At 60.1% G+C, this 48,298-nt stretch carries 41 protein-coding genes and 1 pseudogene; 20 read left to right on the top strand and 22 right to left on the bottom strand.

Going from position 1 to position 48,298, the window contains the following annotated elements:
* From U0988_RS04820 to mobA, 4 genes and pseudogenes are all read left to right on the top strand, one after another.
* On the top strand, window positions 1-478 hold a 478-nt coding region (locus U0988_RS04820), incomplete at its 5' end, for a DUF2285 domain-containing protein (protein WP_322291504.1).
* 286 nt (window positions 479-764) lie between these two features.
* On the top strand, window positions 765-1,517 hold the full coding sequence (locus tag U0988_RS04815) for a LuxR family transcriptional regulator (protein WP_322291503.1): 753 nt from the start codon (window positions 765-767) through the stop codon (window positions 1,515-1,517).
* A gap of 15 nt (window positions 1,518-1,532) precedes the next feature.
* A pseudogene (locus U0988_RS04810) lies at window positions 1,533-1,796 on the top strand (tyrosine-type recombinase/integrase); the annotation flags it as partial.
* 361 nt (window positions 1,797-2,157) lie between these two features.
* Window positions 2,158-2,766 carry a molybdenum cofactor guanylyltransferase gene (gene mobA, locus U0988_RS04805; protein WP_322291502.1) on the top strand — a complete coding sequence of 203 codons (609 nt, stop codon included), beginning with the start codon at window positions 2,158-2,160 and terminating at the stop codon, window positions 2,764-2,766.
* Here the strand turns inward: mobA and cobA are convergent.
* The 11 genes from cobA to U0988_RS04750 all read right to left on the bottom strand — a co-directional run bounded on the left by cobA (window position 2,717) and on the right by U0988_RS04750 (window position 17,352).
* A complete protein-coding gene (gene cobA, locus U0988_RS04800; protein ID WP_322291501.1) occupies window positions 2,717-3,508 on the bottom strand; it encodes a uroporphyrinogen-III C-methyltransferase in 792 nt (263 codons plus the stop codon). The genes mobA and cobA overlap by 50 nt on opposite strands.
* Window positions 3,505-6,099 (bottom strand): molybdopterin-dependent oxidoreductase, encoded by a 2,595-nt coding sequence (locus U0988_RS04795; protein ID WP_322291500.1) that lies wholly within the window; start codon window positions 6,097-6,099, stop codon window positions 3,505-3,507. The genes cobA and U0988_RS04795 overlap by 4 nt, the downstream gene beginning before the upstream one ends.
* Window positions 6,096-6,437, bottom strand: coding sequence for a nitrite reductase small subunit NirD (gene nirD, locus U0988_RS04790; RefSeq protein ID WP_322291499.1), 342 nt, complete (start codon window positions 6,435-6,437; stop codon window positions 6,096-6,098). The genes U0988_RS04795 and nirD overlap by 4 nt, the downstream gene beginning before the upstream one ends.
* Window positions 6,437-8,944 (bottom strand): nitrite reductase large subunit NirB, encoded by a 2,508-nt coding sequence (gene nirB / locus U0988_RS04785; protein WP_322291498.1) that lies wholly within the window; start codon window positions 8,942-8,944, stop codon window positions 6,437-6,439. Before nirB ends, nirD begins: the two co-directional genes overlap by 1 nt.
* 16 nt (window positions 8,945-8,960) lie before the next feature.
* On the bottom strand, window positions 8,961-10,121 hold the full coding sequence (locus tag U0988_RS04780; RefSeq protein WP_322291497.1) for an alginate export family protein: 1,161 nt from the start codon (window positions 10,119-10,121) through the stop codon (window positions 8,961-8,963).
* A 123-nt stretch (window positions 10,122-10,244) separates the two neighbouring features.
* Window positions 10,245-11,951, bottom strand: a complete 1,707-nt coding sequence (locus U0988_RS04775; RefSeq protein ID WP_322291496.1) for a nitrate ABC transporter ATP-binding protein — start codon at window positions 11,949-11,951, stop codon at window positions 10,245-10,247.
* 11 nt (window positions 11,952-11,962) lie between these two features.
* Complete coding sequence (locus U0988_RS04770) at window positions 11,963-13,051, bottom strand: ABC transporter permease (RefSeq protein WP_322291495.1); 1,089 nt, start codon at window positions 13,049-13,051, stop codon at window positions 11,963-11,965.
* Between the two features lie 27 nt (window positions 13,052-13,078).
* Entirely contained in the window at window positions 13,079-14,491 is a 1,413-nt protein-coding gene (locus tag U0988_RS04765) for a CmpA/NrtA family ABC transporter substrate-binding protein (RefSeq protein ID WP_322291494.1), read from the bottom strand.
* Window positions 14,492-14,745: 254 nt separating this feature from the next.
* The gene (locus U0988_RS04760; protein WP_322291493.1) at window positions 14,746-15,963 is read right to left on the bottom strand and encodes an ABC transporter substrate-binding protein; all 1,218 of its coding nucleotides are present in this window, start codon (window positions 15,961-15,963) and stop codon (window positions 14,746-14,748) included.
* On the bottom strand, window positions 15,960-16,541 hold the full coding sequence (locus U0988_RS04755; protein ID WP_322291492.1) for an ANTAR domain-containing response regulator: 582 nt from the start codon (window positions 16,539-16,541) through the stop codon (window positions 15,960-15,962). The genes U0988_RS04760 and U0988_RS04755 overlap by 4 nt, the downstream gene beginning before the upstream one ends.
* Window positions 16,542-16,788: 247 nt before the next feature.
* Window positions 16,789-17,352 (bottom strand): helix-turn-helix domain-containing protein, encoded by a 564-nt coding sequence (locus tag U0988_RS04750; protein WP_322291491.1) that lies wholly within the window; start codon window positions 17,350-17,352, stop codon window positions 16,789-16,791.
* A gap of 362 nt (window positions 17,353-17,714) precedes the next feature.
* Between U0988_RS04750 and U0988_RS04745 the strand changes: the two genes are divergently transcribed.
* From U0988_RS04745 to U0988_RS04730, 4 genes are all read left to right on the top strand, one after another.
* Entirely contained in the window at window positions 17,715-18,332 is a 618-nt protein-coding gene (locus U0988_RS04745) for a PIG-L family deacetylase (protein ID WP_322291490.1), read from the top strand.
* 630 nt (window positions 18,333-18,962) lie between these two features.
* Window positions 18,963-19,532 (top strand): acyl-homoserine-lactone synthase, encoded by a 570-nt coding sequence (locus U0988_RS04740; RefSeq protein ID WP_322291489.1) that lies wholly within the window; start codon window positions 18,963-18,965, stop codon window positions 19,530-19,532.
* Window positions 19,529-20,395: a phytanoyl-CoA dioxygenase family protein gene (locus U0988_RS04735; RefSeq protein WP_322291488.1), complete on the top strand. Its 867-nt coding sequence runs from the start codon at window positions 19,529-19,531 to the stop codon at window positions 20,393-20,395. The genes U0988_RS04740 and U0988_RS04735 overlap by 4 nt, the downstream gene beginning before the upstream one ends.
* Complete coding sequence (locus U0988_RS04730; protein ID WP_322291487.1) at window positions 20,392-20,997, top strand: GntR family transcriptional regulator; 606 nt, start codon at window positions 20,392-20,394, stop codon at window positions 20,995-20,997. The genes U0988_RS04735 and U0988_RS04730 overlap by 4 nt, the downstream gene beginning before the upstream one ends.
* A gap of 33 nt (window positions 20,998-21,030) precedes the next feature.
* Here U0988_RS04730 and U0988_RS04725 read toward each other — a convergent pair whose 3' ends face one another.
* The 5 genes from U0988_RS04725 to lptB form a co-directional block, all read right to left on the bottom strand.
* Window positions 21,031-22,242, bottom strand: coding sequence for a site-specific integrase (locus U0988_RS04725; RefSeq protein ID WP_322291486.1), 1,212 nt, complete (start codon window positions 22,240-22,242; stop codon window positions 21,031-21,033).
* 127 nt (window positions 22,243-22,369) lie between these two features.
* The gene (gene trmB / locus U0988_RS04720; protein ID WP_322291485.1) at window positions 22,370-23,068 is read right to left on the bottom strand and encodes a tRNA (guanine(46)-N(7))-methyltransferase TrmB; all 699 of its coding nucleotides are present in this window, start codon (window positions 23,066-23,068) and stop codon (window positions 22,370-22,372) included.
* Window positions 23,069-23,153: 85 nt separating this feature from the next.
* Window positions 23,154-23,849, bottom strand: coding sequence for a response regulator transcription factor CtrA (gene ctrA / locus U0988_RS04715; RefSeq protein WP_322291484.1), 696 nt, complete (start codon window positions 23,847-23,849; stop codon window positions 23,154-23,156).
* 274 nt (window positions 23,850-24,123) lie between these two features.
* Window positions 24,124-25,602: an RNA polymerase factor sigma-54 gene (gene rpoN, locus U0988_RS04710; RefSeq protein ID WP_322291483.1), complete on the bottom strand. Its 1,479-nt coding sequence runs from the start codon at window positions 25,600-25,602 to the stop codon at window positions 24,124-24,126.
* A 44-nt stretch (window positions 25,603-25,646) separates the two neighbouring features.
* The gene (lptB, locus tag U0988_RS04705) at window positions 25,647-26,474 is read right to left on the bottom strand and encodes an LPS export ABC transporter ATP-binding protein (protein WP_322291482.1); all 828 of its coding nucleotides are present in this window, start codon (window positions 26,472-26,474) and stop codon (window positions 25,647-25,649) included.
* A 268-nt stretch (window positions 26,475-26,742) separates the two neighbouring features.
* Between lptB and U0988_RS04700 the strand changes: the two genes are divergently transcribed.
* The 3 genes from U0988_RS04700 (at window position 26,743) to U0988_RS04690 (ending at window position 29,889) form a co-directional block, all read left to right on the top strand.
* On the top strand, window positions 26,743-27,045 hold the full coding sequence (locus tag U0988_RS04700) for a hypothetical protein (RefSeq protein ID WP_322291481.1): 303 nt from the start codon (window positions 26,743-26,745) through the stop codon (window positions 27,043-27,045).
* A gap of 88 nt (window positions 27,046-27,133) precedes the next feature.
* Entirely contained in the window at window positions 27,134-28,480 is a 1,347-nt protein-coding gene (locus U0988_RS04695; protein ID WP_322291480.1) for a TldD/PmbA family protein, read from the top strand.
* 11 nt (window positions 28,481-28,491) lie between these two features.
* Complete coding sequence (locus tag U0988_RS04690; RefSeq protein WP_322291479.1) at window positions 28,492-29,889, top strand: mechanosensitive ion channel family protein; 1,398 nt, start codon at window positions 28,492-28,494, stop codon at window positions 29,887-29,889.
* Window positions 29,890-29,902: 13 nt separating this feature from the next.
* On the opposite strand, the gene ppa is transcribed toward U0988_RS04690, so the two are convergent.
* A complete protein-coding gene (gene ppa / locus U0988_RS04685; protein ID WP_322291506.1) occupies window positions 29,903-30,445 on the bottom strand; it encodes an inorganic diphosphatase in 543 nt (180 codons plus the stop codon).
* A gap of 123 nt (window positions 30,446-30,568) precedes the next feature.
* Here ppa and hisS point away from each other — a divergent pair, with 123 nt between their 5' ends.
* The 6 genes from hisS to metK all read left to right on the top strand — a co-directional run bounded on the left by hisS (window position 30,569) and on the right by metK (window position 37,840).
* Complete coding sequence (gene hisS, locus U0988_RS04680) at window positions 30,569-31,900, top strand: histidine--tRNA ligase (RefSeq protein WP_322291478.1); 1,332 nt, start codon at window positions 30,569-30,571, stop codon at window positions 31,898-31,900.
* Window positions 31,897-32,970 carry a peptide chain release factor 1 gene (gene prfA / locus U0988_RS04675; protein ID WP_322291477.1) on the top strand — a complete coding sequence of 358 codons (1,074 nt, stop codon included), beginning with the start codon at window positions 31,897-31,899 and terminating at the stop codon, window positions 32,968-32,970. The genes hisS and prfA overlap by 4 nt, the downstream gene beginning before the upstream one ends.
* Before the next feature lie 4 nt (window positions 32,971-32,974).
* A complete protein-coding gene (gene prmC / locus U0988_RS04670) occupies window positions 32,975-33,802 on the top strand; it encodes a peptide chain release factor N(5)-glutamine methyltransferase (RefSeq protein WP_322291476.1) in 828 nt (275 codons plus the stop codon).
* Window positions 33,803-34,036: 234 nt separating this feature from the next.
* Window positions 34,037-34,906 carry a DUF4167 domain-containing protein gene (locus U0988_RS04665; RefSeq protein WP_322291475.1) on the top strand — a complete coding sequence of 290 codons (870 nt, stop codon included), beginning with the start codon at window positions 34,037-34,039 and terminating at the stop codon, window positions 34,904-34,906.
* A gap of 44 nt (window positions 34,907-34,950) precedes the next feature.
* The gene (gene lnt, locus U0988_RS04660; RefSeq protein ID WP_416172363.1) at window positions 34,951-36,561 is read left to right on the top strand and encodes an apolipoprotein N-acyltransferase; all 1,611 of its coding nucleotides are present in this window, start codon (window positions 34,951-34,953) and stop codon (window positions 36,559-36,561) included.
* A 58-nt stretch (window positions 36,562-36,619) separates the two neighbouring features.
* Complete coding sequence (gene metK, locus U0988_RS04655) at window positions 36,620-37,840, top strand: methionine adenosyltransferase (RefSeq protein WP_322291474.1); 1,221 nt, start codon at window positions 36,620-36,622, stop codon at window positions 37,838-37,840.
* A gap of 45 nt (window positions 37,841-37,885) precedes the next feature.
* Here metK and U0988_RS04650 read toward each other — a convergent pair whose 3' ends face one another.
* Together U0988_RS04650 and U0988_RS04645 are read right to left on the bottom strand one after the other, a co-directional pair.
* Window positions 37,886-38,521, bottom strand: a complete 636-nt coding sequence (locus U0988_RS04650) for a CoA transferase subunit B (protein WP_322291473.1) — start codon at window positions 38,519-38,521, stop codon at window positions 37,886-37,888.
* Window positions 38,522-38,584: 63 nt separating this feature from the next.
* On the bottom strand, window positions 38,585-39,292 hold the full coding sequence (locus U0988_RS04645) for a CoA transferase subunit A (protein WP_322291472.1): 708 nt from the start codon (window positions 39,290-39,292) through the stop codon (window positions 38,585-38,587).
* Window positions 39,293-39,879: 587 nt separating this feature from the next.
* Between U0988_RS04645 and U0988_RS04640 the strand changes: the two genes are divergently transcribed.
* The gene (locus U0988_RS04640) at window positions 39,880-42,186 is read left to right on the top strand and encodes a CDC48 family AAA ATPase (protein ID WP_322291471.1); all 2,307 of its coding nucleotides are present in this window, start codon (window positions 39,880-39,882) and stop codon (window positions 42,184-42,186) included.
* Between the two features lie 25 nt (window positions 42,187-42,211).
* Here the strand turns inward: U0988_RS04640 and U0988_RS04635 are convergent, their stop codons facing one another.
* From U0988_RS04635 to polA, 3 genes are read right to left on the bottom strand one after another with little or no spacing between them, the layout of a single operon-like run.
* Complete coding sequence (locus U0988_RS04635; protein ID WP_322291470.1) at window positions 42,212-43,294, bottom strand: mechanosensitive ion channel family protein; 1,083 nt, start codon at window positions 43,292-43,294, stop codon at window positions 42,212-42,214.
* Between the two features lie 47 nt (window positions 43,295-43,341).
* A complete protein-coding gene (locus tag U0988_RS04630) occupies window positions 43,342-44,610 on the bottom strand; it encodes a sensor histidine kinase (protein ID WP_322291469.1) in 1,269 nt (422 codons plus the stop codon).
* A 20-nt stretch (window positions 44,611-44,630) separates the two neighbouring features.
* Window positions 44,631-47,480, bottom strand: coding sequence for a DNA polymerase I (gene polA / locus U0988_RS04625; RefSeq protein ID WP_322291468.1), 2,850 nt, complete (start codon window positions 47,478-47,480; stop codon window positions 44,631-44,633).
* Window positions 47,481-47,563: 83 nt separating this feature from the next.
* Here polA and U0988_RS04620 point away from each other — a divergent pair, with 83 nt between their 5' ends.
* Both U0988_RS04620 and U0988_RS04615 read left to right on the top strand, forming a co-directional pair.
* On the top strand, window positions 47,564-48,034 hold the full coding sequence (locus tag U0988_RS04620) for a hypothetical protein (protein WP_322291467.1): 471 nt from the start codon (window positions 47,564-47,566) through the stop codon (window positions 48,032-48,034).
* A 35-nt stretch (window positions 48,035-48,069) separates the two neighbouring features.
* Window positions 48,070-48,298 (top strand): hypothetical protein (locus U0988_RS04615; protein ID WP_322291466.1); only part of this gene is annotated, 229 nt, incomplete at its 3' end.

The raw sequence follows: 48,298 nt of genomic DNA, 5'->3' as shown, positions 1-48,298 counted from the left end.
GGTGATTGCCCAGCACGAAAACGGTGCCGGACAGCACCTGGTGGTTTCCGATACGCAAAATCGTCACCGCGTCCTGTTTGCGCGTAAATTACCACATGCGGTTGCGGGTTATGTTGTTCCTGACGATGCAGAGCTTGCGGTTCGCGTGGCAGCTCTCAGTGGATTTCACCGTTTGAAGGAAGGGGCGCCGACAATGGCGCACCATCGGCTCCTCAAGCCATCCGATTACAAACGCTACAGGCTGGGCATGCTGCTCGCCATCCTCGACTTGGTCGAAGACGCATCGCCAAGTCACTTGACATTGAGAGAAGTCGCCCAAGCACTGATCTATCCAGGCATGAAGATCGGACGCGCGATCGACTGGAAAACATCGTCGCATCGCCGCCAGACACAGCGTCTTGTCGCTGAGGCGCACCGCATGGCGGATGCGGGATATCGTCACTTACTCAATCCCTCAGGGAGCAAGCCCTCCGCGTAGCAACTTGCTTCGTAATCGTCTGAGCCCGGCTGGCTGAACGGTCACAGGCTAGCCGAGTATCAGGCCTAGGTCCTTGCAAAGGCTTTCCAAATTCTCCGAAGCCGTTATGCTTTTTCTTTAGTCGCGCGATCTGCGTTTCGCGGTAGACGTCGCAAGAATCCCGAACCTTCGGGGGCGCAACAGAAGCAGCTGGAACCGGTGCAATGGAAGCGCCGGGACCGGTAACCAGCAGGCGATCGGACGGCGGCGTGTTGGATAGCGTCCTGCCGATCGGACGGGCAGGACTATGCACGCTTATTTTGCAGAGGAATTCGCATCCGAACTGGTCAATGTCCAGTCTAACAAAGAACTCGACCAGGCGCTGAAACAAGTCTCTCGGCGGCTTGGCTTCGACCACTTCGCCTTAAGTCTCGAGCTGCGTTCAGGATCGTGCGAGGCTCCCGGTTTGCTCCTGCACGATTATCCGGACGAATGGGCCAAGGTCTATGTCGGGTTCGATCTGGCCGGACAGGACCCGGTCCGAAGAGCGTGCGACAAGACATTTGTCGGTTTTGCATGGGGGTCTCTGGGCGAACTGATCCCGCTAACTCGCGGTGATCGCCAGATGCTCGCAGTGGGCCGCGAATGCGGCATCGGCGACGGCTACACTGTCCCGCGGCATTTGCCCGGCCTGGCGCGCGGCACGTGTACATTCGCCGTCTGCCCCGACCGAGACCTGCCACGAAGACGGTTTGCAATGGCAGAAATGGTGGGAACTCTCGCATTGAGCTGTGCCTTGGGACTGGGTTCGGCTCAAACCGGAGAAACCGTCCCGGTGTTAAGCGACCGGCAGCGCGAATGCCTCTTGTGGGTCGCACGCGGCAAAACCGCAGCCGAGACGGCCATAATACTGGGGATTGCGACCGAAACCGTCATCCAGCATCTGAAAATGGCGAGAGAACGCTATCAGGCCCACTGCAAGCAATCTCTTATTGTTTCGGCGCTTTTCGATGGTCTGATCGGCTTTTCAGACATCATCAGATGGCGCGATGCGGGGTAGATGCGAGTGCCGCTAAGCCGCGTCGATCAGGCACGGCATCTTAGCACCAACCAATAAGCGCGGCTGGTTGACGATTGGGTTGACGCTATCGGCCTCAAACCAGAAGAATATGGCACGCACTCACTGCGGAGAACCAAAGCCGCGATCATCGTGGAGGCCACCGCCAACATCCGAGCAATTCAAATACTGTCGGTGCACTCAAAGATTGAGAACACGGTTCGCTACTTTGGTGTCGACATTGAAGACGCGCTAACGCTAGCGGAGAAAACAAAAATCTGACTGCTGTTGGACGCCAATCGCTACTCGGCTGGCGTCCGTAATTGAGGTGGTTTTGCGACAGTCCGCTTTTGGGTGGCTAAGGAGCGATAGCTGACATTGAGACGAGCATTCCAGGCGCAGCAACGCGCCCTCATTCCAGCCATTCAAACCCCAGGCGAAGCTGCCTGAAAGCTGCCATTGCTCCAAGAACAGAGAGACAGCAGCGGCGCCCGAGGTCCAATTTTGAAATCAGGACACGGCTTGGCCAAAACCCGGTGTTAATTGCAATTATGCCGTTTGGCTCAGCGTCTCCTATGGCTAGGCAGAAAATTTATATCCGAGAATCTTGCTCCATGGTTAGAAGGTTGGCAGAGAGAACACCATGTCACGCCTTTCCAACAAGATTTATGGTTGCGTTTTGATCGGTGGCCGCTCTCGCCGTTTTGGCGGTATGGACAAGAGTCAGCTGCTTATTGGTGAAGCAACGCTGCTTGATCATGTAATTCGCAGGGCGCAATGTCAGGTCGAGGACCTGGCCCTGAGCTCGGGCTCAAGCGAGCGAACTGATGTTGCGTCCTTCACCCTGCCGGTGCTGAGAGACGAATATGATCAAATCGGTCCGATGGCCGGACTTCACGCATGTTTGAAATGGGCGCAACGTGACGCGGGATATATCGCAACCTTCGCCTGCGATACGCCGTCATTTCCAGCCGATATGGTGAAGAGGCTGGTCCAGGCCGCCCACGCCAGCAAGGCTCCGATTGCGTTGCCCAGAAACAGGGGCCGGGTCCATACGGCGCTTGGGCTTTGGTCCACCGCCTTACTGCCCGAGCTGGTGCGCGCTATCGACGCGGAGAAATTTGCGTTTACTCGTTGGGCAATGGATAACGGTGCGGCGCTGGTCGATTTCGAGGATACTTCCAAGCTGGAATTTTTCAACATCAATACACCGGAAGATGCGGAGCAATATCGGCACTTGCTGGAACAGTGACATCTCTTGCTTGCCGCGCCGCTTCACCGATCACCATCAATGCCGGACCGCTACCAAGTGCTGAACTTCCCGAAATTGCCAGGAGATTCAGGCGGGTAAAAAACTGGCGCTCCTCCGGCAAGCTTGCGTTTTCGACCAGCAGCACCGGCGTATCCCTGCGCAAGCCTGCCGCGATCAGCTTCTGCGAGATCCTCCCTGCAGCAGCCTTGCCCATATAGATCGCGAGCGTTGCTTTGGCATCGGCGAGGGATTTCCAGTCGAGGTCCAACTCCTCTCCTGCGCGCGCGTGAGCGGTAATGAAGGTCAATTTGCGCGCAAGGCCGCGTAGGGTGAGCGACAGGCCTGCGCTCGCCGCGACCGCCGATGCAGCGGTGATCCCGGGACAAATGCGGTAGGGTATGCCGTGTGCGCGGCACGCTTCGATCTCTTCGGTCGCACGACCGAAAATTGACGGGTCGCCGCCCTTCAAGCGAACCACTCGCTCACCCGCTTGTGCAGCATCCACCACCATCTTGCTGATAGTACGCTGGTCTTTCGAATGCCTGCCGGATCGTTTGCCCACCGGAACCAATCGCACGGAAGCCGGGACCAATTCCAGGACTCCCCTGCCGACCAGGGCATCATAAAGAATCACGCTGGCCGCCTTAATCAGTTTTTCTGCCTTGCGCGTCAGCAAATCAGGATCGCCAGGGCCTGCGCCTACCAGCCATACTGTTCCAGACGGAATGAGTATGTCAGTCACTTTGCCGCCTCCAACTCATGGGCACGGGCCTCTGCCAACAGCTTTGCCAGTGCAGGGCGGCAACTGCCGCAATTGGTGCCGGCATTGAGTGATGCACCAACGCCCTCGACGCTGGTAAGCGACTGGTCGGACACGGCCTTGATAATCTGCTTTGTGCCAACATCGAAACAGACACAGACGATAGCGCCCCGGTCGGGTTGGGCCTCCCGGGGCCTGCCCGCTAGCAATGACGGTGTATCGGATTCCCCTTCACATGCGAGTTGGGTAGCGATCCACTCGCGCAGAGGAAGCTCGCCATTGCGGGTGAGGAACAAGGCCGCAGCGAGCATGCCATCGGCCGACCTGACGGCAATTCGCCGCATTCCGCGCTTCAGGTCGACTGCTTCCATGCGCTCGCCTTCGGGCAGAAGAAATTCGACATCGATATTGCCTTCGCCTGCCAGTTCGGTCAGCCAACCACCGGCAATCCGGGCGCTGGACCAATAGAGTAATGCTGGCAGGACTGGACGTGACCGGCTGACCAGAAAAGCGCGCCATTCAGGCGTTACAACAGTGACATCGCAGGCACTGTTCTTAAACGCTGGTTGCCCGGAAACCGGATCAACCGTCTGGTTGGGCAAGCGATTGGCGCGGCCGCCGCTGCTCATCTGGTCAGTCCAGTGCATCGGGGCGAACACCTCGCCCGGGCGTTGGTTGTCGGTCAAGAGCACGCGAAAAATAGTGTCACCCTGCGGCGTTGAAATGCGGGCAATCGAACCATCCAGGACATGGCGGGAGGCAGCATCAGCCGGATGGATTTCGACCAATGCCTCGCGGCGGTGCCCGGACAATCGCGGGCTAAGGCCGGTCCGGGTCATCGTATGCCATTGATCGCGGTACCGCCCGGTGTTGAGGCGCAAGGGAAACGCGGGGTTGGCAATAGGGGGCGAGGGCGAAATCACCGCGACAAGCCGAGCTTTCCCGTCCGGAGTGGAAAATCGTCCATCCGCAAAAGGCGTAGCGCCGCCCCAAGCCTTCGGCGTCCAATCCTTATAATCGTCGTCACTTGTCCCAGCCCATTCGGACAAATCCAGCTTGCGGCGGCCGCAGTTGCGAAACCCGGTCTGAGCGGCATATTCACGGAATATCGCTGCCGGTGTTGAGAAGTCGAAAAACTCGGAAAAGCCCATTCGTTTGGCAACCTCACAGATCGCCCACCAATCGGCCCTGGTTTCACCGGGAGCCGCAAAGAACGCGCGTTGCCGACTAATTACCCGCTCGCTGTTGGTGACGGTACCATCCTTCTCACCCCAAGCCAGCGCGGGTAATTTCACATCGGCCAAGGCGGTCGTATCGGTTTGCGCGATGACATCGGACACCACGACAAATTCGCAAGCTGCCAACGCTTCGCGGACATATCCCGCGTCCGGCATGGAAACAGCAGGGTTTGTCGCCATAATCCAGATCGCCTTGATCTTGCCGTCATGCACAGCGCGGAACATATCGACTGCCTTCAGGCCGGGCTTTCGTGCGATTGTCGGGCTGTTCCAAAAGGTCTTGGCAGCCTCGCATTCAGCGTCTGAGAAGCCCATGTGGACGGCGAGCATGGAGGCGAGACCGCCAACTTCGCGCCCACCCATGGCATTGGGCTGGCCGGTAATGCTGAATGGCCCCATGCCTGACAAACCGATCCGGCCCATCGCCAGGTGGAGATTGGTGATGGCGTTGCCTTTGTCTGTTCCGCTCCGCGATTGATTGGCGCCCTGACTGAACAGGGTGATCATCTTGGGATGCGCTGCCACCAGATCGGCAAATTGAGCGAACAGCTCTGTATTAATACCGGCTTCCTCGGGACTGCCCGCCAAGCCATCCCAGAACCTTTCCGGCACGTTTGTATGCGCCGCAAGATAATCGCGGTCGATCAGGTCGCGGGCTGCCATATTAGCCAGCAGCGCATTAAACAGGGCAACGTCGCCATCGGGACAGATCGGCAGATGAAGATCGGCGCATTCGGCGGTTTCAGTGCGGCGCGGATCAATCACGACCAGTTTGGTGCCGCGCGTAGCCCGCGCTTGTTCGATCCGCTGCCATATGACCGGATGGCACCACGCGGTGTTCGATCCGACCAACAGGATCAGATCTGCCGCTTCAAGATCATCATAGTTGCACGGCACCACGTCTTCGCCAAAGGCGCGGGTGTGGGCGGCAACCGCACTGGCCATGCACAGCCGACTGTTGGTGTCGATATTGCTGCTGCCGATGAAGCCCTTCATCAGCTTGTTGGCGACGTAATAATCCTCTGTCAGTAGCTGCCCCGAAACATAGAATGCCACGCTGTCCGGGCCATACTTGGTGATAGTATCGGCAAAGCGTGCTGCGACGAGGGCGAGGGCTTCGTCCCACTCGACTTTCTCGCCGCCGATCTCCGGGTCGAGCAGTCGCCCTTCGAGGCTGACGGTTTCCGCCAGATGCGTGCCCTTCGAACAAAGCCGCCCTGAATTGGCGGGGTGGGCCGGGTCGCCTGTGACCGTGATCTCCCGTTCCGCATTGACGTCGACATGGATGCCGCATCCCACGCCGCAATAGGGGCAGGTGGTGCAGGTTTCCGTCATTCTGCCCCGACCAGCGCTGCGGCGCGGTCGAGATAAATCCGGCCCGCGTCGATTTTTACCGGGATCACCGGGACACAGCCCTTGTCTTCTCCCAGCGCCTCGCCCGTGACAAGCGAGATGCGCCAGGCATGTAGGGGACACGTCACGCTGGTGTCGTGGACGATTCCTTCGCTCAACGGGCCATGCTTGTGCGGACAGCGATTGGCCAAAGCATGCACGCTGCCAGTCGAGGTGCGAAAGACGGCAATTTCCTGCCCTCCAAGCACTGGAAGTGTCCGGCCGCCAAGCGTTGGCAATTGGTCAAGCGGCCCGATATCGATCCAGATTGGCTGTGACATTACTGTGCTTTCTGCAGTGCAAGGGGACGGATTTCGGCGATGTGGCGATGCAGATTGGCTTCCGCGCCGGCGGCACGGTCCGCCCAGGGGTCTTTCTGCAGCAGGCTTTGCGCGTGGAGGAAGCGCGCCTGCAAAGCCCTGCGGCCTTCCCCATCCTCGACAATCCGATCCTTGATATATTCCATTCCGACGCGCTCCACCCATGGCGCGGTCCGGTCGAGATAGCAGGCTTCCTCGCGGTAGAGCTGGATGAAGGCGGCGATATATTCCAGCGCCATGTCCTCCGTTTCCACCTTGCACAGGAAATCGGTGCCGCGCAGATGGATGCCGCCATTACCGCCCACGCTTATTTCATAGCCACTGTCGACGCAGATAATGCCCAGATCCTTGATCGAGGCCTCGGCGCAATTGCGCGGACAGCCCGATACGGCAATCTTGAATTTATGCGGCATCCAGCTGCCCCAGGTCATCTGTTCTGCCTTGATCCCGAGGCCGGTTGAATCCTGCGTTCCAAAGCGGCACCATTCACTGCCGACACAGGTCTTCACCGTGCGCAATGCCTTGCCGTAGGCATGGCCGGAGACCATCCCCGCCGCATTGAGGTCTGCCCAAATCGCGGGCAAATCTTCCTTTTTGATCCCGAAGATATCAAGCCGCTGGCCCCCGGTGACCTTCAGCAGCCGCGCGCCATATTTCTCTGCCGCATCGGCAATCGCGCGCAATTCCTTGGGGTTTGTGACACCGCCCCATATCCGCGGCACGACCGAATAGGTGCCATCCTTCTGGATATTGGCGTGCATCCGTTCATTTACAAAGCGGCTTTGCGGGTCTTCTTGATGATCTTCGGGCCAGGCGCACAGCAGGTAATAATTGAGCGCGGGGCGGCACGAGGCGCAGCCATCGGGTGTGGTCCAGTGCAGTTCCTGCATGACCTCCGGGATCGACTGAAGCGCCTTTTCCAGAATGTTCCGCCGGACATCTTCGTGGGTGAAGCTGGTGCATTTGCACATCGGGGTTATCGTGCGCGCGCCGCCATAATCTTCGCCCAGCGCGATGCTGAGCAGGCTTTCGACCAAATTGGTGCACGAACCGCAGCTAGCCGAGGCCTTGCAACTCGCTCGCACGGCGTCGAGATTATCTGCGCCGCCGCCGATACAGGCGGCTACTTGTCCTTTGGAAACGCCGTTGCAGCCGCAGATTTCTGCGTCGTCGGACAATGCTGCAACGGCGCTGTCAGGGTCCAGCGATACGCCTCCTGATGCGAATGCTTGGCCAAAGATTAGCGCTTCCCGAATATCGGAGACATCTTCGCCGCGTTTGAGAAGATCGAAATACCAGTTACCGTCAGCAGTATCGCCATAGAGCACCGCGCCGACCAGCCGGCCCGCCTTGACCACCACCCGCTTGTAGATACCCCGCGATGCATCGCGCATGACAATGTCCTCGGCGTCTTCACCGCCGGAAAAATCGCCCGCCGAAAACAGGTCGATACCCGATACTTTCAGCTTCGTGGCCGTGACCGAGCCTTCATAGCCAGTCGGGTTTTCAGTCAGATGATCGGCCAGAGCGCGGCACATGTCCCACAGGGGGGCCACCAAGCCGTAGCAGAATCCGCGGTGCTGGACACATTCACCAACCGCCATGATCGCCGGATCGTCGGTAACCATGTGATCATCAACCACAATGCCGCGTTCGACAGCCAGTCCGGCAATTTTTGCCAGTTGGACCGAAGGCTTGATCCCTACCGCCATGACGACCAGATCGGCCGCAATGTCGGTTCCGTCCTTGAGGCGCACACCGGTGACATGGGATTCGCCCAATATTTCGGCGGTGTCGGCCTGCGTAAGGATGGTCTGGCCGCGGCTTTCCAACTCGCTTTTCAGCAGGAACCCGGCAGCTTCGTCCAATTGGCGTTCCATCAGGGTCGGCATCAGATGCAGCACGGTGACTTTCATCCCGCGCAGCGACAGCCCATGCGCAGCCTCAAGTCCCAACAACCCGCCGCCGATTACGACTGCGCTACCGCCATTTTCCGCCGCCGCGAGCATCTTGTCGACATCATCCAGGTCCCGAAAGGTGATCACTCCGGGCAAATCATGCCCTGGCACCGGGATGATAAACGGGTCCGATCCGGTCGCTATCAGCAGCCGGTCATAAGGTGTGACCCGGCCCGAGGCACTGACCACTTCCCTGGCCTCACGTTTGATCGCGATGATCGCGTCGCCGCTGACCAATTCGATATTGTTGTCATCATACCATGACTGGTCGTTGATGATGATTTCTTCGTAACTCTTGTCACCCGCCAACACTGGCGAAAGCATGATCCGGTTGTAGTTGACCCGCGGTTCCGCGCCAAAAATAGTCACTGCATAACGCAGGGGATCGCGGGCAAGGATTTCCTCGACCGCCCGGCACCCGGCCATCCCGTTGCCGATTACTACCAGCCGTTCTGTAACTGGGCTGTCCCTCCGATCACTCTCGAGCGTGTCTAGTATTGGTGCGTTCATGTCAATTTCCTGTCGCCTAGAAGCTGTAACCGAGCCGGAACCACAGCTTCTCGGTATCGACGCCGAAAGCGTCTGCATCGTAATTCGCGTATTTGACTCCGGCGTCGAACAAGCTGAGCTTGAAGCTCAGTTCGCCGTCGATTTCGCTGCCGTATTTGACGCTGCCGATGTCGCTGCTGAAATCGTGATAGGCTGCGCCCAGTTTGATCCCGCCGAACAGTTTCACGGCCTTGCTGACAGAGACATATTTGTCCTCCAGCCCGGCAGGCGGCGTGCTAAGGAACAAGTCGGCCCATCCGTTGAATTTGTGCAAGGTCGCCAGGGGAGTCTGGAAGCGATTGCCAAGCCCGTCCGCGCCCAGTTTTTCATACCCGGCGGTAAGCCCGAAGCCCGCCAACGAAGCACCCACCGACCCGGCGAGGTAATCGACCGAGAAGGTGTTCGCGGTGGCCTTGTAATCTTTCTGCACTGCATAGCTTCCCGCAAGGTCGAGCGCGAACCTGTCTGCTAGCGGCAATTTTGCGGTGGCGCGGCCGCCATAGGTTGCAGACGAGGTCAGTGCGACCGGCTCTCCAGCGTCATAATCGAGCAGATAGGTGAAGCCTTTGAGCTTCACGGGGCCGACTTCCAGCCCGGCACCCAGTAAGATGAACTCGCCGTCAAATGCAGTGCGCGGCCCCGCGTCAACGCCGAAAATGGTCCGCTGGGAAATGGAATAGGTCCCTTCCAGCGTGAGCGGCTTGAGCGCAGTGACGCTGGCGCTGACCGCGTCGAAAGTCTGCTCGTTCTGGCGCCAACTGACGCTACCGACAAACCGCTGGTCATCGATATTTATGCGTTGCCGGCCAACCGTGACACTTCCGAAATCCTTGCGTGCATAGCGCAGTTGCAGCCGGTTCAGTTCGACGTTTTGCGGGTCGGCAACCACCGACCGGGTAACCTTGCCATTGGTCGTGCTGTTGTAATCATTGATAATCCCCAGCGTGCCCTCGCCTTCGACCAAAAAAGAGAAGCCGGTGTCGCTAGCAATTTCAATCCCGGACCGCAGCCGGACCGTCAGCGCATCGGCATCGGTGCTGGGCTGATCGACATGTTCGAACGATGTCCTGAGGTCGAACATCGGGTCGATCGTCAGCCCGCCGCCGACAGCAACCGGATCACCCGTTTTCGCTTGCACAAGGGACGGTACCGACAATGCAGCAAGCATGAATACGGCGCTGGGTAGAAATTTGCGTCTCGTCATATTGATCCCCGGTAGAAAATTGATCCCGTTGCCAGGCACCCTCTCAATGCTTTGTTTTCAAGCCACTTCCTTGGTGACTCCGTGTTCGTATTCGGCGAGAAAATGCAAAACTTCCTGCCGGTATGAGTAGAATTTCGGATGTTCGAGCAGGGCCTTGCGGTTGCGTGGCCGCGGCAAGTCGACTTCCAGAATTTTTCCGATTGTCGCGTTGGGACCGTTAGTCATCATCACCACCCGGTCCGCCAACAGGATGGCTTCATCAACGTCATGCGTGACCATGATGGCGGTGACTTTGGTGCGGTTCCACACTTCGACCAGCACATCCTGCAAATCCCAGCGGGTCAAACTGTCGAGCATGCCGAAGGGTTCATCGAGCAGCAGCAGTTTGGGTGACAGGGCAAAGGCACGCGCGATCCCGACCCGCTGGCGCATTCCGTTGGACATATCGGCGGCAAATTTGTCCATTGCATCGCCCAGGCCAACGCGGTCGAGATAATATTCCACGATCTCGCGGCGTTCGGTTTGGCTGGCGTGGGGATAGACCCGCTCCACCCCCAAGGCGACATTTTGCCGACCGGTCAGCCACGGCATCAGCGAGGGTGCCTGAAACACCACTGCCTTGTCCGGTCCGGCGAAATCGATTTCGCGGGCATCAAGCGCTATATTGCCGCCGCTGATTTCATTCAGGCCAGCAGCCATGGTCAACACAGTCGATTTGCCGCAACCCGAATGGCCGATCAGCGACACAAACTCACCCTGATCCATCAGCAGATTGACGTCCTCGACCACGGTCAGCGGCCCTTTCGGGGTGGGGTAGATTTTCTTGAGCTTGAAGAATTCGAGATAACGGGTGGTGTTGGGGCTCTGCGCTGCATCGACGTAGACCTGAGGGAGTTTCTTGCCCTTCCGCTCCCGAACTGCATGCAGGTCGATCGGAGTAACCATGGGTAATTCGCCTATGTCGCCGCCCGTAGTTTCAACCGAATTGTTGAGGTCGCCGAGGTAGCCGACAATGGCATTGCGCAGTGATTTGTACCCATCATCGTCATTCATCGCCTCACGGTCCCGCGGTCGCTCGATATCGACGTCGAAAATCTTGCCGATTGTGGCCGCAGGTGCAGGGGTCAGCACGGCGACCCGGTCCGCTAGCAACAGCGCCTCATCGACATCGTTGGTAACCAGTACGATGGTGCGCTTTTCATGTTTCCGGATACGTTCGATCTCGTCCTGCAATTTTGCGCGGGTCAGGGCATCGAGCGCGGAGAGCGGTTCGTCCATCAGCAGGATTTCCGGCTCCATCGCCAGCGCGCGAGCCACCGCGACCCGTTGCCGCATCCCGCCCGACAATTGCGCCGGCTTGCGGTCCATTGCGTGATCCAGACCGACCAGCTCGACCTTCTGCTTCACCAGCGCTGCGCGTTCGTCCTTGCTTTTGTCCTGGTGCACCGCATCAACAGCGAGCGCGACATTTGCGCCGACGGTCAGCCAAGGAAACAGCGAATAGCTCTGGAATACCAGTCCGCGGTCCTTGCCCGGCCCGTCACACGGCTCACCCTTGACCAGAATCTGGCCAGCATCGATGTCGGTTAGACCCGCGATTGCATTGATCAGCGTGGTCTTGCCGGCGCCAGAAAAACCGAGGATGGCGACAAATTCTCCGTCGGCGACGTCAAGGCTGACGTCTTTCAGCACATCGGAGCGCACGCCTTGTCCATCGACGAAGCTCTTGCTGACATTTTTCAGGGACAGGATTGGAAGGTTCATTTCTGCTTCCCTCAAATCGCGTGATTGCGGTTGGCAAAATCTTGCAACATCATCATGAGGCGATCGAGTAGGAAGCCGATCAGTCCAATGACGATGACCGCAAACATGATCCGGGCGAGCGACTGGCTCGATCCGTTCTGGAATTCGTCCCACACGAACTTGCCTAGGCCGGGGTTCTGCGCGAGCATTTCAGCCGCGATCAGGACCATCCAGCCGACACCCAGTGACAGACGCATGCCGGTGAAGATGTAAGGCAGAGCCGATGGCAGGACGAGTTTGGTCAGCTTGGCGAACCAGCCCAGTCGCAGCACTTTACCAACATTGAGCAAATCCTTGTCGATCGACGCGGTGCCGACGGTCGTGTTGATCAGAGTTGGCCATAGCGAACACAGCATGACCACTATGGCAGAGATGACAAAGGCCTTGGGCAAAGCGGGATCGGCGCTGGTTATCGTCGCGGAAATGACCATCGTCACGATCGGCAACCAGGCCAGTGGACTGACCGGTTTCATGATCTGGACCAGCGGATTGATCGCCGCATTAAAGGTCTTGGACAGGCCGCAAATAAGGCCGAGTGGCACCGCCACCAACGTTGCCAGGAAAAAACCCAGTGCGACCGTCTTTAGCGATGTCAGGATCTGGTCGAGGAAAGTTGGCGATCCGGAATATTCGAAATTCTGGACCGGCTGACTTGCAGCTATCGCAGCACTATTACGCGCGTCCTGCGCATCGTAGAATGCCGCCTTGTCCGCCTGAGTGGCCGCCCACTCGTCATATAGCGATACGCCCTGTTCCGCCACTTCCGCAGGTCCCGGCAGACTGCCGAGGGAAGTATCGACTTGCGGGGCCAACACTGCCCATAAGGCCAGGAAGGCCACGATTCCGAACAGGGGGACGGCGAGGGATTTGGCAATCCCGGCTAAATCCATGCTCGCAATCTTTGCGACCAGTGCAGACATACCCGTGCTGGTCGCTGGCGGTGCGACTGCCTGCGCCTTGACGACTTCTGCGCTGTTCACAGGAGATATCTTGGCTGCGTTCAATACAGGTTCGTTCGGGCTTGCCGCGGCGTCCGCACTGTCCAGAAACTTGGTAGCCATTTGTATTATCCTTCCGTCGTGCGGCGATCAGTTGCTGACGCCCGAGGCCGAGACCGTCTGACCCTTTTTCAGGCCGATCTTGAATTTGGCGAGATAGGCGTTGGGGGCTTTGCCATTATAGGTGATGCCGTCGATGAAGCCCGTTTGGTCACCCTTGTAACCGTCAGTTTCGGGTACTGAATTTGACGGGATAATCCTTTTTTCGACCAGCATGTTTGCAGCGGCGAGATAGAGGTCGGGCCGGTAGACTGATTTGGCAGTCTCAGCGTACCATGCGTCCGGGTGATCTTCGGAAATCTGGCCCCACCGACGCATCTGGGTGAGATACCAGATGGCATCGGAATAATAGGGATAGCCGGCGAATTTGCCGAAGAAGATGTTGAAGCCCGGCGCCGGGCGTGTGTCGCCCGGTGCAAAGGTGAATTGGCCGGTCATCGAAGCGCTGATTACTTCGGGGTCCGCCCCGACATAGTTGGACTGCGACAATATTTGCACCGCCTCGACACGGTTTTTACCATCGTCCGCATCAAGCCATTGCTGGGCCTTGATGATTGCCCGGAGCATGGCCGCGGTGGTGGCTGGATACTTTGCCGCGAAATCTTCGCGCAGGCCGAGCACCTTTTCGGGGTTGTCGTGCCAGATCTGGTCGTCGGTAATCACCGGGACGCCAATTTTTTTCTGCACTGCCGCCTGGTTCCATGGCTCACCCACGCAATATCCGTCGATGGTTCCTGCCTCCAGCGTGGAGGGCATTTGGGGCGGAGGAGTGACCGACAGGGCAGCCTCTGCGCCCACGGTCCCGCCGACATCGCCCGGAGTGTAATATCCGGGGTTCACCCCGCCCGCGGCGAGCCAGTAGCGCAACTCATAATTGTGGGTCGAAACCGGAAAGACCATGCCCATTTTGAAGGTCTTTCCCTGCTGCTTGTATCCGGCAATGACCGGCTTCAACGTGGAGGCGCTGATCGGATGGACCGGCTTGCCATCGGTGCCTTTCTTGAGGCCGGGCTCGATCTTGGCCCACACCTTGTTCGACAGCGTAATTGCATTGCCGTTGAGATCGAGCGACAGCGGCGCGATCAAATCGGCCTTGGTGCCATAACCAATCGTGGCCGCCAGCGGTTGGCCTGCCAGCATATGTGCAGCATCCAACTGGCCGCCAATCACCCCGTCGAGCAGCACTTTCCAATTAGCTTGCGGTTCGAGTGTGACATTAAGCCCTTCTTCCGCAAAGAATCCCTTTTCCTTGGCAATCGCCAACGGCGCCATGTCGGTCAGCTTGATGAAGCCCAGCTTCAGCACCGGCTTTTCGACGGCTCCATCGACCGATGGGGCCGCGATTGTGTCGCCTTCCTCGGCTGGCTTGCTGCCGCTGCAAGCGGATAGGGTGAAAGCGCAGGCGCTTAATATCAGGAAACTGCGGCGGCTCGATTTCATCATGGACCCCTTGAAATTCAACAAATGCGAATGCGGAAAGACCGACAAAAAAGAACACAAAAAAGCCGCCTCAAGCAGAAGCGGATTACGCTTGCTTGGGCGGCGACATTGCCTGTTCGATTGGATCGATCTGCTTTGGACCTGCCCCCCGTTGGACAGCCTCGGCAAAAATTTGTGTCAGGATATCTAGTCCTGACGCCCATTGGGTAACATCAATGCAAATTCAAAGGCAAGAGAAATATTGCACTGCAGCAAAACTAGGGGTTGGGAAGCGCGCTAAGGTATTTTTTTAATTGGGTTGGATCGAAAACCCGATGGTCGAAAAACGGGTCCGCCCCAAGAATTAGGCGTCCCTGCGAGGAGCCCGCGCCAAGCAACTGTGAGACGCCGCCTTCCACCTTGGCATTGGCGCCAGGGATCGGCGTATTGAGCCCGGTTAGTGCTTTGCGATACACATCGGGGCGAAAGACCTGCTCCGCCCGGGTCTGGTCTGCGGCATTGTAATCGAGATGATCCCAGCGCAGCATTTGCGAATAAATCCAAGCTGCCTGACTGACCCATGGGAAATTGGCCGCTTCCCGGTACTGGAACATGAAATCCGGAACATGGACCGGGTCGGTTCCACTGGCGAGCAGAAGCTGATCGGAAATGGCGCGAAGGATCAGCTTGGGCGAACCATCCAGATATTGGCTGCGGGCGAGCAGAGCTGCGTTGGTGTCCCAGTTACTTTGGTCGACAAAATGCTCTGCTGCCCGGTGTAGTGCGCGCACCATACGTTCGGCCAAATCGCGATTGCCCTCAAGCCTGTCGGCCGGCATTGCCAAAACTTTTTCTACGCCTCGTCGCCAGATTTGCGCGGTTACCAAAACAATCTGACCGACACCCCGCTCCACAGCGACGCTGTTCCACGGCTCGCCCACACAAATCGCATCCACTTCGGAGCTGGCCAAGGCATCGGCGGCAAAGGGTGGGGGAATAGTCACAATATCCACGTCACTGTCCGGAGCGATACCGCATTCCGACAGCCAATAGCGCAGCTTGTAATTATGGCTCGAATAGCGGTGCACCACACCAAATTTTACGCGCTCGCCCAGCGTAGCCCGGCGAGCAATTTCATCTTTAAGCCGCTTCCCCACGCTATAGGGTTCGCCCAGCAGGCCGGGTTCCGCCAACGCCGCAGCCAGCTTGAGCGACACCGTGATCGCATTCCCGTTGAGGCCCAGCACGAAGGGTACGGACACCGCCTTTGCAGGCCTGCCGCGGCCCAAAGTCGCTGCGATAGCCAGCGGCGCAAGCATGTGCGCCATATCGGTCTGGCCATATAGCAGCCTGTCGAGCACCGACGCCCAGCTCACATCGCGAATGAAGTTGAGATGCAAGCCTTCCTGTTCGGCAAAACCATGTTCCTGCGCCAGAATGGGCAGGGCTGCGTCAACCAGTGGCAGGAAGCCGATGTTTAGCTGATCCAAACTCATAGCCCGTCTCCCAATAATTGTTCGGCGGTGACTATCGCTTCCGCTATTTCGGCCATCCGGCGGTTGCTGTTCATCGCATGATCGCGCAGCAATTTATGGGCTTCCGGCTCGCTCAATCCGCGCTTCTGGATCAGTATTTTCTTGGCTTGGTCGATCACATTCCGTTCGGTCAGCGCGTCGCGGGCTTCCTTGAGTTCTGTCTGCAATCGTGAAAATGCCTGAAAGCGCCGGACCGCCAGATCCAGAATTGGCTTGATTCGCCGCTGCGACAATCCGTCGACAATATAGGCCGAAACTCCTGCATCGATGGCCGCGGTTAAGGTTTCGTCGTCGGACCGATCTACGAACATAGCGATTGGCCGCGAGACTGTTCGACTGACCGCAAAATACTCCTCCAGAACATCGCGTGAAGGATTGCCTAGATCTATCAGGACTACGTCCGGGGCGATTGTCTCGATTGCTTTCGCCATGCCCATGCGTTCGGATATGACAAAGACATCACGCTCCCCAACTTCGGCAAGCCCGTCTTCGATTATCGCCGCGCGAACGGGATTTTCATCGATGACGACAATGCGCAAGGGCGACTCCGGAAAAGGGGAGATTGAGCCGTACCTATAAACAAGTTTGTTCGCATGCGCAGCATAAAATTGGGTTGTAGGCGATCAATATATCTACATTGGACAAATGGTCATCGGATCATCCACTAATCGAAATACCCGACTGAAATGCTGCCCTTTCGCTTCCGGCCCAATAGCGTACAGCCAACCATTATGACTTGCCTCGCACGGTTTTGATGATGGCATGCATAGCAAGCAGTGGAGAAAATCAGTCTCTGCGACAACTCATTCGACGAAATCTTACAATTTCGAGCCATGATTGGACCGTCTGCAGTGTCTGGCGGTAGGCAAAGCGGGCCCAGATCAGCCGCGAGAAGCCCAGCACCATCGAGAACAGCCACACGATCTGGACCTTGTCCGGCATGTCGCTGAAGCGCACCTGGAACTGGGCAAAATCAACCTGCCCCTGATGGCCAGGCGGCGTCTCGAAGCGCACCACAAAGGCGCGCCCGCCGCCCGGCGGCCGCAGCTCTCGTACAACATCACGCACCGTGCCGTACCCACCTTCATAACCACGCTCGGTGATCTCGCGCATCAGGCGCTGCGCAGTAAGGCCAGGATAGGCATCAAGGCGCTGCTGCAGATATTCAACATGCCCATCGATCAACCGCTTTCGCGGTTGTCGCGGCCCGTAAACCGGAATGCCGACATCCTTGGCGAGGTACTTTCGCACGGTCTTGCGGTCGATCCCCAGTTGGCGGGCGATCGCTGAGATCTTCAGTCCCTGGCGGTATAAGTCCAGAATCATAATCAATTCCCCAAATTTCTTCATCGCGGCCGCACCTCCTTGCAGGAGATACTTGCCCCAATTTTTCCATTTTCATGCTGTCCGGGGCGCGCCCCGGACAGCATGAAGCCAAATGAAGTGGGGAATATTCAATTGTCACAACTGGGGCAGATTACTCTGTCAGCGACTCCCATACGGGCCCGCAGCACAAAAAGCTGCACCAGGAGGCCGGACAGATGGCAGCATCCGACTACGTGCCAAATCTCTCAAAAAAACGCTTGCATCCTTAGGGGCGTCCACAGATGGAAAGCGGACGATCAGAATATCAGCAAGTAGTTAGAAGCAATTAGACACGAGCCCCGGCCAGTGGCAGGTTTGCAGCGGCAATCCGGGAGCAAGGGTAAGCCATGTCAAAAAAGCGGATAGTTGTCGGAGCAATCGTCGTCTTGCTGGTCGGGCTCCTCGCAGGGCTATTCTGGTTTGATTCCCAATTCGAGGAGCCGGAAGCAAAATTGGTGTCATCCATTGCAGAAGAGACCGGAGCAAAATCAGTGCTCGCCATTTTTGCGCATCCCGACGACGAACAGCTCGTTACTGGCCTTTTGATTCGCGCGCGAGAGACAGACGGAGCGGTAACAAGGATGATTACCGCTACTAAGGGTGAAGCAGGTACGCCGCTGCCGCAAATTAGCAGAGTTGAAGAACTCGGGATCATCCGTCACGCAGAGCTTCTAAAAAATGGCTATGCGTTGGGCGTTAAAGAGCAGTTGGTTTGGGACTATCCGGATGGCGGTTTGGCCGATGCCGACTTCGAGGAATATGTTGCTCGGCTTGAAAAGCAGATGTTAATTTGGAAACCTGATTTGATTGTTACGTTTTGGCCGGAAAGCGGCTTTTCCGATCATTCAGATCATAAAACTGCCGGACGCGCCGCAACCGAGGCTGTCCGTAGGCTAAGAGCAATTGATCCAACAACCGCACCTAAAAGCATAGCCTATATTTTGGCAGCACGTTCCATGATGTAGCGCTTCGGCGGCGAAATTGGAATGAAGGTGGTTGAGAACCAACCCGCTCCGACGCATTCCATGCCCGGCGAAGGTTGGGCCAAAATAAGAGGATGGGACATTCACGCATCACAAAAAGACTATGTGCAAAAAACTTATGGATTCCCGCCCTTCATAATTCACCGCATATACGACAAAGAACATTATCACGTTAAAGTATTCTAAGGATTGTTGCCTGTTTTCTGGGCGTACAGCGGACATCAGGACAGTTCGCGTGAATATCTGCTATTGGGTCGCTAGCTGAATGGTGGCTTTTGGGGTTCGCCCTTCTTAAACCAGACCGCCCACAGCCGGTTTAACAACGGCCCCTTAGGGTGTGCATCTACAGTGTCCGCCTGTCCGCTAGACCGAGCCGATTTTCCCATCAATTAACGAAGGCTGCTTCGATTATTGGGCGGGCATGACCAGGGCAACCTTTTACCGTGGTGCTTACATTTTGGGCCTTCTAAGTTCGGCATCCCCAGTTCTTGGTATGTCTGCAATCGACACGATCTGGTGAAAGGCGACCTGTCTTCGAATTGTCAGGTAGTCGCCATGCAAAACTCCCCACTCCCGCTCCGGGCTTGCCCCTCCGATCCAGCGCTTCGCGCCATGTTTGAGGCACGCAAGCGGGTCTTCGTCGATCTTCTTAAATGGGATATTCCTGTCTTAGATGGCACGTACGAGATCGATCAGTTCGATACGCCTGATGCGAGCTATTTGGTGCTGACCGACGGGGAAGGCCGTCATCGCGCTTCAGCGCGCCTTTTGCGGACAGACCGTGCTCACATTCTCGGAGAGCTATTTCCTTTTCTGTGCGATGGTCCGGTGCCCTCACAAATCGACTTTCGCGAGATCACCCGTTTTTGCATTGAACCCACGCTCTCGCGGGTTGATCGCCGCGCCGCGCGCGACGAACTTGTGACGGCGCTCGCCGACCATGCACTGGCGAGCGGCCTGTCGGGCTATACGGCCGTCGCCAATAGAGCTTGGTCCCGCCAAATCGAAAATTTTGACTGGCAATGCCGCACCCTTGGAAGCGGCTGCAGGATTGATGGCGAGGACCTTGTCGCTCTGCAGATCGACATAGATTGCGAGACGCCGGACGATCTCGCTCGTGGCGGTATCTATCGAAAAGGCGCCTACCGCGTCGCCGAGGCGGCGCCGGAGTTGGTGTCGTGAGAGATCTCAACCCTAAACATTGGCTCGAACGGCTGCAGACGGATGGCTATTGCATCATTCCGGACCTGCTCCCTGAGAGCAGCATCGCCGCGCTCGATGCAGATCTTGAGCAGGATTTTGCCGAAGCCCCTTTGGGTCAAGGCGATTTCTACGGGTTTCGTACCAAGCGATTCGGTAGTCTGCTGCGCCGCTCACCGTGGGCCTGCGACCTTGTCCTACAACCTCTGATCCTTTCGCTGGCCCGAGAAATCCTCGGCAAGGCGTGCGACCGAATTCAGCTCAATGTTGCCCAGGCAATCGCCATTCACCCAGGCGAGATCGAACAGTTTCCCCATTGCGATCACGACATGTGGGCTGGTGCCAAAGGCGAACACGAATATCTGCTCAACGTCATCTGGCCGCTGACCGATTTCACCTCATCCAACGGTGCTACCCGCATATATCCAGGAACTCATAAGAGTCCTGTCGAAAGTCTCGATCAGCTCGGCGATGCGGTTGTCGCGGAAAGCAGCCCAGGTGATGCGATCTGCTTTCTCGGATCGACTGTACATGGCGCTGGACCAAACTTGACCGAGGGCGTGCGCCGCGGCGTTGTGATCGGCTACAGTCTTGGTTGGCTCAAGCCTTACGAAAATCTCTGGCTGGCCTATCCGCCAGAAATCGCGCGAAGTTTTCCACCCGAACTTGCCGAATTGGCAGGCTATGCGCAGCACCGACCCAATCTCGGGAACTACGAAGGTCAGTGTCCATCTATTCTGCTTCGCAACCATGTAGCCGATTATCCGCAGGCTACCGATGCGCTTCGGCCCGACCAGCTGGCGGCCGTCCGTGAATTTGCGGAAGCTCGTCGCCCTAAGAAATGAGCCCTGCACACGTCTTGGAGCCGACCTATCGCCGTCTGAAAAGGGCATTGATGGAAGGCACCTGGCCGATAGGCCAGAAGCTCGAAGCGATGCGATTGGCAGACGAGTTCGGTGTCAGCATGACGCCTGTGCGAGACAGCCTCAACCAACTTGTCGGCGAAGGTCTTGTCGATCTGACTCCAGGCGAGGGGTACCGGGTCACGCTCCTGACCGAACAGTCGTTGCGAGACATGCTGGCAGTAAATGCTCTTCTCCTGGAAAGCGTAGTCGATCCAGTACCGCAGAAAATCGACGAAGATGATCTAACTGGACCGATCGACACGTACGCTGACCGCGTTGGCGATGTTTTTTCGATTTTTGCATTGGGTTCGGAAAACAGGTTTCTAAGGCAGACCGTCGACCTGATTAGCGACCGATTGCACATCGTTAGAAGTCTAGAGCCCGACGTCCTGCCAAACGCTCTGGAGGCGCTCGCGGAGCTGGAGAGCAATGCTTGGGCAACTCCATCGAAGCGCGTCCAAGCTCTAAGGCGCTATCATGACCAATGCATGGCGAACGTCTCGCGGCTGATTGCGATGCTCGCAGAACAAGGATCGGCCTGAGATGCGCAAGCCATCGCTCCGGAAGCGTATGCTTCAAGCCTGTTCGGAGCCATTCAGGATATTGACCAGATGCTCATTCCAATCGTTGAGCGCTTCTCTCTTCTCGTTTTTCCAGTCGTGACGTTGGTAGATTCCTGCAACACCTGCTCGTGAACCACTGACATGGTTCAGGACTGCCTCTGTAACCTCGAAGCGAACGCCGAGGCGCTGGAAGTTGGTCGCAAGCGTGCGCCGAAGATCGTGCAGGCGCCAAGGTAGCAATGGCTCACCAAGCCTTTCCTCTATTAGACCGTCCAGTTTCTTCTTGCCCTTGGCGTATCCGGTAAAGCCTGCCCCGCTTGACGTTGCAAAAACGCGTCCTTTCTTCGGCCAGTTCGCGCCGCCCGCCTGTCGGTCAAGCTCGGCAACGGCAAGTTCGTTCAGCGGGATCGCGTTTGGTTCATTATTCTTTGTTCGTGAACCTGGCAGCGTCCAAAACCGGTCTTTCCGATCAACCTCCTGCCAATGTATTCCTGAAACTTCTTCGCGGCGTTGCCCTGTTGCGATGAGCAAACGGACAATTGGACCGAAGCATCGACAGCAATCGGGAGCTGCCTCCCAGATGTGTCGCAGTTCCTCGTCCCGCAGCCAACGATCCCGCGGCCTTACCGGCGGCGGCGCTTCCATTCCTTCCATAGGGCTGCGCTCGATATCGCCTCGACTGACGGCCCATCGGAACAGGCGCCGCATCACCGCAAAGACATTCCGGCGATTGGCAACCTGCTGCTCGGGCATATTGTCCAGGACGGCTACGATGTCCGGCCTCGAAATTCGGGGAAGCGGCTTTTTTCCGATAACCGGTTCAAGGTAAAGCCGGATGACGCGTTCAACGAGCCTCGCCCAGCCAACACCCTTGCAGGACCGAGCGAAATGCGACGCATAGTTGTCGAATGCGAGATCGACGGCTTCGCGGCGCCTCTGCTTATCATCGTCTACAGGGTCGATACCTTGCGCAACTAGTAACTGAAGGCGCTCCGCCTCCACTCTCGCTGTCGTCGGTGTCCACGGCGACCCGTGCGCCCCGATAGTATAGCGTCTTGTTCGAGCTTCACGGCCGCCCATTCGGAACTGCAGCACATAGGATATCGAGCCGGCTGGAGTGATTTTCGCACCGAATCCTTTGAGGTCCGTATCCCAAAGGAGCTGGCTCGAGCTGCTCGGCTCGAGCGCATCTATCGATTTTTTCGTGATTTTTCCTGTTGCCATCCTAAACCTCGTGTCCCTTTTCTGGCAATCACCGGGCAATCACGCAAGCGGAAAAAGGGGCGAAATGGAGGCAATTCTAGCGTAAGGTGAATCTGCTAAGTACATTGTTTTACAATGATTTCGTACTTTAGCGTCGTCTGAATCGAAAGTACCACACTTCGTGGCCGAGCCGCCGGGCCTTCTTCTCGTAGCGGGTTTCGGTCCAGCCGCCGGGGCGGGTCTGGAAGTCCTTCGGACCGGTAATTAGCCATTCGAATTGCTGTGTATGGCGGCGCATCACCATCAGGGCGTGGCGCAGATAGATGGGGTGATCGGTACCGAAGCGAAACTCCCCGCCCGGTTTCAGCTTGGCGGCGATCATGTCGAGCGGGCCGTCGTTCATCATCCGCCGCTTGGCGTGCCGCGCCTTTTTCCACGGGTCGGGGTGCAGCAGATAGACGAAGGACAGAGCGCCGTCGGGGATCCGCGCAAGCACCTCAAGCGCGTCGCCCATGTGCAGCCGGACGTTGGTCAGTCCGAGATCACGGACGTGCCCGAGAGCGCCGACCATCCCGTTGACGAAGGGCTCAGCGCCGATGAAGGCATGATCGGGCAGCATGTCGGCCCGCGCGGCCAGATGCTCGCCGGCGCCCATGCCGATTTCGAAGTGGAGCGGTGCTTCGCGCCCGAACAGTGCCTGGCAGGTGACTGGCCCCTCCTCCGGCACGCTCAGGGCGGGCAGAAGGGTATCGAGCAGCTCCTGCTGCCCCTGACGCAGGGTGCGGCCCTGCGTGCGCCCGTACAGGCGGTTCAAAGTGGTCGGATCACCCGGCTTGTTCGCTGTCATGCGTGCGCAGCTAACGAAAAACCGCTCCGAGGCAAGGCCTGGAGCGGTCTTATCTTTCCGAACTAGATCTTCGGAGAGGAAATTCTCAGGCAGCTTCGGCCTTGGCGTCCGGATCGCGCAGCACATAGCCGCGGCCCCAGACGGTTTCGATGTAGTTTTCGCCGCTGCATGCATGCGACAGTTTCTTGCGCAGCTTGCAGATGAACACGTCGATGATCTTGAGTTCCGGTTCGTCCATCCCGCCGTACAGGTGATTAAGGAACATTTCCTTGGTCAGCGTGGTCGCCTTGCGCAGGCTGAGCAGTTCCAGCATCGCATATTCCTTGCCGGTCAGATGCACACGGGCTCCGTCCACTTCGACCGTCTTGGCGTCGAGATTGACCGCCAGCTTGCCGGTGCGGATGACCGACTGAGAATGGCCCTTGGACCGGCGAACCACGGCATGGATGCGGGCGACGAGTTCTTCGCGGTGGAACGGCTTGGTCACATAATCGTCCGCCCCGAAACCGAAGCTGCGGATCTTGCTGTCCATTTCGGCGATGCCCGAAAGGATCAGGACCGGCGTCTGCACCTTGGCGACGCGCAGTTTCTTCAGCACGTCGTAGCCGTGCATGTCGGGCAGATTGAGATCGAGCAGGATTATATCGTAATCATACAACTTGCCCAGATCGAGGCCTTCTTCGCCCAAGTCGGTAGAATAGACATTGAAGCCTTCGGTCGTCAGCATCAGCTCGATCGCCTTGGCGGTCGTCGGCTCGTCTTCGATCAGCAGTACACGCATGGGAAAGTCCCCCTAAACCCGAAATCCCTGGCCCCAGGCCGAATGGCCAGTAACCCCCTATCAAGAGATATTGACCGATATTAACCACACAACTTCTGAACAGAAAAGGTTAATTAACCGTAAACCGAGCGAAGCCGGCGAGTCGGTTAAGTTGTTTTGCCGCTTTGCGGGGCCTCCTCGACGCCGACCAGCGGACCGCAAGCGCGACCGCGCGGCGGGCGGTCAGCCCGCCCCCTCGGAGGCAAGAGCAAAGCGAACTGGCCGTGAGAGAAAACTAACGGATTCCCGCCATCTTCTTCTGCCGCCGCCGCTGTACGCTGCTGCCGATGCCCATCGCCTCGCGGTATTTGGCCACCGTTCGCCGGGCCAGATCGAACCCTTCGGCCTTGAGCAGCTCGACCAATTTATCGTCGGACAGAATCTTTCCGGGATCTTCCGCATCGATCATGCCCTTGATCCGCGCCTTCACCGCTTCCGAGGACGCGCCGCCCTCGCCATCCGCGTCCGCGCCGACGCCGCTGGTGAAGAAATATTTCAGTTCGAACGTGCCGCGGTCGCAATGGAGATATTTGTTGCTGGTCACCCGGCTGACGGTGCTTTCATGCATTTCGATCGCTTCGGCCACAGTGCGCAGCGTGAGCGGCCGCAATTCCGAGACCCCGCGACGAAAGAAACCGTCCTGCTGTTTCACAATTTCAGCCGACACTTTCAGGATTGTCTTCTGCCGCTGGTCGAGCGCCTTGATCAGCCAGTTTGCATCGCCCAGGCGTTCCTGCAACCAGGCTTTGGATTCCTTGTCGGTGCTGCCCTTGCGCAATTCCAGATAGTAATTCCGGTTGACCACCAGCCGCGGCAGGGTCGCCTCGTTGAGCGAAATCTTCCAGCCGTCCGACAAATCCTGCTCGATCAACACATCGGGAACCACTGCGCTGCCTTCGCTGGACCCGAATTGCAGGCCGGGGCGCGGATCATAGGTCCTGAGTTCCGCCAGCATGTCGGAAAAATCTTCGTCGTCGACGTCGCACATCCGCCGCAATTGCTCGAACGCGCCCTTGGCGATCAGGTCCAGGTTGTCGATCAAACGCGCCATGCAGGGATCGTATCGATCCGCATCCCGCGCCTGCAGAGCAAGGCATTCCGCCAGGTTGCGCGCGCCCACCCCGGCCGGTTCCAGCGAATGGACTACCGCCAGTGCGCGTTCGACTTCCGGCACCGGCACGTCCAGCTCCAGCGCCACTTCGTGCTCGTTCATCGTCAGATAGCCGGCATCGTCGATCTGGCCGATCAGGTATCGGGCAATGAATTCCTCCCGCGTGTCGCCCGCTGCCGGTCCGACCTGCGCGTTGAGATGATCCGCCAGGCTGATTGCCCCGCCGCCGCGTTCGTCAATCGACGGGCCTTCTGCCCCGATCGACTGGCTACCTCCGCTGCCCCATTCACCGTCCCCCGTATCGCGGTCGCGGTCGAGAGTTTCGGCAGCGATATCGAGGGGACGGTCGGTTTCGCCGTTGCCCGCGGCCATCAAGGTGTCCGCCGACGCATCTTCACGCGGGCCTTCGGGAATATCGTCCGGATTGCCGGCCTCTCGGCTGACCTCGCCCGCTTCGAGCAGCGGATTGGATTCCAGCGCTTCGCCGATGAAGGCTTCGATCTCGAGGTTGGACAGCGCCAGCAGTTTGATCGCCTGCTGCAATTGCGGGGTCATCACCAGCGATTGCGATTGCCGCAAGTCCAGGCGCGGGCCCAATGCCATTATTCAGGTTCCGACGGGAAAAGGCTCTGGAAGCTTCGCATGTCTCACAGGGTGAATCCTTCGCCGAGGTACAGGCGGCGGACATTCTCATCGGCCACAAGATCCTGCGGAGTGCCGGAAAAGAGAACCTGACCGCCGTAGATGATGCAGGCACGGTCGACGATATCCAGTGTTTCGCGGACGTTGTGATCGGTAATCAGCACACCGATTCCGCGGTCCCTGAGATCGATTACCAGATCACGAATGTCGCTGATCGACAGCGGATCGATCCCGGCAAAGGGCTCGTCCAGCAGCATGATCGAAGGTTTGGCGGCCAGCGCCCGCGCGATTTCACACCGGCGGCGTTCCCCGCCCGACAGAGCCATTGCAGCGGAGGTGCGAAGACGTTGCAGGCCAAATTCATCCAGCAGCCGCTCCAGCTCGGCCGCGCGGGTGTCCTTGTCCGGCTCGACCATTTCCAGAACGCAATTGATATTCTGTTCCACCGTCATTCCGCGAAAGATGCTGGTTTCCTGCGGTAGATAGCCCAGGCCCAGGATCGCCCGGCGATACATCGGCAGGCAGGTTACATCCTCCCCGTCCATCAGGATGCGGCCCGAGTCGGGGCGCACCAACCCCATGATCGAATAGAAGCAGGTGGTCTTGCCCGCGCCATTGGGACCGAGCAGCCCAAGGACTTCGCCTTTGCCCACTGTCAGGGAAATATCCGTCAGCACAGCGCGCTTGTCATAGGACTTGGCGATCGACACGACTTCCAGCCCGCCCTGCGGAATGGGTGCTGATGCGGCAGCCGGGGAATGCACCGATGCCGGGCCCGATTCGGGAGATTGAAGGGCGTTCGAAGACGCGTCGTTATTTTCCAGGGCCGTCATTATCCACTCATGTAGCAGCGCTGCGCCGACAAAAAACCCCTCTACGTAGAATTTTGGCAGGCTTTGTGCATGACGGCAACGAATGTGCGAGCAACGCGCGTCTTTCCGGCTTTGTTGCAACAATGTTACCGGATTTGACTGTTGCGCGAAGGTTTGAGATACTTCCCGTGGGCAATAGGGTGAGGATGTTGAGATGGGCCAGATTGTGGATAAGGTTTCGCACGCCAAGCGCGCCGCCACGGCAAGAAAATGCGACTGGCGCAGGGGCATGAGCAATAATGTGGCCTATGCCTTGTTGGTCTATACCGGATTACAGATTTTCGTGACCGTAGCCGCGATGGAACGCGGCGCCGGATCGATCCTTCCCTACTTCGCGCTGGTGGTCCTGGTGGCGGCAATAATTCCCGCCTGCCGCTTCTTTGAACGCCGTTGGATCGGTCTGAGCGATGAGGCCGCAGCTGACAGGTCGCTCGCTCCCGCCTATCGCCGCGATCAGCTGGGGCTTTGGGCCCTGGCGATCGGACTGCCGTTTGGACTGACTGCGCTGTTCAAGACAATCGCTGCCGTTTGACGCCAACAGGCCGCATATTGGCGCCAGTCGTTGCACGGCGGTTGGCCCTGCCCTAGGGGCGGCGCATGTCCGACACCCCGATGCATCCATGATTGACGCGACCATCGCTCAAGACCGCTGCGCGCAGTTGCTGGGCGCAGCCAAGCGGCACGGCGCGACATCCGCCGACGCTGTCGCCAGCGCCAGTTCTTCCGAATCTGTCTCGGTCCGGCTGGGCAAGCTCGAAGACGTCGAGCGGTCCGAAAGCGAGGAGATATCCCTGCGCGTGTTCGTGGGCCGGAGATCCGCCTCGATCAGCACCAGCGATTTCTCCGCGGCCGCGTTCGAGGAACTCGCCGAGCGGGCCGCTGCCATGGCGGGCGCTGCGCCGGAAGATCCCTATGCCGGGATCGCCGAACCGGAATTGCTCGCGCGCGCTCCGTTCCCCGATCTCGAGCTCGAAGACGCGTCCGAACCCGGACCCAGCAGCCTGCGCGCCATGGCTGAGGAAACCGAGGACGCGGCGCGCGCTGTCGCCGGTGTCACCAACAGTGAAGGGGGCAGCGCCAGCTTCGGCCGCTCGGTCGCGGCGCTGGTGACCAGCAACGGCTTCGTCGGCGCCTATGGGGCTACCAGCCACTCGCTCAGCGCCAGCGTGATCGCGGGCGAGGGCGGGAATATGCAGCGTGATTACGCCTACCGGACGATGCGGTTCGCGCAGGACCTGCCGCCGCCGGCGGAGATCGGCGCGCGCGCCGGGGCAAGGGCGGTCGCGCGGCTGAACCCGGACGGGCTACGCAGCGGCCCAATGCCAGTGGTGTTCGATCCGCGCGTCGGGGCGAGTCTCATAGGGCATCTGCTCGGTGCCATATCCGGCACCGCAATTGCGCGCCGGTCCAGCTTCCTGCTTGGCCGGCTGGAGGAGGAGCTGTTTCCGCAGGGCTTGCGCATTATCGATAATCCGCACCGGCCGCGCGGTCTGCGCTCCCGTCCCTTCGACGGCGAAGGTCTGCCAACCGCGCCGCGGACGCTCGTCGAAGGAGGCAGGCTGACGGGGTGGCTGACGAATCTTTCCGCCGCCCGCCAGCTCGGCATCGATCCTACCGGCCACGGCGCGCGCGGCGGCAGCGGCGCACCGGGCATATCGGCCACCAACGTCCACCTCGAAGCGGGCACCGTCAGCCGGGCCGAACTGATCGCCGATATCGGCGACGGAGTGCTGGTGACCGAGCTTTCCGGGCAGGGGGTCAATCCGGTCACCGGAGACTACAGCCGCGGTGCGTCGGGCTTCCGGATTGTGGGCGGCGAACTGGCCGGGCCGGTATCCGAGTTCACCATTGCCGGGAACCTTCTGGCCATGATGGCCGCTTTGACAGCAGCGGACGATCTCGAAACGCACCGCGCGATCAATGTACCAACCCTCAGGATCGAGGGGATGGTGGTAGCAGGGGATTAGGAATGGCAGTTATGCTGCGAACAGCAATGGCCCTCGTGCTGTTGCTCGCCCCGGCAGTGACCGCGCCAGCTGCTGCCCTGATCCCGGGCGCGGCGGAATCCCCTGCACCAGCCGCCGCGCCCGAACCGCAGATCGCCAGCACCGCCGAAGCCGGTTCGGACGAGCGGATCGCGGCCCGAATTACCGACATATTCAGCCAGTTGCCGTCGCTGTCGCAGATCCGCGTTTCTGTCAGCGAAGGCGTCGTGACCCTTACCGGCTCCGCTGCCGATTCGGAGGCGATCGAACGTGCAGAGACGATTGCGAGCCGGGTCGACGGTGTCGTGACTGTGGAGAACGATCTGGAACGCGATGTATCGGTCGATTCGAATCTCGGAGCACTGGGAAACCTGTCCGACCGGTTTGACGGCTTTGTAGCGATGCTGCCACTGATCGGCGCGGCGGCTGCTGTTGCGCTGGTGATCGGCCTGATCGGCTATCTCATCGCGGGTATCGGCTCCTTGTGGCGCAGAATTGCCCCGAACAGCTTTCTTGCCGAGCTGATCGCCACCGCCATCCGGTTCGTGTTCGTGGTCGGCGGCTTGGTCATTGCGCTGGACATGATCGGTGCGGGCGCGCTGCTGGGCGCGGTCCTGGGCGGTGCCGGCCTCGTCGGGGTCGCGCTCGGCTTTGCGATGCGCGAGACCATCGAGAACTATGTCGCGTCCCTGATGCTGTCGCTGCGCCAGCCGTTTCGCGCCAACGACCATGTCGTGATCGACGATTTGGAGGGCCGGGTCATCCGCCTGACCAGCCGGGCGACCATCCTGATGACCATGGACGGCAACCATCTGCGCATCCCCAATTCCACCGTGTTCAAGGCGGTGATCCTGAATTACACCCGCAATCCCCAGCGCCGGTTCGAATTTGAACTCGGGATCGATGCCGCCGACGATGCCGGGGAGGCCCGGAGGCTGGGTGTCGAAGTCCTGTCCCACCTATCCTTTGTACTCGGAGACCCGCCGCCCTTTGCTGCGGTCGAACAGGTCGGCGATTCCAATATCGTGATTCGTTTCTTTGCCTGGATCGATCAGCAGAAAACCGATTTTCTGAAAGCCCGCAGCGAAGCGATCCCTGCAGTCAAGGATGCTCTGGAAGAAGCCGGCTTCGCCTTGCCCGAACCGATTTACCGCCTGCGTTTTGACGCGGGAACGCCGCTGCCCATCGGTTCGGCGCAGATCACCGAAGCATCGGAACCGCGGCGAACCACCGGGCCGGGACGCAAGAAGATCCCGCTGGCAAAAGACGCGGCGGAGCAAAGCAGAGCCGATGTCGCGCCGGACCACGACGTCGAGCAGATGGTCGATGCGGAGCGATCTTCGGCCACCACCGATCAGGACCTGCTCGATTCGAGCCGCCCCGTGGAATAGGCCCTGTCTGCGCCTATTCGGCCTTCTTCGCTTCGGCGGCCCGCTCGATCGCTTCCATCAGGACCTGACGCGCTTCGGCGGCGTCGCCCCATTGGCCGACCCGAACCCATTTCTCGGCTTCCAGGTCTTTGTAATGGGTGAAGAAATGTTCGATCTGCTGCAGCACGATCGATGGCAGATCGCCGCGTTCGCCGACGTCGGAATAATAGGGGAAGGTGGTGTCCACCGGCACGCAGATCAGCTTTTCATCGCCGCCGTGCTCGTCTTCCAGATTGAGCACGCCGATCGGCCGGGCACGGACAACGCATCCGGCGATGAACGGCGAACGCGCGATCACCAGCGCATCCAGCGGATCGCCGTCGGGTGACAGGGTGTGGGGGATGAAGCCGTAATTGGCGGGATACCGCATCGGCGTGTGCAAAATCCGGTCGACGAACAGCGCGCCGGAAGCCTTGTCGAATTCGTATTTCACCGGCTCGCCGCCCGACGGCACTTCGATGATGACGTTCAGGCTTTCGGGCGGATTATCGCCGATCGGGATCATGTCGATGTTCATGAGGCGGCTCTCTAGACCCGGCACGGCACCCCGCCAAGACTAATTTTGCTGCACTGCAATAAAGTCGCCGCGTGGTCGCAGGCATTGCAGGAGGGGCAGGGACCATTTAAGCGCGCGGACATCATGGCAACCAACACACCTCAGGCAATCCGCGGCACACAGGACATTTTCGGCGCCGATGCGGAAGCTTTCGCTTTCGTGGTCGAAACCTTCGAACGGGTGCGCAAGCTGTACCGATTCCGCCGCGCCGAAATGCCGGTATTCGAAAGGACCGAAGTGTTCGCGCGGTCGATCGGCGAGACGACCGATGTGGTGTCGAAGGAGATGTATTCCTTCGAGGATCGCGGCGGCGAATCCCTGACCCTGAGGCCCGAGTTTACCGCCGGGATATGCCGCGCCTACCTCACCAACGGCTGGCAGCAACACGCGCCGCTGAAGCTGGCGACGCACGGTCCGCTGTTCCGCTACGAACGCCCGCAGAAAGGCCGTTACCGCCAGTTCCACCAGCTGGACGCCGAAATCATTGGTGCGGGCGAGCCTCAGGCTGATGTCGAATTGCTGGCGATGGCGGACCAACTGCTCAAGGAACTGGGCATTGCCGACGGAGTAACGCTGCAGCTCAACACGCTCGGCGATGCGGACAGCCGCGAGGCGTGGCGTTCTGCGCTGGTGGAATATTTTCGGGATGTGCGGGGTGAACTCTCGGAGGATTCGCAGGAGCGGCTCGAGAAGAATCCGTTGCGGATTCTCGACAGCAAGGACCGCCGTGATCAGGCCTTCGTTGCGGGCGCGCCGCAGATCGACGATTTCCTGAGCGCCGAGGCGCAGGATTTCTTCGCGGCGGTGACGAGCGGGCTGGACGCTGCCGGAGTGTTATGGACCCGCAACTCGGCGCTCGTCCGCGGCCTCGATTATTACCGCCACACCGCGTTCGAATTCGTCACCGACCGTCTGGGCGCGCAAGGCACCGTGCTGGGCGGCGGGCGCTATGATGGGCTGATGGAAAGCCTCGGCGGACCGCCAACTCCTGCGGTCGGCTGGGCGGCTGGGATTGAGCGGCTGGCGATGCTGGTGGGGGAGCGGGAAGAAGCATCTCCGTCTGTAGCAGTCGTTTGGGGGGGAGAGGTTGAGGCAACAAAGGTCCTTGCTCAACGCATTTGTGCGAATTTTCGTAAAGCTGCGATTTCTGCGGAACTCGTTGCTACAGGTTCGTCGAAGAAGCGGTTCGACAAGGCCAATAAGCTCCAACCGCAGCATTTCGTGCTGGTTGATGAGTCAAGCGACCCCGCGATGATCGCTGATGTTCGTATTAAGGTTCGAGTGTTCGGCGACTACGAAGTGGCAAGCGACCAAATTGTCCCCGTAATTGACGCAATGAAAAAGATTGGACAACCGAAACTAATTAGCTCGGACCGTTACGAATGGTTGGGTAGAATATTGCCTCATAGCCGATGACCATCTCCGCCGAACGTCTGCACCACATCACCAACCGATTTGCGGAGCTTGAGGCGCGGATGGCTTCAGGGACGCTGGAGGGTGAGGCCTTTGTGCAGGCGAGCCGGGACTATTCGGAGCTTGAGCCGATTGCGAAGATTGCAAACGAGATCCGCGACATGCGGCTCGAGATCGCGGAACTCGGGGCAATGTCCGACGACCCGGAAATGAAGGCAATGGCGGAGGAGGAACTGGCAGCCCTGCGCGCTGCATTGCCCGAAGCCGAACGTGCGCTAGCCATCGCCATGCTGCCACGCGACAGCGCCGATGCGCGGCCTGCCATGCTGGAAATCCGCGCCGGGACCGGCGGCGACGAAGCGGGCCTGTTCGCCGCCGATTTGTTCCGGATGTATGAGAAATACGCCGCCGAACAGGGCTGGAAGGTCGAAACCGTCAGCCTCAGCGCGTCCGATGTCGGGGGCTTCAAGGAAGTGGTCGCCAACATCCGCGGCACGGGCGTGTTCGCCAAGCTGAAATTCGAAAGCGGGGTCCACCGCGTGCAGCGGGTGCCGGTGACCGAAAGCGGCGGCCGGATTCACACCTCGGCCGCGACTGTTGCCGTCCTTCCGGAACCGGACGAGGTCGATGTCCAGATCGATCCGAACGACCTCAAAATCGATATCTACCGCGCCAGCGGCGCCGGCGGCCAGCATGTCAACACCACCGACAGCGCCGTGCGGCTGACGCATATCCCCACCGGCCTGGTGGTGATCCAGCAGGACCAGCGCAGCCAGCACAAGAACAAGGACAAGGCGATGCAGGTGCTGCGCACGCGCCTCTACGATCTCAAACGCGCCGAAGCGCACGGCGCAGAGGCCGAAGCGCGCAAGGCGATGGTCGGTAGCGGCGACCGGTCCGAACGCATCCGCACCTATAATTTCCCGCAGGGCCGCGTCACCGATCACCGGATCGGACTGACGCTGCACAAGCTCGATGAAGTGCTGGCCGGGCCGGGGCTGGGCGAACTGGTCGACGCGCTGAGCGCCGAGGATGAGGCCAAGCGCCTCGCCTCGCTCGATAGCCGAGACTGAGATAATGGCGGAGACTGTCGCCGCTGCCATCCGCGCGGCTGCGGAGCGATTGTCCCGGACCAGCGACACCGCCCGGCTCGATGCGGAATTGCTGATGGCGGAGGCGCTGGGAGTCTCGCGCTCCGAATTGCTGCTGCGGCATTCGGGCGACGCCGTTCCGCCCTCCTTTGCGGACCTCATCCGCCGCCGGGCAGGCCATGAACCCATCGCGCATATCCTGGGTCATCAGGATTTTTTCGGACGCAGCTTTATTGTAACGCGCGATGTGCTGATCCCGCGCGGTGACAGCGAAATCCTGATCGAGGCGGCTCTGGGCATGGTGCAGGGGCCAGGCCGGGTGCTCGATTGCGGCACCGGCTCGGGCGCGCTGCTGCTGACGATGCTTGCGGAGCGCAGCGAATTGAAGGGGGTTGGAATCGACAACTCGCCCAGGGCGCTCGAAGTCGCCGGGGCGAACGCCGCCCGTCTGGGGCTGGCGGAGCGCGCCCGTCTGCTCGACCGCGACTGGCGGGCCGCGGGCTGGAGCGGCGATCTCGGACAATTCGCACTGGTCATCGCCAATCCGCCCTATGTGGAAAGCGGAGCGGATCTGGCGCCTTCGGTGCGCGATTTCGAACCGGCGGCGGCGCTGTTCGCCGGGGAGGACGGGCTGGATGACTACCGGATCCTGATCCCGCAGCTGCGCGATTTATTGGTGCCCGGTGGATCGGCAATCTTCGAGATCGGGGCGCAGCAAGCGGATCAGGTGACCGGTCTGGCCCGCGCAAACGGCTTCGATGTCACGCTTTGCCGGGATATTGCCCACAGGCCGCGCGCGCTGGTTTTGCAATAAGGGCTTGGCAAAGCGCCCTGCAATGGCTACCTCTGTCCCAAGACCAGCGGTTTGCGGCGTGTTCGCCTCCCGCTGGGTCTAGCTCCAAAATTTGTCAGGCAGCCCGGGCACGATCGCTCGAGGTGAATGCAGATGGGGCACCGCGACCCGCGTTGGTGTGGGCGCGGCATATAGTTCTGAAGGCCGGGCCGGCAGTTTTGCCGCCGATGGCCACGAATGAGGGAATGCACTTCCTTGAACAACAATCGTAATAGTAACAGTAACCGCCGTCGCGGACGCAATCCCAATCGCCCGCAAGGCGGTGGTGGCGGCGGCGGAGGTGGTGGAAACCAGCTTAACCGGATCGACAGCCGGGCGCGCGGAAACGCGCCCCAATTGCTCGATAAATACAAGAAGCTGGCCCAGGACGCGCAGCATAATGGTGACCGGGTCCAGGCAGAGTATTACCTGCAGTTTGCCGACCATTATTTCCGCGTCCTCAACGACAACAAGGCTCGCCAAGACGAAGCGCGTGCCCCGCGCGGCGACAAGGGCGGACGTGACGACCAGAACGATGGCTCGGGCGACAGCCAGAATGACGGCGACAACGAAGGCCGCAACGAGGGTCGGAATAAGCCGAGAGCGGGCAATCCGCGATCGAACGAGTTTCAGGACCCGCGCGGCGATGATGATGACCGCCGTCCACGCCGCTCGCGCTATCGGCAGGACGAGGACGATTCGCGCGACGAGGAAAGCGACGACGATCGCGACCGTTCCGGCAACGAGCGCAGCGAGATCGACGGAGGTTACAGTGACAGGGGGGGCGACCGCGCCAATGGTGCCCGCCCGCCCGCGAATGGCCGCTCGAGAAGCGGTTCCTCCTATCGGGATCAGAACGACGACCCATCGGACGATTTCGAGGATGCACCGGCACCCCAAGTGCGGCCGAAGCCCGAACGGGCACCGCGCAAACCGGCTGCCAAGCCGGTGGCGAGCAATCCCGGCGAATTCGATATTGCCGTGTTGCCGCCCGCAATCGGAAAGGTTTCCGACGAGACGCCAAGCAGGAAAGCTTCCCTCCGGCCTCGCCGCAAGCGCGCCGACGACAGTGAAACGCTTGTCTGACTTCGCGCTTGCCGCGGCCTTGGCCTGAGCGGCCGGACGCCAGCATGGACAGCATTTTTCGATCTGACCGCCTGCTGCCGCCGACCGCTTCTGGCGTAACTCTGCAGCGGATCCTGGCGCGGCCCCGGCTTGCGGCAATGGCTCTCGGGCTGGTCGCGGCGCTCGGGTTTCCTCCGGTAGGCCTGTGGCCAGTATCGCTGCTCGCGATCGGTGCCTTGGCGTGGCTGATCCGGTCAGCGCCGACGACCCGGGATGCAGCCCTGTATGGCTGGTTCTTCGGCATCGCGCATTTCACTCTCGCCAACAACTGGATCGCCACCGCCTTCACCTATCAGGCCGAAATGCCGGCGGTGGTCGGGTGGTTTGCGGTGCCGCTGCTTGCGCTGTATCTGGCCATTTATCCCGCACTAGCCAGCGGCGTTGCCCACCGGCTGGGGCGGAACGCGAGTTTTCTGGCGGGCGGTGCCGGTTTTGCCGGATGCTGGACGATCGCCGAATGGCTGCGCAGCTGGGTGTTCACCGGATATGCGTGGGATCCGCTTGGCCTGGTGCTGCTCGGTCCCTTCGATCGCTCGGGCGTTGCAGCCTTGCTGCCGTGGATGGGAACATACGCGCTGTCCGGCCTTGCCGTGTTTCTCGGCGTCGGCCTGCTGGCGGTGTTGCTCGAACGGCGCTGGCTACTCGCGGCAGTGCTGGGCGCGCTGCTGGCGGCGGGCATGTACTGGCCTGCCTCCAGGGCCGCGGAAGGCTCGCTGCCTTTTACGCTGGTGCAGCCAAATCTGGCGCAGGACGAGCTTAACGACGGTTCGAAATTCGAAAGTCAGTTCCAGCGGATTGCCGGCTTGACCGTGAGGCGCGAGGACACCGCCCGGCGTCTGGTGCTGTGGCCCGAATCCGGCATCCCCGATTACCTGCGCGATGGTTATCCGCAGCGCTATTACGACCAGATGACCGCCGCCGGCGATCCTGCTTTCGCCCGCTACCGGATCGGACGAACGATCGGCCAGGGCAGCCTGCTGCTGACCGGTGCGGTCGATCTTGAGATCGAGAATGGCCGGGCCATCGGTGCGCGCAACGCCGTTACCGCCATCGGCAGCGATGGTGCTATTGTGGGCGGTTACGACAAAGCGCATCTGGTGCCGGGCGGGGAATACCTGCCGCTAAGGAATATCCTCGAACCGCTTGGTGCCTCGCGGCTGGTGGCGGGCAGCCTAGATTTCTTCCCCGGTCCCGGGCCGCAAACGCTGCCGCTGGGACCCTGGGGAAAGGCGGGCGTACAGATCTGTTACGAAATCGTGTTTTCGGGCCAGGTGGCCGACCGGGCCAATCGGCCGGACTATATCTTCAACCCGTCCAACGATGGCTGGTTCGGCAGCTGGGGTCCGCCGCAGCATCTGGCCCAGGCGCGGCTGCGCGCGATCGAGGAAGGGCTGCCTGTCCTCCGGGCCACCACCACCGGGATCAGCGCGGTGATCGATGCTCGGGGCGTGGTGCGCGCGCATATCGGCACCGGCCGCGCGGCGCGGCTGGACGGGCTGGTCCCTCCGGCGCATCCGCCGACATTATTCGCGCGCATGGGCAATCTCCTGCCGCTGCTATGGGCGCTGGCCGCGATTGCCGCATCGCTGGTTGCCACGCGGTTGAGACGGCGCTAGGACCCGCAGACACATAAAGAATTCTTTATATCCACATTTGCCCATTCGCAGAGGTATCATGCGCAACACCTATCTGTTTACGTCCGAAAGTGTGTCCGAAGGCCACCCGGACAAGGTTTCCGACCAGATTTCCGACGCGATCGTTGACCTGTTTCTGTCGAAAGACCCCGAAGCGCGCGTTGCTTGCGAGACCATGACTACCACCCAGCTGGTGGTTCTGGCCGGCGAAATCCGCGGCAAGGGCATCATGGATACGGATGGCAACTGGGCCGAAGGTGTCGCGGAAGAAGTCGAGGCAACGGTGCGCCGAACAGTCCGGAACATCGGTTATGAACAGACCGGTTTCCACTGGGAAACGCTGCGGTTCGAAAACAACCTGCACCCCCAATCGGCGCATATCGCGCAAGGCGTGGATGCCGGTGACGACAAGGATGAAGGTGCGGGCGACCAGGGGATCATGTTCGGTTATGCTTCGGACGAGACCCCCGACCTGATGCCGGCGACGCTCGATTACAGCCACAAGATCCTCGAACGCATGGCGAGGGACCGGAAATCCGGCAAGGCGCCGTTTCTTGAACCCGACGCAAAGAGCCAGGTGACCCTGCGCTATGCCAACGAGCGCCCGGTGGAAGCGACTGCAATCGTTGTTTCGACCCAGCACGCCCCCGGCTATTATTTCCACAAGGGTGAAGGCGATGCGGCGAAATATGGCGAGCTGCGCGATTACGTCAAAGGCGTGATCGCGGACGTCCTGCCCCCCGAACTCCTGACGGAAAACACCGTCTATCACATCAATCCGACCGGCTGTTTCGAAATCGGCGGCCCGGACGGGGATGCCGGGCTGACGGGCCGCAAGATCATCGTCGATACCTATGGCGGCGCGAGCCCGCATGGCGGCGGCGCCTTCAGCGGCAAGGACCCGACGAAGGTCGATCGTTCGGCGGCCTATGTCACCCGCTACCTGGCAAAGAATATCGTCGCCGCCGGTCTTGCGCGCCGCTGCACGATCCAATTGAGCTACGCGATCGGCGTGGCCGAGCCGTTGTCGATCTATGTCGACCTGCACGGCACCGGCACGGTCGAGGAAAGCCGGCTCGAGGCAATCCTTCCCGAACTGGTGAGGCTGACGCCGAAGGGCATCCGCACCCACCTCGGTCTGAACAAGCCGATCTACCTGCGTACCGCCGCTTATGGCCACTTCGGCCGAGTGGCCGAAGGCGACCTGTTCCCATGGGAGCGCACTGACCTGGTCGACCGGCTCAGGGCCGCGGTGGCTTGATCCGGCGGCAGGTTGCAGCCTGACTGACCGGATAAGCGCGGCAGCCTAGGGTAGGTAATGCGCGGTGGTCTTGGCGGCCACCTCATCAGCACTCACGCCCGGCGCAAGTTCGACGAGCTTGAACGGGCTGTCATGGTCAGGGCGCTGGAACACCGCGATATCGGTAATGATCATGTCGACCACGCCCACGCCCGTCAGCGGCAGGGTGCATTCGGGGATGAATTTGGGGCTGCCGTCCTTGGCGCAGTGATCCATCACCACGATGATCTTCTTGACGCCGGCCACCAGATCCATCGCGCCGCCCATGCCCTTGATCATCTTGCCCGGGATCATCCAGTTCGCGATGTCGCCCTTCTCGCTGACTTCCATCGCCCCCAACACGGTCAGGTCGATATGGCCGCCGCGAATCATCGCGAAGCTGGCTGCACTGTCGAAATAGGCGGTGCTGGGCAGCTCGCTGATCGTCTGCTTGCCTGCATTGATGAGGTCGGGATCGACATCCTCGTCATAAGGGAAAGGGCCGATCCCCAGCATCCCGTTTTCCGATTGCAGCGTTACTTCGATGCCTTCGGGTATGTGGTTTGCCACCAGGGTCGGAATGCCGATACCCAGATTGACGTAAAAGCCGTCCCTCAGTTCGCGCGCCGCGCGGGCCGCCATGTCGTCACGGGTCCAGGGCATAAATCAGGGTCCTTCATTGGTGTTCGAGGGTGACGGGGTCAGACACCGCCGGGCGCCGCAGCATTATGCGGCTACACGTTCCCGGACGGTGCGGAATTCGATTTTTTTGTCGTAGGGTGCGCCCACGATCATGCGCTGGACATAGACTCCGGGCAGATGAATGCAGTCCGGGTCGAGGCTGCCGGTCGGAACGATTTCTTCCACCTCCACCACGCAGGTCCGGCCGCAGGTGGCAGCGGGCAGGTTGAAATTGCGCGCCGTTTTGCGGAACATCAGATTGCCGGACTCGTCAGCCTTCCAGGCCTTGACGATGGCGAGGTCGGCGAAAATACCCTCTTCGAGGATATAGTCCTCGCCGCGAAAATTCTTCACTTCCTTGCCCTCCGCCACCTGCGTTCCGACGCCGGTCTTGGTGTAAAAGCCCGGAATACCGGCCCCCCCGGCGCGCATCCGTTCTGCCAGTGTGCCTTGCGGGCAGAATTCCACTTCCAGTTCGCCCGCCAGATATTGCCGCTCGAACTCCTTGTTCTCGCCGACATAGGACGAGATCATCTTGCTTACCTGCCGCGTGCGCAGCAATTTGCCGATGCCTTCATTGTCGATCCCCGCGTTGTTGCTGGCAAAGGTCAGCCCTTTCACCCCGCTGTCGCGAATCGCATCCAGCAGCCGGTCGGGTATGCCGCACAGCCCGAAGCCGCCCGATGCAATAAGCATGTCGTCGCGCAACAGACCTTCGAGCGCGGCCTTCGCATCGGGGAATAGCTTTTGCATGGTATCTCCTGAGTAGACGATCAATTTTCAGGGTGATTTCTAGGGCGGCGGACGGCCCGTGTCACCCTCCTGACTGAAGCGAATTTGGTGAAGAAATTGGCAGACTCCCGACGGACTCCTGATAGGTGATCGCGCGGATGCTGAGAGCGGGGTTAATGGCGCATTGCACAATAAGTCTATATGCAACTGCGGCATAGGACATTCAGACTGACAGATTTCGTTCGGCATGACACTGAAACATCGGGAAATTATTTGCAAGTTGCAAACTATGCATCATTCGATGAGTTTTTCGCACTTGCACAATTTTGCCGCCTTGGACATAAGGAACGTGCCTTTTAGGCATCCTCTCCCAAGACTTTCAAAGCCCGGCTGGCAACAGCCGGGCTTTTTTTATGCGTCTCCCGGCCGCGCTGCATGGCCGCTAACGCCTGCCTGGGGCAGACTTCCCTCCGGATCACTCCGTAAAGTGGTTAGTGCGGACCCACTCGCTCTTTTGGGCGTTTGCATCACGGGGTCGCGCTTCCTAGCTAGGGAACAGAGGATTTCGCGGAAATCCCGGGGACGTATTTTTCAGGAGCAAGCAACCAATGGCCGAAGCTGATGCGGGAAGCGAACTATCCAGGGTCCGGCTTCAGGTCGCGGCAGCACGGCAGGAGGAGAGCGGCCAGGGCATTGCACGGCTACCGCGCTCTGCCTTTCAAACTCTGGGAATTACCGAAGGTGACGTAATCCAGATTACCGGAAAACGGAGCACTCCGGCCATTGCAATGCCCGCCTATGACGAGGATCAGGCGCTGCAAATCGTCCGGCTCGACGGATTGCAGCGCGGTAATGCCGAGGTCGGTTCGGGCGAACACGTGGTGATTACACTCGCCGAAACGCGTCCGGCCACCCGGGTCGTGTTCGCCCCCGCACAGCGGGAAATGCGGCTCCAGGGCCCCACCCAGGCCCTGAAGCGCAATTTCTTCCGCAAGCCCGTGGTGGCAGGCGATCTGGTGGCGACGACCGGCCAGCAGCCGGTGCAGAATATGCCGCCCGAAGTGCGCCGGATGTTCAACACGCCGGCCTATGCTCTCACCCAGATTCGCCTGACTGTGGTATCCACCGCGCCCAAGGGTATCGTCCATATCGACGAGAACACCGAGGTCGAGCTTCGCGCCGAATTCGAGGAGCCGCGCGACGGCCGCGCCGTGGTCAATTACGACGATGTCGGCGGCATGGGCGAGACCATCGAGCAATTGCGCGAGATGGTCGAATTGCCGCTGCGCTATCCCGAATTGTTCACCCGGCTGGGGGTCGATCCGCCCAAGGGTGTGCTGCTGCACGGACCGCCGGGGACTGGCAAGACCCGGCTGGCGCAGGCGGTTGCGAACGAGAGCGACGCCGAATTCTTTACCATCAACGGCCCGGAAATCATGGGCTCCGCCTATGGCGAGAGCGAGAAGAAGCTGCGCGAAGTTTTCGAGGAAGCGACGCGCGCGGCGCCCGCGATCATCTTCATCGACGAAATCGATTCGATCGCCCCCAAGCGCACTCAGGTGCACGGGGAGGCGGAAAAGCGGCTGGTTTCCCAATTGCTGACGCTGATGGACGGGCTGGAAGCGCGCAGCAATCTGGTGGTGATTGCGGCCACCAACCGCCCCGATGCAATCGACGAGGCGCTTCGCCGTCCGGGCCGCTTCGACCGCGAGATCGTGATCGGGGTTCCGGACGAAAAGGGTCGCCGCGAAATCCTGTCGATCCATACCCGCGGAATGCCGCTGGGCGACAGAGTGGACCTTCACGAACTGGCGCGGGTAACCCACGGTTTCGTCGGGGCCGATCTGGCCGCGCTGGCCCGCGAGGCGGCGATCGATGCGGTCCGCGGGATCATGCACAAGATCGATCTGGATGAACGAACCATTCCGCCCGAAGTGCTGGAAGAATTAAGCGTCACGCGGGAGGATTTCCTCTCGGCGCTAAAACGCATCCAGCCCTCCGCCATGCGCGAAGTCATGGTGCAGGTGCCCCATGTCGGCTGGAGCGATATCGGGGGGATCGACGAATCTATCGAGAAATTGAAGGAAGGCATCGAACTGCCGCTGAAGAATGCCGAGGCCTTTCGCCGTCTCGGCATCCGCGCGGCCAAGGGATTCCTGCTGTACGGGCCGCCGGGAACAGGCAAGACGCTGCTGGCGAAGGCGGTTGCCAAGGAAGCCGAGGCCAATTTCATTTCGATGAAAAGCTCCGACCTTCTCTCCAAATGGTACGGCGAAAGCGAACAGCAGATCGCGAAGATGTTCGCCCGCGCACGGGCCGTCGCACCCTGTGTGATCTTCATCGACGAGATCGACAGCCTGGTCCCTGCGCGCGGCAGCGGGCAAGGCGAACCGCAGGTGACCGGCCGGGTGGTCAACACGATCCTGGCAGAGATGGACGGGCTGGAGGAATTGCAATCGGTGGTGGTCATCGGCGCCACCAACCGGCCGAACCTGGTCGATCCCGCGCTGCTACGCCCGGGCCGGTTCGACGAACTGGTCTATGTCGGCACCCCCGATCGCGTCGGCCGGGAGCATATTCTCAAGATCCACACGCGCGACATGCCGTTGGCGGAGGATGTGAAACTTGCTCAGGTCGCGGGCGGCACCGACCGGTTTACGGGGGCAGACCTGGAGGATGTGGTCCGGCGCGCCGGGCTCAATGCTTTGCGCCGCGCGGGAGGCGAAGTCGAGACTGTCACCGCCGCCGATTTCACCGAGGCGCTGAAGGATTCGCGCGCCACGGTGACCGTCAAGATGGAGGAAGAGTACAAGAAAATGCGCGGGGAGTTGAAATCACGCGCCGCCGAAGTCCAGCCCATCGGTTTCCTGCACGAAGGCCAGGTCGAACCGAGCCGGGATCGCAAGCACGATTAACGTGCCGCTTTGAGGCTACCCGCAGCTATTTGCGTTGCATGGTCCGCTGGTTCGCCGCCTCCACCTCCAGGCGGTGGCGGATCAGCGCATCGGGCATTTCCTTGCGCAACCAGGCGATCATATGTTCGCGCAGATCGCAGCGCAGGGTGAACAGGTCGCCGATCGTGCGCGAACTGACGGCAAGCCGCAATTCGATACTTTCCGGATGCGCTTCGGTCATCAGCATGACTCCGGTGCGCCGGTCCCACAACTCGTGGGCGTGCAGGAACCGTTCGAATTCCTTGCGGACCGGCTCCACATCGGTGGCGGGGTCGAGGTGCAGATAGACCGGGCCGGTCAGCATCTCGTTCTTGCGGGACCAGTTTTCGAAACTCTGGTCGAGGAAGCTGGAAGTGGGCACCACGACCGCGCGTTCATCCCATGTGCGCACGATCACGAAGCTCATGCGGATTTCCTCGACCCGCCCGGTATGGCCGTCGACAACCACCAGATCGCCCAGCCGCAGCGGTTCCGTGATGGCCATCTGCAGGCCGGCGATCAGCGATTTGAGCGTCGGTTGGGCCGCCGCACCCAGCGCCAGTGCGGCGAGGCCCGCCGATGCCATCAGCGTCACGCCGACTTCCTTCACCGCAGGGATGCTGAACAGCATCAGGCCAGTGGTGATCAGGACGATGGCGAAGGTTGCGGTGCGCGACAGGATCGCGATGCGCGTCCTTCGGCTGCGGGCCGCGACCGGATCGACCGATATTTCGGTGCGGTATTCCAGTGCATCGGTAAACGCCTTCGCAATCGACAGGGTCACCCAGCCGAGCAGGGCCGGGATCACGAATCCCGAAACCGTGCTCCAGACGAAGGCGATATCCTCGTCCCTTGCCGCCAGAACGGATATGGCGATGGCAATGAAGGACCACCGGAGCGGCTTGTGCAGTCGTTCGAAAACCATTCCGTCGACCGGGGTGGACGACATCGATGCAATGCGCCGCAGTATGGCGAACACGATCCGGTGCAGGACCAGGGCAGCAAGCAGCACGACCGCCAGCGCAATCGCGGTCGTTGCCGCCTGTTCCCATGAGAATTCCAGATTTTTCGGCAGATATTCGTCGAACATGACGGCTTCACTATGGGGAGATCGCACCGGTTACAAGGCTACCCTGTCTACTCCTCCAGCGGGATCACGATCAGCACCGCTACTCCGCCAGCGGTAAAGCTCCGGTCGATCGTCCCGCCAAGCTGGCGTGCGGCACTGTTCATCAGCATGCTGCCGAAGCCCTGGCGCTCCGGCTCGCCGTCGCTCATTTCGCAAGTCTCCTTCCAGCTTATGTTCAGCTTTTGCCGGGCGACCTCCCATCGCACCGCCAGCATCCCCCCGCTGGCCCAGGCACCGTATTTAACGGCGTTGGTGGTCAGTTCATGCAGGACGAGACCGAGCGGGGTGATGTGTTTGGACGGCAGCAAGGTTTCCGGCCCGTCGACCTCTGCCCGAAGTGTTTCCGAACGATACGGTGCCAGAGTGGTCTCGACCAGATTGCGGAGCGAGGCGGGCGGCTGATCTTCGGTGCCCTGGGTTACTTCATGTGCGGTCAGCAGGGCACGGATCCGGTTGCTGATCCGTTCGATCATCGGCTTCGCCTCGGGTTCGTCGCGGGCACTCATGCTGACGATGGCCAGTATTACAGCGAACAGGTTCTTGACCCGGTGGTTGAGTTCGTGAGCAAGCAAATCGGCACGGTCCCTTGCCTCGGCCAGCGCGGTCGACTGTTCGGCGCGCGCTTCTGCCCGGGCAGTCTGGATGACCAGGTGATAGCCCAGGAACAGGGACACCAGCAGCAGCGCCATGACGACCGAAAGCAAGGGCAGTACACGGCCTTCTGCGCGAGCCGTTTCGGCCCCGGCCCGGTCCAGCGAATTGCCCTCGATCTGCTCCATTTCACGAATCGCATGGCGCAGGCGAACCATGGCTTCCTGGCCTTCGTCGCTGAGCAATTTGGTTCGGGCGTCGAGCAGCTCGCCATCGCGCAGCAGGGCTACGCTTTCGTCCATTTCCGAAAACTTGATCAGGGTGAGGTTTTCAATTCGGTCGAGTAGCTGGAGCTGGCGTGCGGAAGCGTCCGGTCCCACCGCGCGGCGCAGCCGGTCAAGCGCTTGCTGGTATTGCTGCCGCCCGGTCTCGTATGGTTCCAGATAGCGGCGGTCCAGCGTGATCAGATAACCGCGCTGGCCGGTCTCGGCATTAAGCGCGACATTGCCGACATTGCGCAATTCGGTCAAAACCTCGTTGGTCGCGCGGACCTGCTCGCGCTCTGCCCGCTCGGCAGCGATCGTCTCGAACACGAGCAGCATGCCCGCGATCATCGCGAAACCAATGATGCCGAGGAGCGCGAAATTGGACCAGCGCGCGGAATTCCTGCTGCCCAACCCGAACATCGTAGGTGCCGGCTCGGGGGTCAGTGCGCCGCTCCCCAGCTAACTCCGCTGCCCATCTCGATGCCCAGTGGAACATCCAGTTGGACTGCCGGAAGCGCCGCTCCGGCCATCACCGCCTCGATCACCGGCCTGGCCGCTTCTACCTGGCTTTCAGGCAGTTCGAACACCAGTTCATCGTGAACCTGCAGCAGCATCCGGACATTTCCGAGACCTTCCTTGCGCAGGGCTGGAAGCATTCGGGCCATGGCACGCTTGATGATATCGGCGCTCGTGCCCTGTATCGGTGCGTTGATGGCGGCACGTTCGCTGCCCTGCCGCTCGTTCGGATTTTTCGAATTGATCCGTGGGAACCAGGTCTTGCGGCCGAACAGGGTTTCGGAGTAGCCGCGTTCCCGCACGCTCTCCAGGGTCATGACGATATAGCGTTGGATGCCGGGAAATCTCTGGAAATAGGTGTCAATCATCGCCTGCGCTTCGTCGGCTTCGACGCCCAAACGTCCGGCCAGGCCCCAGCGCGAGATACCGTAAAGGATCGCGAAATTGATCGTCTTGGCCTGTGCCCGCGTATCCCGGTCGACCGTGCCGAACATCTCCAGCGCGGTGCGGGCGTGGATGTCCTGACCTTCGGCGAAGGCTTCCTTCAGGGTCGGCACATCGGCCATGTGCGCGGCCAGCCGGAGTTCGATCTGGCTGTAGTCGGCGGCCAGCAGCACATTCCCCGGTTCCGCAACGAAGCTCTCGCGGATTTGCCGCCCGATCGCGGTGCGGATGGGGATATTCTGCAGATTGGGATCGGTCGAGGACAGACGCCCGGTCTGCGCCCCGACAAGCGAATAACTCGTGTGGACCCTGCCGGTGCGCGGATTGATCGCCGCCTGCAGCGCGTCGGTATAGGTCGACTTCAGCTTGGACAGCTGCCGGTATTCGAGCACCTTGTTTGCTATCGGCGCGCCCTGGTCGGCGAGCTTTTCCAGGATCGCCTGATCGGTCGAATACTGGCCGGATTTGCCTTTGCGCCCGCCCTTGTAGCCCAGCGTGTCGAACAGCACGTCGCCCAGTTGCCTGGGACTGCCGATGGTGAACTCACGGCCCGCCAGTGTATGTATTTCCTGTTCCAGCTTGCCGATTTCGATCGCGAATTCCTCGGACAGTTTCGCGAGGCTGGCCCGGTCGACTTTCACCCCTTCGCGTTCCATTCCGGCGACCACCTGGATCAGGGGCCGGTCGACGCGCTCGTAAACCTGCGTGCCGCCTTCGATCGCCAGCCGCGGCCTCAGATGCTGGTACAGCCGCCAGGTGACATCCGCATCTTCGGCGGCATATTCGGTGGCGCGGTCCAGCGGAACCTGACCGAACGGGATCAGTTTTTTCCCCGAACCGCAGATGTCCTTGAATGTGAGCGTCGTGTGGCCGAGATGGCGCTGGGACAGTTCATCCATGCCGTGGCCGCCGCCGATCCCGTCCATCGATCGGCCCGCGTCGAGATTGAAACTGATAACCATGGTGTCGTCGATCGGAGAGACACTTGCCCCGTAGCGGGCGAGGATATTGAGATCGTATTTGATGTTCTGGCCGACCTTGATCACGGCCTCGCTTTCCAGCAGCGGTTTCAGCGCAGCCAGCGCTTCATCGCGGCCGACCTGCTGCGGCGTATCGGACAGCAGATCGTGCCCGCCATGCGCGAAGGGAATGTAGCAGGCATCGTTGGCACCAAGGCCGAGGCTGATCCCGACGAGATCGGCCTGCATCGCATCCAATGCGCTGGTTTCGGTATCGATCGCCACCAATCGCAGCGCCATCGCGCGGTCGATCCACTGCTGCAGGGTGATCATGTCCTGCACGCAGACATAGGCACTCCGATCGACGGCGGGCATATCGGGTAGCTGCTGCCGGCTACCGCGATCCGCACCAACCGCGCCACTGGCTGAAGCGTTTATCTGCTTGGCAGGATTGAGATCGTTGGTCCGGCCCGGACTGCCCCGGCCGGCATCGAGACGCCGCAACAGGCTGGTAAACCCATGCGTCTGGAGAAATTCCGTCAGCGGCTCCGGCGGCACGCCGGCCAGCGCGAAATCCTCGATCGGAACCGGCAGATCGCAATCTTCCTTCAGCGTCACCAGAACCCGGCTAAGCTCGGCCATCGCTCGATGTTCGAGCAAGCGCTCCCTCAGCTTCGAAGTCTTCATCGCCATCGCAGCGTCCAGCGCGCCGGTCAGACTGCCGTGTTCCTGTATCAGCTTGGTCGCGGTTTTGGGGCCGACACCGTAAACGCCCGGGATGTTGTCCACCGAATCGCCCATCAGCGCCAGGACATCGCCGACCAGCGCGGGAAGGACGCCGAATTTCTCCTCCACCTCGGCGATGCCGATGCGGGAATTCTTCATCGTGTCGAGCATGTCGATCGCGCCGATATCTCCGTCCCGGTCGCCGACCAGCTGCATCAGATCCTTGTCGGAGGAGACGATCGTCACGTCCCATCCGCGCAATGTCGCCGACCGGGCATAGGATGCGATAAGATCGTCGGCCTCCAGACCTTCTTCCTCGATACACGCCAGGCTGAATGCGCGGGTGGCATCGCGGATCAGCGGGAATTGCGGCACCAGATCTTCCGGCGGCGGCGGCCGGTTGGCTTTGTATTGGGGGTAGATTTCGTTGCGGAATGTCTGGCTCGACTTGTCGAGAATGACCGCCAGATGAGTGGGTCCGACAGCCTTGTCGAGATCGGTTGCCAGCTTCCACAGCATCGTGGTGTATCCGTACACCGCGCCCACCGGAACACCTGCGGGATTGGTCAGCGGAGGCAGACGATGATAGGCGCGGAAAATATAGGCGGACCCGTCGACCAGATACAGATGCTGTTTTTCGGACATGGTGTCGCTGTTAGCAGCGGATTCGGGCAAGGTCAGCCTGCATTATCACAACCGGAAGGCAGGTTCCTGCGGATGGTCGGCGGATGTTTTCCACAGCATCGGCACAACCTAAATGGCTAAAACCGGCCAATCTTGGCGAAATTGAGGCAGAAAAGTGGCGAAAAAGTGCAAATCCGCTTGCGCCGTCACATTATCGCCATTATTCAGCACCCGGAAGTCGCCAATTTTTTGACGACCTCACGCATGACCCCGAAGGGGCGTGCGACATCACTCGCTGTTTAAGGAATTTCTACATGCGTAAGTTCGTACTTGCTGCCGCAGCTGCCGGCGCCGCCCTGACCCTCGTAGCTTGTTCGGAAGCTGCTCCTGAAGCAGAAGCCGATTCCGCAATGGCTGATGCCGAAGCAAACATGGAAGCTGCTGGCGAATCCGTTGATGCGGCTGCTGCCGACGTTGACGCTGCTGCTGATGCGACCGCCGATACGGCCGAAGCAACTGCCGATGCGGCTGCAGAAACTGCAGAAGAAGCCGTCGAAGCTCCAGCAGCTGAGTAATTCTCGGACTGCAATCTTTACGAAGGAATTTTGTTATGCGTAAGTTCGTACTTGCTGCAGCCGCTGCTGGCGCTGCCCTGACCCTCGCCGCTTGCTCGGAAGGCACTCAGGAAACCACCGAAGCTGCTGCTGATTCGGCCATGGCCGATGCGGAAGCAAATGTTGAAGCCGCCTGCGAAGCCGTCGAAGGCGCTGCTGAAGACGTTGCAGTTGCGACCGACGAAGCTGCTGCAGACGCGGAATCCGCCACGCAGAACGAAACCG

Source organism: Allopontixanthobacter sp. (genome assembly GCF_034376665.1).
Lineage (GTDB): Bacteria > Pseudomonadota > Alphaproteobacteria > Sphingomonadales > Sphingomonadaceae > Allopontixanthobacter.
Note: the sequence above shows the minus strand (reverse complement) of the source record. Positions and strands in the feature narration are given on the sequence as shown.

What these genes read in the sequence shown, in the direction of transcription:
- lnt (WP_416172363.1), top strand. Translation starts at nt 34,951, where the DNA reads ATGGACAGCATTTTTCGATCTGACCGCCTGCTGCCGCCGACCGCTTCT.
- U0988_RS04695 (WP_322291480.1), top strand. Translation starts at nt 27,134, where the DNA reads ATGATTGACGCGACCATCGCTCAAGACCGCTGCGCGCAGTTGCTGGGC.
- U0988_RS04700 (WP_322291481.1), top strand. Translation starts at nt 26,743, where the DNA reads ATGAGCAATAATGTGGCCTATGCCTTGTTGGTCTATACCGGATTACAG.
- U0988_RS04690 (WP_322291479.1), top strand. Translation starts at nt 28,492, where the DNA reads ATGCTGCGAACAGCAATGGCCCTCGTGCTGTTGCTCGCCCCGGCAGTG.
- lptB (WP_322291482.1), bottom strand. Translation starts at nt 26,474, where the DNA reads ATGACGGCCCTGGAAAATAACGACGCGTCTTCGAACGCCCTTCAATCT.
- ctrA (WP_322291484.1), bottom strand. Translation starts at nt 23,849, where the DNA reads ATGCGTGTACTGCTGATCGAAGACGAGCCGACGACCGCCAAGGCGATC.
- metK (WP_322291474.1), top strand. Translation starts at nt 36,620, where the DNA reads ATGCGCAACACCTATCTGTTTACGTCCGAAAGTGTGTCCGAAGGCCAC.
- U0988_RS04645 (WP_322291472.1), bottom strand. Translation starts at nt 39,292, where the DNA reads ATGCAAAAGCTATTCCCCGATGCGAAGGCCGCGCTCGAAGGTCTGTTG.
- hisS (WP_322291478.1), top strand. Translation starts at nt 30,569, where the DNA reads ATGGCAACCAACACACCTCAGGCAATCCGCGGCACACAGGACATTTTC.
- U0988_RS04765 (WP_322291494.1), bottom strand. Translation starts at nt 14,491, where the DNA reads ATGATGAAATCGAGCCGCCGCAGTTTCCTGATATTAAGCGCCTGCGCT.
- rpoN (WP_322291483.1), bottom strand. Translation starts at nt 25,602, where the DNA reads ATGGCATTGGGCCCGCGCCTGGACTTGCGGCAATCGCAATCGCTGGTG.
- U0988_RS04815 (WP_322291503.1), top strand. Translation starts at nt 765, where the DNA reads ATGCACGCTTATTTTGCAGAGGAATTCGCATCCGAACTGGTCAATGTC.
- mobA (WP_322291502.1), top strand. Translation starts at nt 2,158, where the DNA reads ATGTCACGCCTTTCCAACAAGATTTATGGTTGCGTTTTGATCGGTGGC.
- U0988_RS04650 (WP_322291473.1), bottom strand. Translation starts at nt 38,521, where the DNA reads ATGCCCTGGACCCGTGACGACATGGCGGCCCGCGCGGCGCGCGAACTG.
- U0988_RS04640 (WP_322291471.1), top strand. Translation starts at nt 39,880, where the DNA reads ATGGCCGAAGCTGATGCGGGAAGCGAACTATCCAGGGTCCGGCTTCAG.
- U0988_RS04740 (WP_322291489.1), top strand. Translation starts at nt 18,963, where the DNA reads ATGTTTGAGGCACGCAAGCGGGTCTTCGTCGATCTTCTTAAATGGGAT.
- U0988_RS04635 (WP_322291470.1), bottom strand. Translation starts at nt 43,294, where the DNA reads ATGTTCGACGAATATCTGCCGAAAAATCTGGAATTCTCATGGGAACAG.
- U0988_RS04760 (WP_322291493.1), bottom strand. Translation starts at nt 15,963, where the DNA reads ATGAGTTTGGATCAGCTAAACATCGGCTTCCTGCCACTGGTTGACGCA.
- U0988_RS04750 (WP_322291491.1), bottom strand. Translation starts at nt 17,352, where the DNA reads ATGAAGAAATTTGGGGAATTGATTATGATTCTGGACTTATACCGCCAG.
- polA (WP_322291468.1), bottom strand. Translation starts at nt 47,480, where the DNA reads ATGTCCGAAAAACAGCATCTGTATCTGGTCGACGGGTCCGCCTATATT.
- U0988_RS04745 (WP_322291490.1), top strand. Translation starts at nt 17,715, where the DNA reads ATGTCAAAAAAGCGGATAGTTGTCGGAGCAATCGTCGTCTTGCTGGTC.
- trmB (WP_322291485.1), bottom strand. Translation starts at nt 23,068, where the DNA reads ATGACAGCGAACAAGCCGGGTGATCCGACCACTTTGAACCGCCTGTAC.
- U0988_RS04620 (WP_322291467.1), top strand. Translation starts at nt 47,564, where the DNA reads ATGTTTTCCACAGCATCGGCACAACCTAAATGGCTAAAACCGGCCAAT.
- nirB (WP_322291498.1), bottom strand. Translation starts at nt 8,944, where the DNA reads ATGAACGCACCAATACTAGACACGCTCGAGAGTGATCGGAGGGACAGC.
- prmC (WP_322291476.1), top strand. Translation starts at nt 32,975, where the DNA reads ATGGCGGAGACTGTCGCCGCTGCCATCCGCGCGGCTGCGGAGCGATTG.
- U0988_RS04725 (WP_322291486.1), bottom strand. Translation starts at nt 22,242, where the DNA reads ATGGCAACAGGAAAAATCACGAAAAAATCGATAGATGCGCTCGAGCCG.
- prfA (WP_322291477.1), top strand. Translation starts at nt 31,897, where the DNA reads ATGACCATCTCCGCCGAACGTCTGCACCACATCACCAACCGATTTGCG.
- U0988_RS04775 (WP_322291496.1), bottom strand. Translation starts at nt 11,951, where the DNA reads ATGAACCTTCCAATCCTGTCCCTGAAAAATGTCAGCAAGAGCTTCGTC.
- U0988_RS04730 (WP_322291487.1), top strand. Translation starts at nt 20,392, where the DNA reads ATGAGCCCTGCACACGTCTTGGAGCCGACCTATCGCCGTCTGAAAAGG.
- U0988_RS04630 (WP_322291469.1), bottom strand. Translation starts at nt 44,610, where the DNA reads ATGTTCGGGTTGGGCAGCAGGAATTCCGCGCGCTGGTCCAATTTCGCG.
- U0988_RS04795 (WP_322291500.1), bottom strand. Translation starts at nt 6,099, where the DNA reads ATGACGGAAACCTGCACCACCTGCCCCTATTGCGGCGTGGGATGCGGC.
- ppa (WP_322291506.1), bottom strand. Translation starts at nt 30,445, where the DNA reads ATGAACATCGACATGATCCCGATCGGCGATAATCCGCCCGAAAGCCTG.
- nirD (WP_322291499.1), bottom strand. Translation starts at nt 6,437, where the DNA reads ATGTCACAGCCAATCTGGATCGATATCGGGCCGCTTGACCAATTGCCA.
- U0988_RS04770 (WP_322291495.1), bottom strand. Translation starts at nt 13,051, where the DNA reads ATGGCTACCAAGTTTCTGGACAGTGCGGACGCCGCGGCAAGCCCGAAC.